Annotated in this window: 56 protein-coding genes and 1 pseudogene (1 of these 57 running past the window's edge); 32 read left to right on the top strand and 25 right to left on the bottom strand. The window is 71.0% G+C overall.

The window, feature by feature from the left end; genetic code table 11:
* Together ACGFIB_RS05030 and ACGFIB_RS05025 are read right to left on the bottom strand one after the other, a co-directional pair.
* On the bottom strand, nucleotides 1-306 hold the beginning of the coding sequence (locus ACGFIB_RS05030) for an ATP-binding protein (protein ID WP_393368532.1). Its footprint begins 2559 nt before the window's first position; the window shows 306 of its 2865 coding nt (coding positions 1-306); the start codon lies at nucleotides 304-306; its stop codon lies off the left edge, out of view.
* Between the two features lie 132 nt (nucleotides 307-438).
* Nucleotides 439-606: a hypothetical protein gene (locus ACGFIB_RS05025; protein ID WP_167748058.1), complete on the bottom strand. Its 168-nt coding sequence runs from the start codon at nucleotides 604-606 to the stop codon at nucleotides 439-441.
* A 206-nt stretch (nucleotides 607-812) separates the two neighbouring features.
* Between ACGFIB_RS05025 and deoC the strand changes: the two genes are divergently transcribed.
* From deoC to ACGFIB_RS05010, 3 genes are all read left to right on the top strand, one after another.
* Nucleotides 813-1751 carry a deoxyribose-phosphate aldolase gene (gene deoC / locus ACGFIB_RS05020; protein WP_142567391.1) on the top strand — a complete coding sequence of 313 codons (939 nt, stop codon included), beginning with the start codon at nucleotides 813-815 and terminating at the stop codon, nucleotides 1749-1751.
* A gap of 10 nt (nucleotides 1752-1761) precedes the next feature.
* On the top strand, nucleotides 1762-3189 hold the full coding sequence (locus tag ACGFIB_RS05015; protein WP_393368527.1) for an aldehyde dehydrogenase family protein: 1428 nt from the start codon (nucleotides 1762-1764) through the stop codon (nucleotides 3187-3189).
* A 212-nt stretch (nucleotides 3190-3401) separates the two neighbouring features.
* Complete coding sequence (locus tag ACGFIB_RS05010; RefSeq protein ID WP_357247679.1) at nucleotides 3402-4265, top strand: aldehyde dehydrogenase family protein; 864 nt, start codon at nucleotides 3402-3404, stop codon at nucleotides 4263-4265.
* On the opposite strand, the pseudogene rho reads toward ACGFIB_RS05010, so the two are convergent.
* Nucleotides 4262-5332, bottom strand: a pseudogene (gene rho, locus ACGFIB_RS05005) (transcription termination factor Rho); the annotation flags it as partial. The gene ACGFIB_RS05010 and the pseudogene rho overlap by 4 nt on opposite strands.
* Nucleotides 5333-5673: 341 nt before the next feature.
* Nucleotides 5674-6252, bottom strand: coding sequence for an LURP-one-related/scramblase family protein (locus ACGFIB_RS05000; protein ID WP_393368524.1), 579 nt, complete (start codon nucleotides 6250-6252; stop codon nucleotides 5674-5676).
* Between the two features lie 185 nt (nucleotides 6253-6437).
* Here ACGFIB_RS05000 and ACGFIB_RS04995 point away from each other — a divergent pair, with 185 nt between their 5' ends.
* The 6 genes from ACGFIB_RS04995 to lipB all read left to right on the top strand — a co-directional run bounded on the left by ACGFIB_RS04995 (nucleotide 6438) and on the right by lipB (nucleotide 11452).
* On the top strand, nucleotides 6438-7496 hold the full coding sequence (locus ACGFIB_RS04995) for an ABC transporter substrate-binding protein (RefSeq protein ID WP_393368522.1): 1059 nt from the start codon (nucleotides 6438-6440) through the stop codon (nucleotides 7494-7496).
* A 39-nt stretch (nucleotides 7497-7535) separates the two neighbouring features.
* Nucleotides 7536-8558, top strand: a complete 1023-nt coding sequence (locus ACGFIB_RS04990) for a FecCD family ABC transporter permease (protein ID WP_142567385.1) — start codon at nucleotides 7536-7538, stop codon at nucleotides 8556-8558.
* Nucleotides 8555-9616, top strand: coding sequence for a FecCD family ABC transporter permease (locus tag ACGFIB_RS04985; RefSeq protein ID WP_393368519.1), 1062 nt, complete (start codon nucleotides 8555-8557; stop codon nucleotides 9614-9616). Before ACGFIB_RS04990 ends, ACGFIB_RS04985 begins: the two co-directional genes overlap by 4 nt.
* Nucleotides 9613-10440, top strand: a complete 828-nt coding sequence (locus tag ACGFIB_RS04980; RefSeq protein ID WP_393368517.1) for an ABC transporter ATP-binding protein — start codon at nucleotides 9613-9615, stop codon at nucleotides 10438-10440. Before ACGFIB_RS04985 ends, ACGFIB_RS04980 begins: the two co-directional genes overlap by 4 nt.
* Before the next feature lie 105 nt (nucleotides 10441-10545).
* The gene (locus tag ACGFIB_RS04975; protein ID WP_142567382.1) at nucleotides 10546-10761 is read left to right on the top strand and encodes a PspC domain-containing protein; all 216 of its coding nucleotides are present in this window, start codon (nucleotides 10546-10548) and stop codon (nucleotides 10759-10761) included.
* 52 nt (nucleotides 10762-10813) lie between these two features.
* Nucleotides 10814-11452, top strand: coding sequence for a lipoyl(octanoyl) transferase LipB (gene lipB, locus ACGFIB_RS04970; protein ID WP_142567381.1), 639 nt, complete (start codon nucleotides 10814-10816; stop codon nucleotides 11450-11452).
* Between the two features lie 4 nt (nucleotides 11453-11456).
* Here lipB and ACGFIB_RS04965 read toward each other — a convergent pair whose 3' ends face one another.
* Together ACGFIB_RS04965 and ACGFIB_RS04960 are read right to left on the bottom strand one after the other, a co-directional pair.
* Complete coding sequence (locus ACGFIB_RS04965; protein ID WP_393368515.1) at nucleotides 11457-13004, bottom strand: amino acid permease; 1548 nt, start codon at nucleotides 13002-13004, stop codon at nucleotides 11457-11459.
* An 11-nt stretch (nucleotides 13005-13015) separates the two neighbouring features.
* Nucleotides 13016-13933 carry a phosphotransferase gene (locus tag ACGFIB_RS04960; protein WP_393368513.1) on the bottom strand — a complete coding sequence of 306 codons (918 nt, stop codon included), beginning with the start codon at nucleotides 13931-13933 and terminating at the stop codon, nucleotides 13016-13018.
* Nucleotides 13934-14005: 72 nt separating this feature from the next.
* Here ACGFIB_RS04960 and ACGFIB_RS04955 point away from each other — a divergent pair, with 72 nt between their 5' ends.
* Nucleotides 14006-16519, top strand: a complete 2514-nt coding sequence (locus ACGFIB_RS04955) for a GcvT family protein (protein WP_393368511.1) — start codon at nucleotides 14006-14008, stop codon at nucleotides 16517-16519.
* Here ACGFIB_RS04955 and ACGFIB_RS04950 read toward each other — a convergent pair.
* From ACGFIB_RS04950 to ACGFIB_RS04940, 3 genes are all read right to left on the bottom strand, one after another.
* The gene (locus tag ACGFIB_RS04950; protein ID WP_393368509.1) at nucleotides 16485-18710 is read right to left on the bottom strand and encodes an HNH endonuclease signature motif containing protein; all 2226 of its coding nucleotides are present in this window, start codon (nucleotides 18708-18710) and stop codon (nucleotides 16485-16487) included. The genes ACGFIB_RS04955 and ACGFIB_RS04950 overlap by 35 nt on opposite strands.
* Before the next feature lie 897 nt (nucleotides 18711-19607).
* Nucleotides 19608-20486: a sugar kinase gene (locus tag ACGFIB_RS04945; protein WP_357252747.1), complete on the bottom strand. Its 879-nt coding sequence runs from the start codon at nucleotides 20484-20486 to the stop codon at nucleotides 19608-19610.
* 68 nt (nucleotides 20487-20554) lie between these two features.
* Nucleotides 20555-21100: a type 1 glutamine amidotransferase domain-containing protein gene (locus ACGFIB_RS04940; protein ID WP_142567375.1), complete on the bottom strand. Its 546-nt coding sequence runs from the start codon at nucleotides 21098-21100 to the stop codon at nucleotides 20555-20557.
* 90 nt (nucleotides 21101-21190) lie between these two features.
* Between ACGFIB_RS04940 and ACGFIB_RS04935 the strand changes: the two genes are divergently transcribed.
* Nucleotides 21191-21961: a DUF72 domain-containing protein gene (locus tag ACGFIB_RS04935; RefSeq protein ID WP_393368506.1), complete on the top strand. Its 771-nt coding sequence runs from the start codon at nucleotides 21191-21193 to the stop codon at nucleotides 21959-21961.
* Nucleotides 21962-21995: 34 nt separating this feature from the next.
* On the opposite strand, the gene ACGFIB_RS04930 is transcribed toward ACGFIB_RS04935, so the two are convergent.
* Nucleotides 21996-22532: a hypothetical protein gene (locus ACGFIB_RS04930; protein ID WP_357266908.1), complete on the bottom strand. Its 537-nt coding sequence runs from the start codon at nucleotides 22530-22532 to the stop codon at nucleotides 21996-21998.
* A gap of 182 nt (nucleotides 22533-22714) precedes the next feature.
* Here ACGFIB_RS04930 and glnII point away from each other — a divergent pair, with 182 nt between their 5' ends.
* From glnII to ACGFIB_RS04905, 5 genes are all read left to right on the top strand, one after another.
* A complete protein-coding gene (glnII, locus tag ACGFIB_RS04925; RefSeq protein WP_357025178.1) occupies nucleotides 22715-23770 on the top strand; it encodes a glutamine synthetase in 1056 nt (351 codons plus the stop codon).
* Nucleotides 23771-24004: 234 nt separating this feature from the next.
* The gene (locus ACGFIB_RS04920; RefSeq protein WP_357252757.1) at nucleotides 24005-24928 is read left to right on the top strand and encodes a metal ABC transporter substrate-binding protein; all 924 of its coding nucleotides are present in this window, start codon (nucleotides 24005-24007) and stop codon (nucleotides 24926-24928) included.
* Entirely contained in the window at nucleotides 24925-25686 is a 762-nt protein-coding gene (locus ACGFIB_RS04915; protein WP_142567371.1) for a metal ABC transporter ATP-binding protein, read from the top strand. Before ACGFIB_RS04920 ends, ACGFIB_RS04915 begins: the two co-directional genes overlap by 4 nt.
* Complete coding sequence (locus ACGFIB_RS04910) at nucleotides 25683-26564, top strand: metal ABC transporter permease (protein WP_142567370.1); 882 nt, start codon at nucleotides 25683-25685, stop codon at nucleotides 26562-26564. Before ACGFIB_RS04915 ends, ACGFIB_RS04910 begins: the two co-directional genes overlap by 4 nt.
* A complete protein-coding gene (locus ACGFIB_RS04905) occupies nucleotides 26561-27388 on the top strand; it encodes a metal ABC transporter permease (RefSeq protein ID WP_142567369.1) in 828 nt (275 codons plus the stop codon). The genes ACGFIB_RS04910 and ACGFIB_RS04905 overlap by 4 nt, the downstream gene beginning before the upstream one ends.
* 17 nt (nucleotides 27389-27405) lie before the next feature.
* Here ACGFIB_RS04905 and ACGFIB_RS04900 read toward each other — a convergent pair whose 3' ends face one another.
* The 3 genes from ACGFIB_RS04900 to ACGFIB_RS04890 all read right to left on the bottom strand — a co-directional run bounded on the left by ACGFIB_RS04900 (nucleotide 27406) and on the right by ACGFIB_RS04890 (nucleotide 29807).
* Nucleotides 27406-28587 carry a zinc-dependent alcohol dehydrogenase gene (locus ACGFIB_RS04900; RefSeq protein WP_142567368.1) on the bottom strand — a complete coding sequence of 394 codons (1182 nt, stop codon included), beginning with the start codon at nucleotides 28585-28587 and terminating at the stop codon, nucleotides 27406-27408.
* A gap of 49 nt (nucleotides 28588-28636) precedes the next feature.
* Entirely contained in the window at nucleotides 28637-28912 is a 276-nt protein-coding gene (locus tag ACGFIB_RS04895; RefSeq protein ID WP_142567367.1) for an isoamylase early set domain-containing protein, read from the bottom strand.
* A 76-nt stretch (nucleotides 28913-28988) separates the two neighbouring features.
* Nucleotides 28989-29807 (bottom strand): SAM-dependent methyltransferase, encoded by an 819-nt coding sequence (locus tag ACGFIB_RS04890; protein ID WP_357252765.1) that lies wholly within the window; start codon nucleotides 29805-29807, stop codon nucleotides 28989-28991.
* Between the two features lie 210 nt (nucleotides 29808-30017).
* On the opposite strand from ACGFIB_RS04890, the gene ACGFIB_RS04885 reads away from it, so the two are divergent.
* Nucleotides 30018-31019: a zinc-binding dehydrogenase gene (locus tag ACGFIB_RS04885; RefSeq protein ID WP_393368501.1), complete on the top strand. Its 1002-nt coding sequence runs from the start codon at nucleotides 30018-30020 to the stop codon at nucleotides 31017-31019.
* A 10-nt stretch (nucleotides 31020-31029) separates the two neighbouring features.
* Here the strand turns inward: ACGFIB_RS04885 and ACGFIB_RS04880 are convergent, their stop codons facing one another.
* Both ACGFIB_RS04880 and ACGFIB_RS04875 read right to left on the bottom strand, forming a co-directional pair.
* On the bottom strand, nucleotides 31030-32088 hold the full coding sequence (locus tag ACGFIB_RS04880) for a sulfite oxidase (RefSeq protein WP_393368499.1): 1059 nt from the start codon (nucleotides 32086-32088) through the stop codon (nucleotides 31030-31032).
* 65 nt (nucleotides 32089-32153) lie between these two features.
* Nucleotides 32154-32330 (bottom strand): hypothetical protein, encoded by a 177-nt coding sequence (locus ACGFIB_RS04875; RefSeq protein ID WP_393368497.1) that lies wholly within the window; start codon nucleotides 32328-32330, stop codon nucleotides 32154-32156.
* Between the two features lie 151 nt (nucleotides 32331-32481).
* Between ACGFIB_RS04875 and ACGFIB_RS04870 the strand changes: the two genes are divergently transcribed.
* Nucleotides 32482-33447, top strand: a complete 966-nt coding sequence (locus tag ACGFIB_RS04870; RefSeq protein WP_393368495.1) for an LLM class F420-dependent oxidoreductase — start codon at nucleotides 32482-32484, stop codon at nucleotides 33445-33447.
* Between the two features lie 14 nt (nucleotides 33448-33461).
* Here the strand turns inward: ACGFIB_RS04870 and ACGFIB_RS04865 are convergent, their stop codons facing one another.
* Entirely contained in the window at nucleotides 33462-34421 is a 960-nt protein-coding gene (locus ACGFIB_RS04865) for a sulfite exporter TauE/SafE family protein (protein ID WP_357252787.1), read from the bottom strand.
* Nucleotides 34422-34568: 147 nt separating this feature from the next.
* On the opposite strand from ACGFIB_RS04865, the gene ACGFIB_RS04860 reads away from it, so the two are divergent.
* The 3 genes from ACGFIB_RS04860 to ACGFIB_RS04850 are packed head-to-tail and all read left to right on the top strand — an operon-like array spanning nucleotide 34569 to nucleotide 37571.
* The gene (locus ACGFIB_RS04860; protein WP_393368493.1) at nucleotides 34569-36158 is read left to right on the top strand and encodes a SpoIIE family protein phosphatase; all 1590 of its coding nucleotides are present in this window, start codon (nucleotides 34569-34571) and stop codon (nucleotides 36156-36158) included.
* A 28-nt stretch (nucleotides 36159-36186) separates the two neighbouring features.
* Nucleotides 36187-37245: a cobalamin B12-binding domain-containing protein gene (locus ACGFIB_RS04855; RefSeq protein WP_393368491.1), complete on the top strand. Its 1059-nt coding sequence runs from the start codon at nucleotides 36187-36189 to the stop codon at nucleotides 37243-37245.
* 8 nt (nucleotides 37246-37253) lie between these two features.
* Entirely contained in the window at nucleotides 37254-37571 is a 318-nt protein-coding gene (locus ACGFIB_RS04850) for an STAS domain-containing protein (protein ID WP_167748056.1), read from the top strand.
* A gap of 1 nt (nucleotide 37572) precedes the next feature.
* Here the strand turns inward: ACGFIB_RS04850 and ACGFIB_RS04845 are convergent, their stop codons facing one another.
* The 6 genes from ACGFIB_RS04845 to ACGFIB_RS04820 form a co-directional block, all read right to left on the bottom strand.
* Nucleotides 37573-37926, bottom strand: coding sequence for a hydrogenase maturation nickel metallochaperone HypA (locus ACGFIB_RS04845; RefSeq protein WP_357266943.1), 354 nt, complete (start codon nucleotides 37924-37926; stop codon nucleotides 37573-37575).
* A gap of 16 nt (nucleotides 37927-37942) precedes the next feature.
* Nucleotides 37943-39220, bottom strand: coding sequence for a hypothetical protein (locus ACGFIB_RS04840; RefSeq protein ID WP_393368488.1), 1278 nt, complete (start codon nucleotides 39218-39220; stop codon nucleotides 37943-37945).
* A gap of 253 nt (nucleotides 39221-39473) precedes the next feature.
* On the bottom strand, nucleotides 39474-39746 hold the full coding sequence (locus ACGFIB_RS04835) for a GlsB/YeaQ/YmgE family stress response membrane protein (RefSeq protein ID WP_357252802.1): 273 nt from the start codon (nucleotides 39744-39746) through the stop codon (nucleotides 39474-39476).
* 76 nt (nucleotides 39747-39822) lie between these two features.
* Nucleotides 39823-40497 carry a response regulator gene (locus tag ACGFIB_RS04830; RefSeq protein ID WP_393368485.1) on the bottom strand — a complete coding sequence of 225 codons (675 nt, stop codon included), beginning with the start codon at nucleotides 40495-40497 and terminating at the stop codon, nucleotides 39823-39825.
* Nucleotides 40494-41642, bottom strand: a complete 1149-nt coding sequence (locus tag ACGFIB_RS04825; RefSeq protein WP_393368483.1) for a sensor histidine kinase — start codon at nucleotides 41640-41642, stop codon at nucleotides 40494-40496. The genes ACGFIB_RS04830 and ACGFIB_RS04825 overlap by 4 nt, the downstream gene beginning before the upstream one ends.
* Before the next feature lie 82 nt (nucleotides 41643-41724).
* Nucleotides 41725-42759, bottom strand: coding sequence for a LacI family DNA-binding transcriptional regulator (locus ACGFIB_RS04820; protein WP_142567356.1), 1035 nt, complete (start codon nucleotides 42757-42759; stop codon nucleotides 41725-41727).
* A gap of 124 nt (nucleotides 42760-42883) precedes the next feature.
* Here ACGFIB_RS04820 and ACGFIB_RS04815 point away from each other — a divergent pair, with 124 nt between their 5' ends.
* The gene (locus ACGFIB_RS04815) at nucleotides 42884-43555 is read left to right on the top strand and encodes a phosphoribosyltransferase (protein WP_357252813.1); all 672 of its coding nucleotides are present in this window, start codon (nucleotides 42884-42886) and stop codon (nucleotides 43553-43555) included.
* Here the strand turns inward: ACGFIB_RS04815 and ACGFIB_RS04810 are convergent.
* Entirely contained in the window at nucleotides 43525-43737 is a 213-nt protein-coding gene (locus ACGFIB_RS04810; protein ID WP_191054771.1) for a DUF1918 domain-containing protein, read from the bottom strand. The two genes, ACGFIB_RS04815 and ACGFIB_RS04810, sit on opposite strands and share 31 nt — an antisense overlap.
* A gap of 167 nt (nucleotides 43738-43904) precedes the next feature.
* Here ACGFIB_RS04810 and ACGFIB_RS04805 point away from each other — a divergent pair, with 167 nt between their 5' ends.
* From ACGFIB_RS04805 to ACGFIB_RS04780, 6 genes are all read left to right on the top strand, one after another.
* Nucleotides 43905-44336: a CBS domain-containing protein gene (locus ACGFIB_RS04805; RefSeq protein ID WP_142567354.1), complete on the top strand. Its 432-nt coding sequence runs from the start codon at nucleotides 43905-43907 to the stop codon at nucleotides 44334-44336.
* The gene (locus tag ACGFIB_RS04800) at nucleotides 44337-45674 is read left to right on the top strand and encodes an acyltransferase family protein (RefSeq protein WP_393368480.1); all 1338 of its coding nucleotides are present in this window, start codon (nucleotides 44337-44339) and stop codon (nucleotides 45672-45674) included.
* Nucleotides 45675-45904: 230 nt separating this feature from the next.
* A complete protein-coding gene (locus ACGFIB_RS04795; RefSeq protein ID WP_393368478.1) occupies nucleotides 45905-47014 on the top strand; it encodes an AI-2E family transporter in 1110 nt (369 codons plus the stop codon).
* A 91-nt stretch (nucleotides 47015-47105) separates the two neighbouring features.
* Nucleotides 47106-47759, top strand: a complete 654-nt coding sequence (locus tag ACGFIB_RS04790) for a hypothetical protein (protein ID WP_393368476.1) — start codon at nucleotides 47106-47108, stop codon at nucleotides 47757-47759.
* Nucleotides 47760-48223: 464 nt separating this feature from the next.
* Nucleotides 48224-50521 (top strand): HNH endonuclease signature motif containing protein, encoded by a 2298-nt coding sequence (locus ACGFIB_RS04785; RefSeq protein WP_393368474.1) that lies wholly within the window; start codon nucleotides 48224-48226, stop codon nucleotides 50519-50521.
* A gap of 242 nt (nucleotides 50522-50763) precedes the next feature.
* Entirely contained in the window at nucleotides 50764-51273 is a 510-nt protein-coding gene (locus ACGFIB_RS04780; protein ID WP_393368472.1) for a hypothetical protein, read from the top strand.
* Between the two features lie 58 nt (nucleotides 51274-51331).
* Here the strand turns inward: ACGFIB_RS04780 and ACGFIB_RS04775 are convergent, their stop codons facing one another.
* Nucleotides 51332-51988, bottom strand: a complete 657-nt coding sequence (locus tag ACGFIB_RS04775) for a hypothetical protein (protein ID WP_142567349.1) — start codon at nucleotides 51986-51988, stop codon at nucleotides 51332-51334.
* 223 nt (nucleotides 51989-52211) lie between these two features.
* Here ACGFIB_RS04775 and ACGFIB_RS04770 point away from each other — a divergent pair, with 223 nt between their 5' ends.
* The 4 genes from ACGFIB_RS04770 to ACGFIB_RS04755 all read left to right on the top strand — a co-directional run bounded on the left by ACGFIB_RS04770 (nucleotide 52212) and on the right by ACGFIB_RS04755 (nucleotide 55249).
* On the top strand, nucleotides 52212-52613 hold the full coding sequence (locus tag ACGFIB_RS04770; RefSeq protein ID WP_357253144.1) for a VOC family protein: 402 nt from the start codon (nucleotides 52212-52214) through the stop codon (nucleotides 52611-52613).
* A gap of 90 nt (nucleotides 52614-52703) precedes the next feature.
* A complete protein-coding gene (locus ACGFIB_RS04765) occupies nucleotides 52704-53792 on the top strand; it encodes a patatin-like phospholipase family protein (protein ID WP_393369994.1) in 1089 nt (362 codons plus the stop codon).
* Nucleotides 53789-54553: an NAD(P)H-binding protein gene (locus ACGFIB_RS04760; RefSeq protein WP_393368469.1), complete on the top strand. Its 765-nt coding sequence runs from the start codon at nucleotides 53789-53791 to the stop codon at nucleotides 54551-54553. Before ACGFIB_RS04765 ends, ACGFIB_RS04760 begins: the two co-directional genes overlap by 4 nt.
* Nucleotides 54554-54658: 105 nt before the next feature.
* Nucleotides 54659-55249 (top strand): dihydrofolate reductase family protein, encoded by a 591-nt coding sequence (locus ACGFIB_RS04755; RefSeq protein ID WP_142567348.1) that lies wholly within the window; start codon nucleotides 54659-54661, stop codon nucleotides 55247-55249.
* A gap of 23 nt (nucleotides 55250-55272) precedes the next feature.
* On the opposite strand, the gene ACGFIB_RS04750 is transcribed toward ACGFIB_RS04755, so the two are convergent.
* The coding region (locus ACGFIB_RS04750) for a beta-xylosidase family glycoside hydrolase (RefSeq protein WP_393368466.1) at nucleotides 55273-55607 on the bottom strand (335 nt) is incomplete at its 5' end.

Genomic DNA, 55607 nt, shown 5'->3' with positions numbered 1-55607 from the left:
GGGCAGCAGAGCGGCGATCTCGGGCGCGCCGCACTCCCGGACGAGCTGCCGCAGCACGGCGGTGAACGGCGCGTAGGCCAGGCCCTCGGCGGACAGCTCCACGCAGCCCCCGACGAGCACGTGGGCGCCGTCCTGTGAGGCCTGCTCGGCGAACCGGCCGGCAAGACGGGTCTTGCCCACCCCCGCCTCGCCGCCGACGAGCACCGCCGCGGTGGCCTGCTTGCGGGCCTGGTCGTAGGCCTCGCCCAGGGTTTCCAGCTCCGTGCCCCGCCCGACGAAAACGGGGCTTACCGCCCGGCGTGTCATGTCGCCAAGCATGTCATGACCCTTTGTATTGCTTCGCCTGGTTTTTCGGTCAGACCTGTGTGGCCCGTGGGACTCACGGCGGCTGAAGGGCCCGGCCGGGAGGGAGGCTCCGGCCGGGCCTTCGTGCGCGTTTCATGAGGTGCGGAGCTTGCCGAAGGCCGCACGCAGCCGGCGCTGGCCGGAGCGCTGCTGTGCCTTCATCCCCGCCTGCGCCTGGCGGGCGAGACGGTGGTCGGCGGCCTCCTCCTGAAGCTCGGCCGCCCGGCTGATCATTACCTGGTAGTGCAGTTCCGGACCCATCAGAGCGTCTCCTTGGTTCGGGTCTCTTTCCGTACTCCTCAAGGTTCGGTCTAAGGCGTGGTGCGGCACATCGGGCGGATGCCCTATCTCTGACAGGCCCGGCGGCCTAGGACTTCTAAGGCGGGTAGGGCGATGCCTTAGGAACGCCGGGATCCCCGGGTTTGGAATCATTCCTCGTGGTCGGGGATGCTGGTGTCGTGCCAACTATGACTACTCCGCTCGCGGAGGTCGCCTCCTCACCCTCGACGTTGCGGGCGTTCCTGCACGGCCTTCCCGGGGTCGACAGGGTCGGGGCGGACGCCCGGGCCGCGATGCTGGGCACGCGATCCATCAAGACGACCGCCAAGAAACAGGCCATCGACCTGGCCATCGGCATGGTCGACCTCACCACCCTGGAAGGCGCGGACACCCCCGGCAAGATCAGGGCGATGTGCGCCAAGGCGGTGCGGCCCGACCCCGCCGACGCGTCGGTGCCGCCGGTCGCCGCCGTCTGCGTCTATCCCGACCTGGTGGCGACCGCCGTCGAAGCGCTGGCCGGGTCCGGCGTGAAGGTGGCGTCCGTCGCCACGTCGTTCCCCAGCGGCCGGTCCTCCCTTGAGGTGAAGGTCGCCGAGACGTCCCTGGCCGTGGCCGCCGGAGCATCCGAGATCGACATGGTCATCGACCGCGGCGCGTTCCTCGCCGGCGACTACCTCAAGGTGTACGAGGAGATCGTCGCCACCAAGCACGCCTGTGCCGACGCACATCTGAAGGTGATCCTGGAGACCGGCGAGCTCGCGACGTACGACAACGTGCGGCGGGCCTCCTGGCTCGCGATGATCGCCGGGGCGGACTTCATCAAGACCTCGACCGGCAAGGTGTCGCCGGCCGCGACGCTCCCGGTGACGCTCGTCATGCTGGAGGCCGTGCGCGACTTCATGGCCGCGACCGGTCGCAAGGTGGGCGTGAAGCCCGCGGGCGGCATCCGCACCACCAAGGACGCCATCAAGTATCTGGTGCTGGTCAACGAGACCGCCGGGCCGGACTGGCTGCACGCCGACTGGTTCCGCCTGGGCGCCTCCTCGCTGCTGAACGACCTGCTCATGCAGCGGCAGAAGATGGCAACCGGCCGGTACGCCGGTCCCGACTACTTCACGCTGGACTGAGGGCTGAGGCATGTTCGAATACGCACCCGCGCCCGAGTCGCGGGACATCGTCGACATCCGGCCGTCGTACGGCCTGTTCATCAACGGCGAGTGGGTCGAGCCGCAGAGCGAGGCACGCCACAAGACCGTCAACCCGGCCACCGAGGAGGTGCTCGCGGAGGTCGCGTGGGCGGGGGAGGCCGACGTCGACCGCGCGGTCCAGGCCGCGGCCAAGGCGTTCCCCGTGTGGTCGGCCATGCCGGGCGCGGAGCGGGCCAAATACCTGTTCCGGATCGCCCGGCTCATCCAGGAACGGGCGCGTGAGCTGGCCGTCCTGGAGACGCTCGACAACGGCAAGCCGATCAGGGAGTCCCGCGACGTGGACCTCCCGCTGGTCGCCGCCCACTTCTTCTACTACGCCGGCTGGGCCGACAAGCTGGCCTATGCGGGGTTCGGCCCTGATCCCCGTCCGCTGGGCGTGGCCGGGCAGGTCATCCCGTGGAACTTCCCGCTGCTCATGCTGGCCTGGAAGATCGCGCCCGCGCTGGCCTGCGGCAACACGGTCGTGCTCAAGCCGGCCGAGACCACGCCGCTGACCGCGCTGGCGTTCGCCGACATCTGCCGCCAGGCCGACCTGCCGCCGGGGGTCGTCAACATCGTCACCGGCGCGGGCGAGACGGGCGCCGCGCTCGTGAATCACCCCGGTGTGGACAAGGTCGCCTTCACCGGCTCGACCGAGGTCGGCCGCCTCATCGCCAGGAGCCTCGCGGGGACCCGCAAGAAGCTCACGCTGGAGCTCGGCGGCAAGGCCGCCAACATCGTGTTCGAGGACGCGCCGCTGGACCAGGCCGTCGAGGGCGTCGTCAACGGCATCTTCTTCAACCAGGGCCACGTCTGCTGCGCCGGATCGCGGCTGCTGGTGCAGGAGTCGATCGCCGCCGACCTGCTGGAGGCGCTCAAGCGGCGCCTCGGCACGATGCGGCTCGGCGACCCGCTGGACAAGAACACCGACATCGGCGCGATCAACTCGGCCGAGCAGCTCGCCAAGATCCGCGAGCTGTCGGAGGCCGGGGAGGCCGAGGGCGCCGAGCGGTGGTCGCCCGCCTGCCCGATCCCCGACCGCGGCTACTGGTTCCCGCCCACCCTCTTCACGGGCGTGGCCCAGTCGCACCGGATCGCCCGGGAGGAGATCTTCGGGCCGGTGCTGTCGGTGCTGACCTTCCGCACCCCCGCCGAGGCGGTGGAGAAGGCCAACAACACGCCGTACGGGCTGTCGGCGGGCGTGTGGACCGAGAAGGGCTCGCTCATGCTGTGGACGGCGTCCCGGCTGCGGGCCGGCGTCGTCTGGTCCAACACGTTCAACCGGTTCGACCCGACGTCGCCGTTCGGCGGCTACAAGGAGTCGGGCTACGGTCGCGAGGGCGGGCGGCACGGTCTGGAGGGCTATCTTGCGCTGTGATCATTCCTCCGGCCGCCCGGCCGGCAGGTGCGACGACGGGCAGCGCCGCCGCCTGGTCCGCCGGGCCCGCGCGGGGGCCGGCGAGGGCTTCTCCCGGGGCCGCCGCTCCCGTCGCTTCGCCGTACGGCACGGGTGGTTCGCGCACCGCGGCGGCGTGTGCCGGTGCGGCCAGACCTATCAGCCGGCCCGTCCACTGGAGATTGGAAGTTTCGATGAGTGAGCGGCTGGCCGTGAACAAGACGTACAAGCTGTTCATCGGGGGCGCGTTCCCGCGTTCGGAGAGCGGAAGGTCGTATGTGGTGACCTCCTCCAAGGGCGACTTCCTCGCCAACGCGGCCAGGGCCTCGCGCAAGGACGCCAGGGACGCGGTCGCGGCCGCGCGGAAGGCGTTCCCCGGCTGGTCGGGCGCCACGGCGTACAACAGGGGCCAGATCCTGTACCGGATCGCCGAGATGCTGGAGGGCCGCCGCGCGCAGTTCGTCGCGGAGATCACCGCCATGGGCGGCGTGGGGGTCAAGCAGGCCGGCGAGATGGTGGACGCGGCGGTCGACCGGCTGGTCTGGTACGCGGGCTGGTCCGACAAGATCGGGGCGGTCCTCGGGTCGGCCAACCCGGTCGCCGGGCCGTACTTCAACCTGTCGAGTCCGGAGCCGAGCGGCGTGGTGGCCGTGGTCGCCCCGCAGGGACCGCTGCTGGGACTGGTCAGCGTGATCGCGCCGGTGATCGCGACGGGCAACACCTGTGTGGTGGTGGCCTGCGAGCGGGCGCCGCTGCCCGCGATCACGCTGGCCGAGGTGCTGGCGACCTCCGACCTTCCGGGCGGGGTGGTGAACATCCTCACCGGCTCGGCCGCCGAGATCGCCCCCTGGCTGGCGGGCCACATGGACGTCAACGGCATCGACCTGACGGGCGCCGACCCCGAGCTGGCGGTCACGTGTGAGGAACTGGCCGCGGAGAACCTCAAGCGGGTGCTCCGGCCGCCGGCCGCTCCCGTGAACTGGCTCGCCGACCCCGGCATCGAGCGGATGACGGCGTTCCTGGAGACCAAGACCGTCTGGCATCCGATCGGGGTTTAGGTCGTGGCTGCCTGACCCTTCGTCAGGGCCAGGAGGAGCTCGCCGTTCGAGCCGGTGTTCTTCATCGAGGCGAGGAAGCGTTCGAACCCCTCCTGGTCCTGCAACGCCCGGCGCAGCCGCCAGATCAGCGGCTGCTCCGCGGGGTGGAGCAGCAGTTCCTCGCGGCGCGTGCCGGAGGCGACGACGTCGACGGCGGGGAAGACGCGGCGGTCGGCCAGGCTCCGGCTCAGCTTCAGCTCCATGTTGCCGGTGCTCTTGAACTCCTCGAAGAGGTTGTCGTCCATCTTCGAGCCGGTCTCGACCAGCGCGGTGGCGATGATCGTGAGCGAGCCGCCGCCCTCGATGTTGCGGGCGGCGCCGAGCACCCTCTTGGGCCGGTGCAGGGCCCCGGCGTCCATTCCGCCCGTGAGCACCCGTCCGCCGCTCGGCGCGGCCATGTTGTACGCCCGCCCGAGGCGGGTGATCGAGTCGATGAGAACGACCACGTCACGGCCCGTCTCCACCAGCCGCTTGGCCCGCTCGACGGCGAGCTCGGCCGCGGTGATGTGGTCCTGCGGCACGCGGTCGAAGGTCGAGGCGACCACCTCGGCCCGGACCGACTCGCGCATGTCGGTGACCTCCTCGGGCCGCTCGTCCACCAGGACGACGATGAGGTGGCATTCGGGGTGGTTGGTCGTGATCGCGTTCGCGATGGCCTTGAGGAACATCGTCTTGCCGGCCTTCGGCGGGGCGACGATCAGGCCGCGCTGGCCCTTGCCGATCGGCGCGAACAGGTCGATGACCCGCGTGGCCAGCACGGTGCGCGTCGTCTCCAGGCGCAGCCGCTCGTCGGGGTGGATCGGCACGAGGTCGGTGAAGTGCGGCCGCGCGGTGTCCACGGGCGCGCCGTTCACGATCGTGACGGCGGTGAGCATGCCGTTCTGCGCGATGCCGCGGATGTGGTCGCCGCGGCGCAGGTCGAGCGCGTCCGCGAGCGCGGCCGGGACGGTCACGTCCTTCGGGCCGGGCAGGTAGCCGTTCGTACGGATTACCGTGTTCCTGCCCGACTGGTCGAGCAAACCGGTGACCTCGGTGGTTCGGGTGTTCGCCGCCCGCGCCGGCCTGGTGCGGGAGACGTTGCGCGGTTTGGGAACGCTGAGAGTGCTGGCGGTCATGTGACTCCTAGGGCTTGAAGATGTCTGGGGAGGGCAGGCGGGACCACGGCGAAGGCCCGGGCGGAGCGGGCTTCACGGGACCGGAGTTCCTCCCGGCGCGGCGTCTCGTACAGATGGACGGACGGCTGACCAGGCATGCTGTGCACGTATGGGCTCGACAGCGTTCACTGGCGGTTGCCAGACCGCGGAGCCAGAACCATACGGCTTGTCGCCGACTATAACAGGCTCACTCCACTCGGCAATTCCCCGGAGAGCTATCGAGCCTGGAGGGCGTCGAGCGCCACGGCCATGGCGATGACCAGGCGGCGGTCGAGGCGCGGGTCGCGGATCTCGATGGCGTACCGGTCGCGCAGGCCCCACCTGCGGTCCACCGAGAACGCGATCGAGGCGCCGATGCTGAAGTCGAAGTGGTACGGCAGCCACTCCAGGGAGTCGGAGAACCGGCGCAGCAGGGCGACCGCCAGGCGCCGCTCCTGCCCGGTCATCGTCGGCAGTCCCGGCTGCTGGAGGTGCCAGGTCGAGCGGAGCAGCGAGCGGCCGAAATCCTTGCGGAACGTCCCGATGGGGTTCCCCGCGTCGTCCACCACGTCGTACTCGCCGGCGAGGTCGAGGACCTTGCGCGCCTTGAACGCGGCCAGCGTCGCCTGCCGGGACTCGTCGGTGTAGAGCGTCACCTGCTCCTTGAGCGTCATCCGCTTCTGTTCGGCGAAGGCCACGCCCTCGCCCTCGGAGCCGTCGGGGAGAGCCGCATGGACGACGTACCGGTTCACCATCATGGTGATCTTCTGACGCAGGTACAGGCGGGTCTGTGCCTGCAGGGTCGCTATATCCATGGGAGTCTCCAAGAACGGTCCTTTGCCTCCCTATATGCCCTCTTCTCGAAGAAGATCACCAGCCGGTTACCCCTCAATCGACCCGTTGGTGACCATAACCACACCTTTCGGGCTTGATGGAACCAGGGAAGATGCCTATAAGGTAAGCCTTACCTAATCTTTACTGTCTCGGCAGGGAGCCCTGTATGTTTCTCCGGCACCGCGGTATCGGTCTCGGTATCGGCGCCGTCGCGGTCGCACTCTCGCTGGCCGCCTGCGGCGCCTCCTCCGGCGCGTCCTCCGGCGCCGGCACCGGTGCGGGCGCCGGCGCGCCCGCCGCCGAGGCCGCCAAGGCCGTCGCCAAGGGCGGCGCGGACTTCGGCACCGCCGCGGAGAAGACCGCCGCGATGGGCACCACCGCCAAGCCGGGCCAGTGGCCGCGCACCATCACCCACGCCATGGGCACGACCGAGATCAAGGCCCCGCCCACGCGGGTCGTCGTCCTGGACGTCGGAGAGCTCGACAACGTCGTGTCCATGGGCGTCAAGCCGGTCGGCTTCGCGCCCAGCGAGGGCTCGCCCGAGCTGCCGTCCTACCTGAAGAAGGACGCCGGCACCCCGAAGAACGTCGGCACCATCAACAGCCTCAACCTGGAGGCGATCGCCGGCCTGCACCCGGATCTGATCCTCGGCAGCCAGCTGCGCGCCGCCGAGCAGTACGACGAGCTGTCGAAGATCGCCCCGACCGTGTTCTCCATCCGTCCCGGTTTCACGTGGAAGGAGAACTACCTCCTGAACGCGGCCGCCCTCGACAAGACCGAGGAGGCCAAGGCGAAACTCGCCGAGTACGACCGCAAGGTGAAGGACCTCGGCAGCAGGCTGGGCGACGACAAGCCCGTCGTCTCGATGGTGCGTTTCCTGCCGAACGGCGTGATCCGGCTCTACGCCAACGCCTCCTTCATCGGCACCATCCTCCAGGACGCCGGCATCCCGCGCCCCGCCAACCAGAACATCCCGGACCTCGCCGCCGAGGTGAGCGCGGAGAACATCGACCAGGCGGACGCGGACGTCATCTTCACCGGTGTCTACGGCGATCCGAAGGCGACCCAGAAGTCGGCGGTCCAGGGCAATCCGCTGTGGAAGAACCTCAAGGCGGTCAAGGCCGGGCACGCCTACGAGGTTCCGGACGAGACCTGGTATCTCGGCCTCGGTGTCACCGCCGCGATGGAGGTCGTCGGGGACCTGGAGAGGTACCTCGCCGGATAGGCGCACGTGGTCCCTCACCGCCTCCGAGAAAGCGAACGAATGCCCCGCGCCACCCGACGCCGCATCGGCCCGACCGCCGGCAGCGCGCTCCTGCTGGTCCTCGCCGGACTGCTGCTCCTTGCCGTACTGCTCAGCCTCGCGGCGGGCAGCCGCCAGATCGCGCCGAGCGTGGTGGTGGACGCCCTGCTGCACGGCGGCGGCAGCGACGACGCCCAGGTCATATGGTCGTTGCGGGTGCCTCGCACCCTCATCGGGGTGATGGCCGGCGTCGCCCTCGCCGTGGCCGGCACGGTCATGCAGGGCATCACCCGCAACCCCATCGCGGAACCCGGCATCCTGGGCGTCAGCCAGGGCGCCTCGGTGGGCGTGGTGTGCGCGATCGCGTTCCTCGGAGTGCACTCGCTGAACGGGTATGTGTGGTTCGCCTTCGCGGGCGCGGGGATCGCGGCGGTCGCGGTCTACGTCATCGCCAGCGGCGGTCGCGGCGGCGCCTCACCGGTCAAGCTCGCCCTGGCCGGCACCGCGATGAACGCCCTGCTCGCCTCCGTGGTCTCCGGCATCGCGACGACCGACGCCCGGGCCCTGGACGAGTTCCGGTTCTGGCATGTCGGCTCGCTCAGCGGCCGGAGCGCCGAGATCGCCGGTCAGACCTGGCCGTTCCTCCTCGCGGGGCTGCTGCTGGTCGCCGCGATGGCCCGAGGGCTCGACGCGCTCGCGCTCGGGGAGGACGTGGCCAAGGGGCTCGGCCACAACGTCCCCCTGCTGCGGATCCTCGGAGGTCTCGGCGCCACCGTCCTGACCGGCGTCGCGGTCGCCGCCGCCGGTCCGATCGCCTTCACCGGCCTGGCCGTCCCGCACATCGCGCGAGCGCTCGTGGGCGCGGACCACCGCTGGGTCCTTCCCGCGGCGGCCCTGCTCGGCCCCGTGATGCTCCTGGTCGCGGACGTCCTCGGCCGCGTCGTCTTCCCGCCCTCGGAGGTGCCGGTGGCCGTCATGACCGCACTGCTCGGCGTGCCTTTCCTGATCGCCCTGGTGCGGCGGAAAGCGGTGGTGGCGGCATGACACGTCCTGTGGGCTTCTCCGTCCTGCGCGTGGGACGGGGCAGCTTCCTGCTGCACCGCAGGGCGACCCTCGTCGCCGTTCTGCTCGGCGCGGTACTCGCGGTGACCGCCGTCGTCTATCTGTGCGTCGGTGAGTCCTTCGTCGGTCCCACGGAGGTCGTCCGGGTGCTCTACTCGGCTGTCGGAGGGGGGCAGCCGAGCCCCGATGAGTTCGTGGTCGGCACCCTGCGGATGCCCCGCCTCGCGGTCGGCCTGCTCGCCGGCGCCGCCTTCGGCATCGCCGGATCCTTCATCCAGACCGTGGCCCGCAACCCGCTCGCCAGTCCGGACGTGATCGGTGTGACGCAGGGCGCGGGGGCGGCGACCGTCGCCGCGATGACCTTCGGCCTCGCCGCGCCCGGCACCCTGCCGTACGTCTCGATCCTCGGCGGCCTGGCCGCCGCCGCGCTGGTCTACGTCTTCGCCTGGCGCAGGGGCCTGCACGCCGCCCGCTTCGTGCTCATCGGCATCGGCATCTCGGTGGCCCTCGGCTCCCTGACGCAGCTGTTCCTCACCAAGGGCGACTTCCTGGTGGCCCAGCAGGCCAAGGTCTGGCTCACCGGATCGCTCAACGGCCGCGGCTACGACCACGCCGCACCGCTCGCCTTGATCCTGCTCGTGCTGACGCCGGCGCTGCTGTGGGCGGCCCGGGCCCAGCGCACGGTGTTGTTCGACGACGACACGGCGACCGCTCAAGGCGTACGGCTCGGCCGGGTCCGCCTGTGCCTGACCGTCCTCGGCGTCGTCCTGGCATCGGTCGCGACGGCCGCGGCAGGCCCGGTCGACTTCGTCGCGCTGCTCGCCCCGCAGATCGCCCGCCGCCTCACCCGCACCGCACACATCCCCCTGGTCGGCTCCGCGCTGACCGGCGCCCTGATCGTGACCGTCGCGGATCTGCTGGCCCGCAAGCTGTTCTCCCCGATCGAGCTGCCGGTCGGCGTGTTCACCGCGGTGGTGGGCGCCCCGTATCTGATGTGGCTGATCGTCCGCACCCGCAGCCGTTCTGGAGGCACCTCGTGACCGGCAACCGTGTGACCGGCAACCGCGTGACCGGCAACCGCCTGAGGGCCGAAGGGCTCGTGCTCACCTACGAGGACCGTACGGTCGTGGACGGCCTCGACCTGGAGATCCCGGACGGACAGGTCACCGTCATCATCGGACCCAACGCGTGCGGCAAGTCCACCCTCCTGCGCGCGTTGGGGCGGCTGCTCAAGCCGCGGCGCGGCTCGGTGCTGCTGGACGGCGCCGAGCTGGCGCGCATCCCCACCAGGCGGGTCGCCCAGGAGATCGGGCTGCTGCCGCAGACCCCGGTGCCGCCGGAGGGGATCACGGTCTCCGAACTGGTGACCCGCGGGCGGCAGCCACACCACAAGTGGTGGCAGCAGTGGACGGAGGCGGACGAGAAGGCCGTCGGCGAGGCGATGGACCGCACCGCGACCGGTGACCTCGCGGAGCGGCTGGTCGACGAGCTGTCCGGCGGTCAGCGGCAGCGGGCCTGGATCGCGATGGCCCTCGCCCAGGACACCGGCCTCCTGCTGCTCGACGAGCCGACGACATACCTTGACATCGCGCACCAGGTCGAGGTGCTCGACCTGGTGCGGCAGCTCAACCGCGAGCGCGGCCGGACCGTCGTCGTCGTCCTGCACGACCTCAACCAGGCCGCCCGCTACGCCGACCACCTCATCGCCATGAAGGCGGGACGCATCGTCGCCCAGGGCGCGCCGAGCGACGTCATCACCGCCGATCTGGTCCACGAGGTCTTCGGGCTCACGTCGGTCGTCGTGCCGGACCCGGTCACGGGCGGACCGCTGGTCGTCCCGGCCGCGCCCTGGCAGTGCGGGTAGCCGCCGATTCGTCTCAGGGTCCGGGATAGGGGTTTTCTCAGGGTTCCTCGTGGAACGTGAAGCTCACGGCCGTCCGTTGAACCGGATGACGAAAGGAGCCGATCGATGTACCGATCGAGGCAGCACAAGATCATCGCTGGCGTGTGCGGGGGGATCGCGGACCGGTACGGCATGTCGCCGACGGTCGTGCGCGTGCTGTTCCTGCTGTCCTGCATTCTGCCCGGTCCGCAGTTCGTGGCCTACCTCATCATGTGGGTGCTGTTCCCCAAGGCCCCGGCTGCCGCCGCCCCGGGCTACGACTACTCGTACGGGCGGAGGTAGGCGGCAACCCATCGCGCGGGCCCGTTTATGCTCACATCAGGAGAGGTGAGCGATGATGCGGCAACGGCCCCTGACGCTGGTCCAGGACGACCTGGTCGACTACGAGAAGGCCATGGAGCGCATGGCCGCGCTGGTCGAGGAACGACAGGACGACGCGCGGCCCGACACGTTGTGGCTGCTCAGCCACCCGCCGGTCTTCACGGTCGGCAAGCGGACGCTGGAGACCCACCTGCCCGACCCGTCGGCCGGCATCCCCGTGGTGCCGACCGGCCGCGGCGGCCAGCTCACCTATCACGGGCCCGGGCAGCTCGTCGGCTATCTCATCGTGAAGCTGCGGGCCGGCGAGGGCGTGGTCGACTACATCCGCGAGGTCGAGCTGCGCCTGGTCGAGGCGCTGGGCAAGCTCGGCGTCCCGGCCGAGCGCCGCGACACCCCGCCCGGGTCGGAGCTGCTCACCGGCGTGTGGACCCGCGACACCGGGCGGAAGATCGTCTCGATCGGCATGCGGTCGAGCCGGTCGGTCACCAGCCACGGCTTCGCGCTCAACGTGGACGGCGACCTCACACCGTGGGACCTCGCGATCCCCTGCGGCATGCCCGACGTGGAGATGACCTCGATCGCCCACGAGCTCGGGCGGGCCACCATGGAGGAGACCCGCCCAGTCGTCGCGGAGGCGTTCGAGGCCTCCTGAGGGGTTACGCGACCGGTTCGCGGTCGCCCGCGTCGTCGACCGTACGGCGAGGGCCGGCGAACCAGTGCCTGGCCGACAGGTGCCACCACAGGGCGATGCCGACGAGCACGGCGCCCACGGCGATGGGGGCGTAGTTCACCGAGGTCCAGGCGAAGTCCTTGTTGCCCGGCACGCCCGCGGGGGCGATGGGCAGGATGAAGTAGATCGAGATGATCGCGATCTCGATCACGGCGATCCAGGACAGCGCCTTGTACTTGCGTCCGAGGGTCCACGGCCCGGGCTGGAAGGAGTCCCCGGCGCGCAGGCGCAGCCAGATCGGGATGAGGAACGCCAGGTAGAGCCCGATCACCGCGATGGACACCACCGCGAGGAACGCCACGGGGGTCGTCGTGCCCTCGGGCGCGTAGAGCGCGGGCAGCGTGATCAGCAGTGCGACCCCGCAACCGCCGATGATCGCGTTGACCGGCGTGCGGTTGCGGTCGACCTTCGACCACAGCCGCCAGCCCGGCACCGCGCCGTCACGGGAGAACGCGTATGTCATCCGCGACATCGAGGTCACGCAGCTCATGCCGCAGAAGAACTGCCCGACCGTGGAGATGCCGAAGATGACGGTGGCGAGGGTGGACGACAGCGACGAGGTGAAAATGGCCCCGACGAAGCCGCCCTCGGCGTTGACGGCGTCCACGTTCGTGGCCGCGAACAGGAACGACAGCAGCAGGACCCAGCCGCCGATCGCAGAGTAGAAGATCGACTGCCACAGGCCCTTGGCCGCGGAGCGGGCCGCGCCGTGGGTCTCCTCCGACACATGGGCGCAGGCGTCGAAGCCGGTGATCGTGTACTGCGTGAGCAGGAAGCCCAGCGGCAGCACGTACAGCCAGAACGCCGGGCCCGACTCGCCCTCGCCGAAACCGGAGTGGTTGAACGTCTCGAACAGGAAACCCACGCTCTGGTGCTTCGACGGGCCGAAGATCAGGATCAGCACGACGGCCGCCGCGCCGAACACGTGCCACCACACCGAGACGTTCTGCAGCAGTGAGATCAGGCGGTGGCTGAAGATGTTGATCAACGCGTGCAGCACCAGGACGATCGCGAACAGCAAGAAGGTCTGGTGCAGCGCGTTGCCGTTCGCCCAGGAGTCGCTGAACCGGCCGATCGTGATGTTCAGGAACGTCGCGCAGCCGTAGTCGACCGACGCGGTCACCGCGATCAGGCCGATCAGGTTGAGCCAGCCGGTGAACCAGCCGTGGACCGGCCGGCCCAGCTTCGCGGCCCACCAGTAGATGCCGCCCGCCGTGGGGTAGGCGGAGACCAGTTCCGCCATGCAGAACCCGATGATCAGGATGAACGCCGAGATCAGCGGCCAGCCGAGGGAGATCGCGAGGGGCCCTCCGTTGTTCCACGCCTGGCTGAAGGTGGTGAAACACCCGGCCAGGATCGAGATGATGGAGAAGGAGATCGCGAAGTTGGAGAACCCGCTCCACGTGCGGGCCAGTTCCTGCTTGTAGCCGAGTTCCGCTAGTCGTTTGGCGTCGTCGTCGAGGGCTTGCGCCACTGAGGCCTCCTCTAACTGGTGCGGAGTTTCCGGACGCCGTCGAGCAGGCGTCCGAAGCTGGGATCCCCGAGATCGCGTACGGCCTGGGCGAACTTGTCGGCGGCCTCGGCGGAGTAGTCGAATCCGGGCAGGGTCACTTCGCGGACCAGACCCTCGTGGATGACGAACCAGAGCGCCCAGGTGAGGTTGGACATGATCAGGTTCAGCCGCACCCGGGGGACGTGCTCGTCGTCGCCGAAGTAGGCCCGCGTGAGCCGTACGACCTGGTCGGGGTCGAAGTCGGACTCGGCGGCCAGGTCCCCCAGCTCGAAGCAGGGGTCGTTGTTGCCGGAGAGCTGGTAGTCGACGATCCGGACGCCGTCGCCGGTGGTGATGAGGTTCTCGGCCAGCAGGTCGTTGTGGCAGGGGACCGTGGGAAGCGGGCGCCGCGCCAGCGCCGCCTCGACGTCGGCCACGACCGGCAGCACGTCCTCGTACCCGGAGGGGAGGGTCAGGTCGTGGGCGCGGCAGCGCGCCACGTACTCCCGGAGCTTGCCGAATATCGAGAAGTCGTTGCCGAAGCGAGGACCGGCGTGCAGGCGGCGGCAGGCGTCCGCCACCTCCTCGATCCGCGCGGCCACCGCCCCGGTGTCGAGGGTGACCCCCTCGACGTACTCCAGGAGGAGGGCACCTGGCAGCACGTGGACGACGCGGGGGCCGATCCCGGACGCCGCCGCCGCGACCGTGTTGGCGATCTCCTGGTCGAGCGGGATGCCGAGTCCGGTCTCGGCGATGCGCGGGTCGAGCACCCGCAGGAGCCAGCGGTCGCCGTCCTCACTGTCGAGCCTGGCGATGTGGTGGCTGAGCCCGCCCTTGATCGTCGTGACGGTCAACGGCCGCCCGGCCCAGGCCGTGACGAGATCCATTGCGTCTGCGACGGGATCTGGCATGCCCGGCTCCTTTTGGTCTACCTTCAGACCATTGATCCGATTGTCTGGGCCGGGTGTTACAGGACGGTACCGATGTCGCAACTTCCCGCAGACGCCCGCGCCGTCGTCATCGGCGGCGGAGTGGCCGGATGCAGCGTCGCCTATCACCTCGCCCGGCTCGGCTGGACCGACGTGATCCTGGTCGAGCGGCACGACCTCACCGAGGGCACGACCTGGCACTCCGCCGGCTTCGTCGGCCAGCTCAGGTCCACCGTCACGCAGACCCGAATGATCATGTACTCGGCCGGTCTCTACCCCGAGTTGCGCGAGCTGACCGGGCTCGATCCGGGCTGGCACGGCGTGGGCGGGCTGCGCCTGGCCACCACCCCCGAGCGCATGGAGGAACTGCTGCGCCAGGCCGGGGCCGCCGAGACGTACGGGCTCGATCTGGAGGTGCTCGACCCCCGGGGCACGCACGACCGGCTGCCGCTGCTGGAGGTGGGCGACGTCCGCGGGTCGCTGTGGCTGCCCGGGGACGGGTGGCTCGACCCGGCCCGGCTCGGTCACGCCCTGGCCGAGGGCGCCCGCGCGCTCGGCGTACGGATCTTCACCGGTGTGGAGGTCACCGGTATCGACGTCCACGACGGCCGCGTGACCGCCGTACGGCTGCGCGGCGAGGACGGCGAGCACAGCGAGGACGGCGAGCACGTCGTGCGCACGGAGACCGTCGTGATTGCGGCGGGGGCGGCGGCCGGAGCGGTCGGCCGGATGGCCGGGGCCGACATCCCGATCGTGCCGATCAAGCACCAGTACGTGGTGACTCCGGCGTCCGGCGTCCCGGCGGAGACCCCGACCGTCCGGGATCCGGACAACATCGTGTACTTCCGCGAGGAGGACGGCGGCATCCTCGTGGGCGGCTACATCAGGAGCCCTCAGGTCTGGGACACCGACCGGCCGTTGTCCGAGCCCCGGACCCTCTTCACGCCCGACATGCCGAAGTTCCGCGAATCGTGGGACTCGGCGGTCCGGCGGGTGCCGTCACTGAAGCCGGTCGGGGCCGGCGACGACCCGGCGGCGTTCCGCAAGGTCGTGCACGGACCGGAGGCGTTCACGCCCGACGGGGAGTTCCTGCTGGGGGAGACCGCGGTCGCCGGGCTCTGGGTGGCGGCCGGCTTCTGCGTGCACGGCCTGGCCGCCGCCGGCGGCGTGGGCAAGGTCATGGCCGAGTGGATCGTCGAGGGCGCTCCGGAGTATGACGTCTTCGGCATGGACGTGCGCCGTTTCGGCTCTTACGCCCGGTCGGCCCACTGGGCCCGCGCCAGAGCTCTGGACTCCTACAGCACGTACTACGACATCGTCTATCCCGGCGAGGAGCGCACCGCCGCCCGGCCGCTGCGCCGTTCGCCCGCCTGGGTGCGGCATGAGGCGCTGGGCGCTACCTTCGGTGAGAAGGCCGGTTGGGAGCGGGTCAGCTGGTACCCGCCCACGCCGGACGCCGGGACTGCGCATAGTGCACAGAGTGCACAGGCTGCACAGGCTGTGCGGACTGCGCGGCCGAGGGGCTGGGCGGGCCGCGTGTGGTCTCCGGCGATCCGGGAGGAGTGCCTGGCGACGCGGGACGCCGCCGGGCTGTTCGACCAGACATCCTTCGCCAAGCTGGAAATATCGGGATCTGTCGCTGACCTGGAGCGGCTCGCCGGCAACGCTCTGGACCGGCCGGTCGGCGCAGGGCTCTCGACGCGGGCCCCCGCGCGGGTCTACCCGGTGGTCTACACGCAACTGCTCAACGAGCGCGGTGGCATCGAGGCGGACGTGACCGTGACCCGGCTGGCGGAGGACCGGTTCCGCCTCGTCACCGGCACCGCCTTCGGGGTCCACGACGCCGCACTGCTGCGCCGTCACGGGCTTGCGGTCGCCGACGTCACCTCCGCGTACGCGTGCTACTGCCTGTGGGGGCCTCGCGCGTACGAAATTCTGGCGTCGCTGACGGATGACGATCTGACCTTTGGTTACCTGCGGGCCGCCGAGATCAGCGTGGGGCACGTCCCGGTGCTCGCCCAGCGGGTCACGTTCGTGGGCGAGTTCGGCTGGGAGCTCTACTGCCCGTCCGAGTACGGGCTGACGTTGTGGGACTCCCTCATGGAGGCGGGCCTGCCGCACGGCATGCGGCCGGCGGGATACCGCGCGCTCGACTCGCTGCGACTGGAGAAGGGCTACCGCGTCTGGGGCCTCGACGTCACGCCCGAGACCACCCCGCTGGAGGCCGGTCTCGGCTTCGCCGTACGGCCGGAGCGCCGGGCCGCCCTGCCGAGTCCTCGTATGGCGCTGCGCTGCCTGGTGCTCGACGACGAGCGTGACGTCTGCCAGGGCGGCGAGCCCGTCCGCCTGGACGGCCGTCCGGTCTCCCGCGTAACCAGCGGCGGGTTCGGCCACCGGGTCGGCCGCTCGATCGCGTACGCCTATCTGCCGGTGGAGGTAGAGCCCGGCGAACGGGTCGAGATAGGCGTCAACGGCCGCCGCGTGGGCGCCACGATCACCCGCGAGCCGCTCTACGACCCCGAGGGCGCCCGCGTCAGGGCCGAGCCCTGGGCGGCAGCCGATAGGTGAAGGTCCAGCGGTCGGTGCCGGTCTTGTGGCGGGTGTAGCGGTCGGGGTGTTGGTAGCGGTCGCGGTTGTGGAACTGGCAGGCCGGGCCGAGCAGCTTGAGGTCGGTGAGGCCGCCGGTGCTCCAGTTGTCGGCGTGGTCGATCTGGCACATGGTGGCGGGCAGGGGGCAGCCGTCGATCCAGCAGGTGGCGTAGCGGGCGTAGACGGCTCGTCGTTGGGCGGGGGTGGCCAGGCGGACCTTGCGGCCCATGTCCAGCACCTGCCCCTCGGCATCCATCACCAACCGCACCAGAGCGGAGGTGCGGGCCAGGCGATGCACGCTGGCGAGGGGCAGCATCTGCCCGGTCGCCAGCAACAACCCCGGCGCGGTCCCCAGCAAAGCTCCCGGCACCGCCCCCAGCGCCGCCCTCGGCCCCGGCTCGCCCGGCGCTGTTCCCGGCAGCGTCCCTGACGCTGTTCCCGATGGCCTCCCCGGCGGCCTCCCCGGCGCTGCTCCCAGTGGCTTGCCCGGTGGTGTCCCCGGCGCAGGCTCGCTCGACGGTGTCCCGGGCTCTGGTTCCGATGGCCTCCCCGGCTCCGGTCTCGGCGCTCCCGGTGCCGCGCCTCGCGCCGTCCCTGCTCCCGACTGCTCATGGTGTACGTCGCCGTGGCCTTCGGGCGTGCCCTGCGCATGCCGGTAGTCCCCCGCAGGCTGATGCCCAGCGTGGGCGTGATGCGCGGCGGCGTCCTCAGGGGGAGGATCCGGCCATTGCGCCGCGCGGGAGTGCGCCGCGCGGGGACGCGCCACATGTGGTGGCGCTGCGTGTGGAGGCGCTGCGTGTGGAGGTGCTGCGTCTGGAGGCGCGCTACCGCCATAGGCAGGCCATGCTGCTGCGCGCTGGGGGTCTACTTCAGCTTGGGCCGCAGCACGGTCGCGGTCTGCGCCCCTGGGCGGTGCGGTGTCGTCGCCCTCGGCAGACGCAAGGTCAAGGTCGGTGCTCCCGGCAGCGGCGTCTGCGGCTGCCCCGGCATCGGCATCGGCTGCCGGACCGGCTGCCGCCTCGGCTTCGGCGGTGTCGGGGTGACGTGGCCGGTAGGGGCCCTCACCCTGAGCAGGTGCGGCAGCGTCGGTTATGCCCGCGTCGGCGGGGTCGGCGTCGCTGAGGTTGTCGGCCTCATCGTCGCCAAGGTTCTCCGGGGCGTCGTCGGTGGGGATGGCGTCGTCGATGTCGTCGTCTTCCACACGACAGGGCCCGGCAACGCTACCCGGGTCGCCAAGGGCGCCAGTGTCCTCGCTGTCCCAGCCGTCCCCGGCACTGTCCGCACCCTGCGCGTCCTCGGCGTTTTCGGTGTCCCGGCCGTCTCCGGCACCCTGGACGTCCTCGGTGTCCTCGGCACTCTGGGCGTCCTGGGTGGCTTCGGTGGTTTCGGGGTGGTTGTTGCCGGGGGCGGGGTGGTCGGGGTGGTCGGGTTCGGGGTCGGTGGGGAGGGATTCGGCGTTGACCAGGACCAGGAGCTCGGCGACGATCTTCTGCTCCATCAACGCGATGAACGCATCCACCTGGCGGACCCGCAGCGGCCGATCGTCGCCCTCCGCGCGTGGCTTGGCATAAGCATCTAACAGCGCCCGCAACCGGGCCGCCGCCTCACGCGGCAGATAGAACTCCCCCTCCAAGCCCCCACCCGCGGTGGGGCGGACTCGCAGAAACCGCCGCCCGTAGTCGGCCCGCTCGTCCCGCTCCTCACCATCAGGGTCCAACACCGCCCGCAGATACCGCCCCGCCTTGGCCACCTCCGCCGGCCCGGCCTTGCCCGCCAACTCCAGCAGGATCGGCTCGGCCAGCCCCGCGTGCTCGTCACTCAACCGCGCGGTGGCGGTACAGATCGCCTCCACCACCCCCGCCGACAACACCCCGGCGGCGAACTTCTCCCGCACCTGGGGCAGGCGGGCCAACTCCACCGCCAGGGTCAGCAGACGGCCCGCTCCCGCCACGCTCATCCCGGCGGCGGTGCGCAACCAACTACGGGTGGAGGCATGCCCATGCTGTTTGGCCTGCCCTGCCCGATGCACCTGCCCCACCCGATCGGCAAGAGCGCACGTGATCCGATCCCGCGCGAACAGCAAATCCTCGGCCTCGGCCACGCAGATGTCCGCATCGTCCGGCAACGCGGCCAGCGCCAACGCCTGCGCCGACTCACGAAGAGAACCCACCAAAACCCACGACGACCGGCCCCGAGCAGCACCAGGAGCAGCATCGCGGGCACCGGCACCGGCACCGGCACCGGCACCGGCACCAGCGCTGTCGGCGCTCGCGGCACTGGGCGCGTCGCCGCTGGTGGGTTCACCGTCTGTGAGCCCGCTGCTGGGCCCGGCGTCGGTGCCGCTGTCAGCCCCAGTGCGGCTCGCGTGCCGCGCCGGCTGGGGATCCGCGATCGGAAAGTGCTCACGAGCGGCCGAACCATCCGCGGACCACAACCGAGAACCGGAGGTCAACCGGTCCCACCAGCCAGCAGAACCACCAGAACCATCAAGGCTGCTGCCAGAGCTGTCAGAGTTATTCAAACGACGAAGGTGATCGGGATCGAAGTCGGACGGACCCACCACACCTCCTCGCTAGTTTCGAAAACTTGTTTTAATTCTTTCGTGCCCGCTTGGCTGGTGCAAGCTCACGCGAGAATCTCCTGGAGTCACAGATGGCGGACCGCGCAAGCAGGAGGGCGGCCACTCCAGCACGGTCGGCTCGGGCCGCTGGCGGCGCCATCACGCTGTTTTGGTCTCGTAGACCTCATGCGGGGCAAGCAGGGGATTTGGGGCGTACGACGAGGTCGAACACGTCGGAGAGGCCGTGTGGCGCACAGGCGCGCCACACGCGCCAAAGCCGCCACAGGCGCCAAAGGCGCCACACCAGCCACACGGGGCCACACACGCGAACACACGCCGACCGGCTCCGGGCGCGCTCCCACGCGGCTCAGATGGTTGCGGCGAAGTGGTCGATGGTCGACTACATGGATGCGTGCGGAGCGCAGGGGGTGCCGGACTTCTACTCGCACCAGAGGGGGACGCGAGCAGCGGCAGGCGGTCGGCCACCGCCCCATGTCCTGCCACGGGTCACGGGGGCAGCTCGCCGCGGGTGGGCAGGCCCTGCCAGGAGCTGTGGCCGGCGACCGCGAAGGCGGCCACCGAGATGCCGCGCTTGAGGCGGTCCGCCGGGTGCAGCCCTTCCAGGAGCGCGCTGAGGTAGCCCGCGACGAACGCGCCGCCGACCTCGGAGGGGTCGACAGCGGTCACGGGGGCGGCCTGGGTGTCGTAGCGCAGGCCCTCGACGGTGGCGCTGGCGCCCTTGGCGCCCCGGGTCACGACCAGCTCGGGCCTCGACGCGAGCACGGGCTCCACGAGCGTGAGCTCGTCCTGGGTCGCGAAGAGCACGTCGGCGCAGGCGGCGAGCTCGGTGAGTCCCTGCCGCGCCTCCTCCGCGCTTTCCCAGAGGTTCGCGCGGTGGTTGACGTCCACGGAGACGAGCACCCCGGCGTCCCTGGCGAGCTTGACGGCATGGTGGACGGCGCTCCACGCGAGGCCGCTCAGCCCGAGGGTGACGCCGCTGACGTGCAGGATCCGCGCCGACTGCACCGCCTCACCGGGCACGTCGCCGGTCGACAGGTGCGACCCGGCCGAGCCCTCCCGGTAGTGGACGGCGTGCGACGATCGGCCGATGCGCCGCTGGCGGAGGATCAGCCCGGTCGCCGCCGTCTCGTCCACGCGTACGTGGGAGACGTCCACGCCTTCGCCGCGCAGCACGGTCAGCGTGCGCATGCCCAGTTCGTCGGCGCTGACCCGGCCCAGCCAGCTCACTGTGTGGCCGAGCCGGGCCAGGCCGACCGCCGTCGTCAGCTCGGGCCCCTCCACGTCGAGGCGGATGGTCATGTCATGCCGGAGCCGGTCGCCGGAGACGACGCCCAATGCCTCTCCGAGCGTGAAAACCTCGGTCATGCCGTAAGTCCGCGGGATCGCACCCCGAAAGCATGGCAGAGCCTGATCCGCCCGGGAAAGCCCCTTGCTCAGGCGCCGAACGCGTCCACGGCGGCCTGGCAGAAGGCCTTCAGGTCATCCGGCTTCCGGCTGGTCACCAGAGTGTTCGGACCCGCCGCGCAGACCGTGACCTCCTGGTCCACCCAGGTTGCCCCCGCGTTGCGCAGGTCGGTCTGGAGGCTGGGCCAGGAGGTCAGCGTGCGCCCGCGCACCACGTCGGCCTCCACCAGCGTCCACGGCGCGTGGCAGATCGCCGCGACCGGCTTGCCCGCGTCGAAGAACTCCCTGACGAACCGTACGGCCTCCGGCCGCATCCGCAGGAAGTCGGGGTTGGCCACCCCTCCGGGGAGGACCAGCCCGTCGAACTCGGCGGCGGAGACCTCTCCGGCCACGGCGTCCACGGGGAAGGTGCCGGCCTTGTCGAGGTGGTTGAACGCCTGGATCTCCCCGGGCTCCACCGAGACCAGCCTCGGCGTGCCGCCCGCCTGCTGGACGGCCTTCCACGGCTCGGTGAGCTCGACCTGCTCGACCCCTTCGGGGGCGACGAGGAATGCGATCGTCTTGCCCTGGATCATCGTGCTCCCCTTTCGTGCGTTTTTGCGTGTTCTTGACATCGCGTGCCCCGCTGACCGCGATCTATGCCGTCCGCTGGGTAGGAGAGGGACATGCCCGTGCTGGTGGGGACCTCTGGCTGGCAGTACGCCGACTGGCGTGACCTCGTCTACGCCGGCGTACCCCAGCGGCTGTGGCTGGAGCGCTATGGCGAGATCTTCGGCACGGTGGAGAACAACAACGCCTTCTATCGGCTGCCGAAGCGGGAGACCTTCGAGTCGTGGCGGGAGCGCACGCCGCCGGACTTCGTCATGGCGGTCAAGGCCAGCCGCTTCCTGACGCACATCAAGCGGCTGAAGGACCCGGAGGAGCCGGTCGAGCGGCTGATGGGCGTGGCCGAGGGCCTCGGCCCGAAGCTGGGCCCCGTCCTGCTGCAACTGCCGCCGACCCTGCAGGTGGACGCCGGGCGGCTGCGGGCCTGCCTGGCCCGGTTTCCGCGGGCCGTACGGGTCGCCGTCGAGCCGCGGCACGCCTCGTGGTGGACCGACGAGATCCGCGCCCTGCTGACCGAGTTCGGGGCCGCGTTGTGCTGGGCGGACCGGCTCGGCCGGCCGGCCGGGCCCCTGTGGCGTACGGCCGGCTGGGTCTACCTGCGTTTCCACGAGGGAGGGGCAGAACCCTGGCCCGCCTACGGCCGGCGCGCGCTGCGTAGTTGGGTGGACCGCCTGGGGGACGTGCCGGACGCCTACGTCTACTTCAACAACGACCCCGGGGGCGCCGCCGTACGCAACGCGATCACTTTCGCGGAGCTGGCGTGCGCGCAGGGGCGGGACGTCGGCAGGGCGAGGCTTCCCGAGCGGACCCCCGCGCCCGTCCGGTCATGACCGGACGGGCGGGTGTCACCCCCGGCATGACGGATCAGGCGCGGCGCTCGTCGGACGCGTGACGCCCGCCCGCCACCAGCTGGTCGGGGGACGACTGCTGGGCGGGTACGGAAAGGCGGTTGTGCGGCGCGGTGGGACGCTCGGCCCGCTGCGCGCGCTCGGCCCGGTCGTCGACGCCGTCGCGGTCCCGGTCGACCTTCGGATACTGCTTGGTGACGGGCTCGTCGGCGACGGGCTCGGCGGCCGGAGTGGTCGTCGAGGTCGTCTCCAGCTGGCGCTCCAGGTCGCGCTTCTCGGCCTCCAGACGGGACACGCGGTCCCGCTCCGCCAGGCGCGTCTCACGCGTCCGGCGACGCCTGACGGCGGCACGGCGCATGCCGCCGGTGATGAGCAGCAGGCCGACGACGAACACGGCGGCGGTCACGACGCCGGCGATGAACAGCTCGAACGGGCTGAGATTGAACGTGCGGTCCAGGACCGTCATCGGCAAGGTGTTCGCGGTGTCGTTGACCGACACCTCGATGACGGCCGCCGCCGCGATAAGGATCAGAAGCAGGCCCAGTAAGACCATCTGCCCTCACTCCCAAATAGCCGGTTGCTGTGCGGTTGCGATTCGTGGACGCTTGTCCGACTGCCCGCACAGACGCGTTTCATGTGCGCCGCGTCACACCGGGACCAAGGCAAAGCCTGCGCGTTAACACCATGTTCACAAACGGGCAAAAGCTACGAAATCCCAGAACGGCAATCTCGAGCGTGGCGGACGAACGCCAGGCCGCCTCGCTCGAAGGGATCGACGTGACCTACAAGGCCGAGTACATCTGGATCGACGGCACGGAGCCGACCGCGAAGCTCCGCTCCAAGACCAAGGTTCTTGCCGACGGCGCCGAGCCGCCGCTGTGGGGCTTCGACGGGTCCAGCACCAACCAGGCCACCGGTCACTCCTCCGACCTGGTGCTCAAGCCGGTGTTCACCTGCCCCGACCCGATCCGCGGCGGCGACGACGTGCTGGTCATGTGCGAGGTCCTGCACACCGACATGACGCCCCACGCCACCAACACCCGCTCCCTGCTCGCGGAGGTGGCCGAGCGGTTCGCCGACCAGGAGTCGTGGTTCGGCATCGAGCAGGAGTACACCTTCTTCAAGGACAGCCGCCCGCTCGGCTTCCCGCTGGGCGGTTTCCCCGCTCCGCAGGGCGGCTACTACTGCGGTGTCGGCGCCGACGAGGTCTTCGGCCGTGACATCGTCGAGCTGCACCTCGACCGCTGCCTGGCCGCCGGCCTCAAGATCTCCGGCATCAACGCCGAGGTCATGCCCGGTCAGTGGGAGTTCCAGGTTGGTCCCGCCGGTCCGCTGGAGGTCTCCGACCACATGTGGGTCGCCCGCTGGCTGCTCTACCGCACCGCCGAGGAGTTCGACGTGGCCGCCACGCTCGACCCCAAGCCGGTGAAGGGCGACTGGAACGGCGCCGGCGCGCACACCAACTTCTCCACCAAGGCCATGCGCGAGGGCTACGACCCGATCATCACCGCCTGCGAGGCCCTGGGCGGCAACGCCATGGAGCACGTCAAGAACTACGGCCACGGCATCGAGGACCGCCTCACCGGTCACCACGAGACCGCCCGGTGGGACAAGTTCAGCTACGGCGTCTCCGACCGCGGCGCCTCCGTCCGCATCCCGTGGCAGGTCGAGGTGGACAAGAAGGGCTACATCGAGGACCGGCGCCCCAACGCCAACGTCGACCCCTACGTCGTCACCCGCCTGATCGTCGACACCTGCTGCGCCGCTCTGGCGAAGGCCGGCCAGGTCTGATCGGCCCCACGAGGAACTGACACAGTTCCGCCATCACAGTTCCGCCATCTCCGTACGGCTCCCGCGTCCCGGCGCGGGAGCCGTACGCGTATGTCGGGACACATGCGGTGGTCGGGCGGCGGCGAAGTGCCCCAAGTTGACAATGATTTTCATTTGCGAGACATTTGAAAGGGATGTTTCCCGTGATGCATCTCTTTGATGCACTGCTTTGATAAGCCGACTTGAGGATTCGTCGTGCTCTCGCCGCTCGCCCGTGTGTTCTCGTCCGCCGCTCTGCTCGTGCTGTTCGCCGCCGGGTGCGGTGGCGGGGACACGCCCCCTTCCCCTTCCGATCCGGCCCAGCCGCTGAAGGTGGTGGCGACCACCACGCAGGTGGCCGACTTCGCCCGCAACGTCGGCGGCGACCGGGTCCGCGTCCACCAGTTGCTCAGGCCGAACGTCGATCCCCACGACTACGAGCCGTCCCCGGCGGACATGAAGGCCATCGCCGAGGCCGACGTGCTCGTCAAGAACGGGGTGGGCCTGGAGAAATGGCTGGACGAGACGATCTCGGCCGCCGGTTTCGACGGGCCGGTGGTCGACGCCTCCCAGGGCGTGCCGATCCGCGACGGCGATCCGCACATCTGGCACAACCCGCTGAACGTCAAGACGATGGCCGCCACGATCGAGAGGGCCTTCGCCGCCGCCGATCCGCGCGACACCGCGGCCTACCAGGCCAACCGGGCGGCGTACGACGCGAAGCTGGACGCGCTCGACGGCGAGATCTCGAAGAAGATCGAGTCGGTCCCCGCCGACCGGCGCACGCTCGTGACCAACCACGACGCCTTCGGCTACTACCTCGACCGTTACAAGCTGACGTTCGTCGGCTCGATCATCCCGAGCTTCGACACCTCGGCCGAGCTGTCCGCCAAGCAGGTGGCCGACCTCGTCGCCGAGATCAAGGCGACCGGGGTGGTCGCCATCTTCTCGGAGGCGTCGCTGCCGCCCAAGACGGCCGAGGCGGTCGGCCGCGAGGCGGGGGTGACGGTCGTGGCCGGGCAGGACGCGCTGTACGGCGACTCGCTGGGCCCGGAAGGGTCGGCCGGTGCGACCTACCTGCAGATGGAGGAGCACAATACCGACACCATCGTCAACGCGTTGAGGGGGACCGCCGCATGAGTGAGCACGCGCCGACCCTGGTGCTCGACCGGGCGAGCGTGGCCTACGGCGACGTCCCCGTTCTGGAAGAACTGCACGGTGTCGTCCACGAGGGCGAGGCCGTGGCGCTGATCGGCCCGAACGGCGCCGGCAAGTCCACGTTCATCAAGGCGCTGCTCGGCCTGGTGCCGGTCGTGCGCGGACGGATCGAGGTGCTGGGCCGGCCCCCGGCGCAGGCCCGCCGCGACGTCGCCTACGTGCCGCAGGCCGACACGCTCGACCCGGACTTCCCGGTGTCGGTCGAGCAGGTGGTGATGATGGGCCGCTACCGGCGGATCGGCTGGCTGCGCCGCCCCTCCGCCGCCGACCGGGCCGAGGTGGCCGACGCCCTGGAGCAGGTCGGGCTGGCCGGACGGGCCCGTGACCGGTTCGGCACGCTGTCGGGCGGGCAGCGCCAGCGGGTGCTGCTGGCCAGGGCCATCGCCGCCAAGCCGCGGATGCTGCTGCTCGACGAGCCGTTCAACGGCGTGGACGCGGTCAGCCAGCACGCGTTGCTGGAGGCGATCGGTGCACTGAAGGCGCAGGGCGCCTCCGTCGTCGTCAGCACCCACGACCTCGCCATCGCCCACCTCGCCTGTGACGAGGTGTGCCTGCTCAACCGGCACCAGTTCGGCTTCGGCCCGACCGGCGACGTGCTGACGCCCGAGCGGCTGCGCGCGACGTACGGCGGGCACGCGCTCGAACTGCGCGGCGACCGTGTGATCGTGACCCAGACATGATCCTCTTCGAACCCTTCCATCTGCCGTTCATGGCCCGCGCGCTGGTCGAACTGCTCGTCCTCGGCGCGCTCGCGGGCACGGTCGGCGTGCTGGTGCTGCTGCGCCGGCTGGCCTTCGTCAGCGACACCCTGACGCACACCGTCTTTCCCGGCGTGGTCATCGGCCACCTCATGGCCGGAAACGGCGGCATCTTCTGGGGTGCGCTGGCCGCCGGGGTCGTCACGGCCGTCCTGCTCACGCTGCTCACCCAGCGCCGCCGGGTGAACGAGGACGCCGCGCTCGCCATGCTGCTGACCACGCTGTTCGCGGTCGGCGTGGTGCTGGTGTCGCGGCAGACCGGCTTCACCTCCGACCTCACCGCGTTCCTGTTCGGCCGGGTGCTGACGGTCACCGAGGCGCAACTCGCGCAGACCGCCGTCGTGACGGTCGTGGTCGTGGCGTTGCTGGCGGTGCTGCGGCGTCCGCTGCTGCTGCGCGCCTTCGACCCCGAGGGCGCCCAGGCGGCCGGTGTGCGCGTGGGCCTGCTCGACCTCGTGCTGAACGTCGCGGTCGCGCTGGTCGTCGTGGCCGCCGTCAAGGCGGTCGGCACGGTCCTCGTGATCGCACTGCTCATCGTGCCGGCCGCGGCGGCGCGCAGGCTGTCGGACCGGCTCGCGGTCATCGTGCCGCTCGCCTGCGTCGTCGGCGCGGCCGCCGGGTGGCTCGGGCTCGTCGTGAGCTACGAGGCGTCGGTCGGGCACGGCGTCAGGCTCGCCTCCGGCGCGACCGTGGTGCTCGTCCTGGTGACGATGTACGTCCTGGCCCACGTCGCCGGATTCGTCCGCAGGAAGGCGGGCCTGAGCCGGGCCCGCCGCCGCTCGGTCCTGGAGGCGGCGTGAACTGGCTCGACTCCACCGTCCACCGGGCCCTTGTCGAGGCCGTCCTGGTCGGCGTACTGGGAGGGGTGGTCGGCGTCTTCGTGATCGCGCGGCGGCTGCCGTTCTTCACGATGGCCCTCACGCACGCGACGTTCCCCGGCATCGTCGTCGCCGCCATGCTCGGGGTGAACCTCTACCTCGGCGGCGGGCTGTTCGGGCTGCTGGTGGTCGCCGCCGTCCTGGCGTTCGGCCGGGGACGGGGGCAGGACTTCACCACCGCCACGGGCATCGCGCTGTCGGGCGGCTTCGCGCTCGGCGTGGTGCTGGTGTCGGCCCAGGACGGCTTCACCAGGGACCTGGCGGCCTACACGGTGGGCGACGTCCTCGCCGTCGGCACGGGCGACCTGGTGGCGACCGCCGCCGTCGCCGTGGGCGTGCTGCTCCTGCTCGCCCTGCTGGGCAAGGAACTGCTGCTCGCGGCGTTCGATCCGGTGGGGGCGGCGGCGCTCGGGCTGCCCACCGTGCTGCTGGACTTCGCGCTGCTCGCGGTGGTCGAGGTGACCGTCGTCGCCACCGTTCCGGCGCTGGGGACGATCCTCGCCGTGGCGCTGATCGTGGGTCCGGCCGCGACCGCCCGCCTGCTCACCGACCGGCTCGCGCCGCTGTTCCCGCTCGCCGCCGCGATCGGGGTCGCGTGCGCGCTCGCGGGCGTGTGGGTCTCCACGCAGTGGGACGTCGCAACCGGGGCCTCCATCGCCCTGTTCGTGGGCCTGGTGTTCGGGGCGGCCTTCCTCGGCACCGCCGTACGCGGCCGGGTCAGACGGGCCGCGGCCGTCAGGGCTTGATCGTCAGCGCTTGATCATCAGGGCGTGAGCAGCACCTTGATCGCGCCGTCCTCCTTCTTCTGGAAGATCTCGTAGCCGTGCGGGGCCTGGTCGAGCGGCAGGCGGTGGGTCGCCAGGTCCTCGACCCCCAGGGGATCGCCGTCGCCGGTCAGCAGCGGCATGAGATCGTCCACCCACCGCTTGACGTGGGCCTGGCCCATCCTGAGCGTGATGCCCTTGTCGAACATCTGCAGCATGGGCATGGGGTCGGTCATCCCGCCGTACACACCGCTGACCGAGATCGTGCCGCCGCGGCGTACGGTCTCGATGGCGTCCTGCAGCGCGGCGAGCCGGTCGAGCCCGGCGCGGGTCATCATGGCGGCGGCGGCCCTGTCGGGCAGCATCCCGGTGACGGTCTGGGCGAGCTTGCCCACCGTGTAGCCGTGCGCCTCCATGCCGACGGCGTCGATGACCGAGTCGGTGCCCCTGCCCGCGGTCATCGACCGGATCGCCTCGGGCACGTCGTCGGTCTCGTTCCCGTCGATCACCTCGATGCCGTGCCGCCGGGCCATCTCCAGGCGTTCGGGGACGATGTCCACGCCGATCACCCGATAGCCGCGGTGGCGCGCGATGCGGGCGGACATCTGCCCGATCGGGCCGAGGCCGAAGACCGTGACGCTGCCGCCGTCCGGCACCTCGGCCCACTCGACGGCCTGCCAGGAGGTGGGCAGCACGTCGGAGAGGTAGACGAACCTCTCGTCCGGCGGCCCGTCCGGCACCTTGATCGGCCCGAAGTGCGCCTGCGGCACGCGCAGGTACTGCGCCTGTCCGCCGGGCACCTCGCCGTACAGCTTGGTGTAGCCGAAGAGCGCGGCGCCCGTGTCGTACTCGCGGACCTGGGTGGTCTCGCACTGGGCGTACAGCGCGCGGTCGCACATGTAGCAGTGGCCGCACGAGATGTTGAACGGGATCACGACGCGGTCGCCGGGGGAGATGTGGGTGACCTCCGCGCCGACCTCCTCGACGACGCCCATCGGCTCGTGGCCCAGGATGTCGCCCTCGCCGATGAACGGGCCGAGCACCTCGTAGAGGTGCAGATCGGAGCCGCAGATCGCGGTCGTGGTGACCCGGATGATCGCGTCGGTGGGTTCCTTGACGGCCGGGTCGGGGACCTCCTCCACCCGTACGTCGCGCTTGCCGTGCCAGGTAACTGCTTTCATGGTTTCCCCGTATGCCCTGCGTCGGGCGGGGGAAACGGCACCCTGGCCGTCAGAGGTGCAGCACGCCGCCCTGGTCGTCCACCTGGTCGGCGTTGTCGTCGTCGAACCACACGCCGCCCGTCGCGAGGTAGCGGAACCGGTGTGCGCCGGGTGGGAGGATCACCGACACGGTGCGGGTGCCGTTCCTGCGCCGCAGCAGTTCGTGGCGGCCGGGCAGCCAGTCGTTGAAGTCGCCGACCACGCTGACCGCCCCCGAGGGCTCGTCAACGGGCAGGGCAAAGGTGACTCGGGTTTTCCGCCCGAACAGCCTGGTGCGCTTGAGCATGCCGCATAGTTTGGCGTAACACACCTAAAGGAAGAAACAAGTACACACAGGACGTAACACAATATTCACGGCCTTTTCAGGGCGCGTGCCCGACCCCGCAGAGAAACCACGTGGGCAGGTGGCGGCGGGCCTGCCGGGCGAGCGGGTTCTCGTCGTCGGGCCGCCAGTCGTCGAGCGGGACGAGCCCCGGTTCGATGAGCTGGAAGCCGTCGAACAGCTCGTGGATCTGCTCGCGGCTCCGCAGGGTGATGCCGCTGCTGGCCTGCCGGTAGACGGCCGCCCCGTCGCGGGCGTCGCCGGCCCGTTCCTCGTCGGTGACGTGTGTCAGCACGAGGTGGCTTCCCGGGGCGACGGACTCCCTGAGGCGGGCCACGAGCTCGGCCGGCTTGTCGTCGTCGGAGAGGAAGTGCACCACGGCCACGAGCAGGATCGCGACCGGCTCCGCGAGGTCGATCAGCGACCGAAGCTCAGGATCGGCCAGGATCTCCTCGGGGCGCCGCAGGTCCCCCTGCACGGTGACGGTGGCGGCGGCGGTGCCCGACAGCAGCGCGCGGGCGTGCGCGAGCACGACCGGGTCGTTGTCCACGTACGCCACCCGGACGCCGGGGTCCATCTCGTGCGCCACCTCGTGGACGCTGCCCTCGGTCGGCAGCCCGGTGCCGATGTCCACGAACTGCCGGATCCCGGCCTCGGTCACCAGGTGGCGTACGGCCCGGCGCAGGAAGGCGCGGTTGCGACGGGCGAGCGCGGGGGCCTCGGGCGCGACCTGCATGACCCGCTCGGCGGCTTCTCGGTCGGCCGCGAAATTGTCCTTTCCGCCGAGAAAATAGTTGTACATGCGCGCGGGATTGGGGATGCCCGCATCGATTCCGGGTGGCGGCTCGTCATCGGCCACGCAATATCTCCTCACTCACGGTAGTAAAGAGGACGTGGTGCGAGCATAAGGGCCACAAGGGAAAAACCCAACGAACAACGCCACAACTCTGTGACCCCATTCCACCCGCCTCCACAGCACCGCCACCACTGCGCCGCCACCACTGCGGCCGGGGGACCTAGGACCATCGTCCGATGTGGGGGCGTGGTTCGGGGATTTATAACGGGACACATGTACGCCATTCGACTCCACGCCTTTGGTCCCGCCGAGAATCTCGTCTACGAGGAGGTCGAGGATCCCGAGCCGGGGCCAGGCCAGGTCCGCGTGGCCGTACGGGCGGCGGGGGTGCACCTCGTCGACACCACGTTGCGGGCCGGGAAGTACGCCGGCGGCCCGATCCCCGTCCCCGACCTGCCCACGATCCCCGGCCGGGAGGTCGCCGGGGTCGTCGACGCCGTCGGTCCCGGGGTCGATCCCGGCCTGGTCGGCAGGCGCGTGGTGACCCATCTCGGGATGGTTCCCGGCGGATACGCCGAGCTGGCCGTACGGGACGCCTCGGCGATCCACGAGATCCCGGACGGCCTCGGGTACGGCGAGGCGGTGGCGATGATCGGCACCGGCCGGACGACCATGGGCATCCTCGACGTCGCGGAGATCCGGGCGGACGACGTCGTCCTGGTGACGGCGGCGGCCGGAGGCATCGGCAACCTGCTCGTGCAGGCGGCGGTGCGGGCCGGCGCCACGGTCGTGGGGCTGGCCGGCGGCGCGGCCAAGGTGAGCAGGGTGCTGGAGCTGGGCGCGCACCACGCCGTGGACTACGCCGTGCCCGGCTGGCCCGGCGAGGTGAGGGCGATCCTCGGTGACCGGGAGGTCACGCTGGCGCTCGACGGCGTCGGCGGGGACCTCGGGCGGGCGACCCTGGAGTTGCTCGGCGTCGGCGGCAGGATCGTGCTGTTCGGCTGGGCGGACGCCGAGGGCGGCCCGACCGCGCTGACCACGCAGGACCTGTACGCGCGCGGCATCACGGCGGCGGTGGCGGTCGGCCCGCGGGTGCTGAAGCGGCCGGGCGGCCTGCGGGGCCTGGAGGAGCGTGCGCTGGCGGCGGCGGGGTCGGGTGCGGGGTCGGGCGCGCTCGTCCCGCTGGTGCAGAGCTTCCCGCTCAAGGACGCCGCCGCCGCGCACGCCGCGCTGGAGACCCGCGCGACCACCGGCAAGGTCGTGCTCGTCCCCTAGGCGACGCACCCTAGGTCACGAGCACGGGGTGGGGGAGCACCGAGGTGTGGCAGTAGCCGAGGTCGTTCCAGGGAGTGGTGTCGGGCTGGGAGCGGCCGTGCTCGTCGGTGGCCCGCACCCGCACGACGTGGGCGCCGGGGGTGGGATCCCAGGGGAACCGCCAGCGGGTCCAGGCGCCCGCGAGGTCCGGCCCGTCGAGGGCGGCCGGTTGCCAGGGACCGTCGTCGATCCGGTAGTCGACGGCGGCGATGCGGTCCTCCCCGGCGTACGCCCGGACACGGATCGTCTGCGGGCCGGAGTGCAGCCGCGCGGGCCAGGGCAGCTCGACCAGGCTCGCGACCGGCGTGGAGGTGATCGGCACGGCCGGCTGCCCGGAGGCGACGATCACGTAGTCCTCGGTGTTCCACGGCACGCTCAGCGGCCGGTCCGACACCTCGATCCGGCCCACCCACTTGATGCTCGCCGCGCCGAGCCAGCCGGAGACCACCACGCGGGCGGGGAAGCCATGGTCGGGCGGCAGGATCTCGCCGTTCATGGCGAGCGCGAGCAGGGTGTCGGGGGCCAGGGCCTTGGCGAGGGGCATCGGGCGGCGCCCGCGCGGCTCGTCGAGCCCTTCGGGCATGACCTCGACGGCGGCGTCCGTCAGGCCCGCGGGTTCGAGCAGGTCGCGCAGCGGGATCCCGGTCCACTCGGCGGTCCCGATCGCGCCGCGGCCCCATTGCACCCCGTCGAAGCGGCGGCCGTGCTCGGCGCCGAAGAGGGCGCGCCTGTTGCCCGCGCACTCCAGAGTGCGGACGACGGACACGAGCGGGAACCGGCGCCACAGGTCGTCATAGGTGTAGCGGACGGTGTGGCGCACACCGCCGCCCTCGACGCGCAGCGTCCAGGTGCTCGCGTCGAGACGGGGGGTCGGGGCGTGGTTGCGGACGAAAAAGCGGTCAAGGGGGGTGAGCAGTCCCGGCAGGCGGTCGGGCCGGGTGCCGTAGTCGAGGCCGGTGCCCGCGTCCTCCATGAGGGCGGCGATGACCGGCTTCACCACCGCCGTGCGGGTGCCACGTGTCGTACGCATCGGCCCTTTCCTTCCGGTCCCTTCCGTCCCTTCTGGTCCCTTCCGGGCCGACGCGGTGACGGCCGTCAGCCCAGGTCGTGGCTCGCCTTCCGGGCCTGACGCTGAGCCCAGGACGCGAGGCGCGACCAGCGCCGGGCCGCGACCAGGCGGCTGGCGACGCGTGCGTTGTCGGCCTCGCGGTGCAACTCGGTGACGCGCTCGGTGATGCGCTCGGTGGCCATGGAGTAGTCGTAGAACATCATTACCGTCCAGCTCGCCGTTGTAACTGTCTTAAATTTCTTTGGCAGTTACAAAGCTAGGGCAAAGGGGCGTAACTGGTCAAGTTGATTTGGGCAGTGACAAGAGCTGGGCTCGCTGGGCGTCGTACCCGATGCAGTGGGTAGGGGTGGCCGTATGGCAGAGATCGGTTTCACCCTGATGTGCGAGCAGACGCCCGCGAAGGAGCTGGTGGAGGACGCGGTCACCGCCGAGCGCGTGGGCTTCGACTACGCGGTCATCTCCGACCACTACTTCCCGTGGCTGGAGGAGATGGGCCACTCTCCGTACGCCTGGTCGGTGCTGGGCGCGGCGGCGCAGGCCACCGAGCGGCTGCCGCTGATGACGTACGTGACGTGCCCGATCATGCGCTATCACCCGGCCGTGGTGGCGCAGAAGGCGGCCACGATGGGAGTGCTCAGCGACGGCCGGTTCACCCTCGGCGTGGGCGCGGGCGAGAACCTGAACGAGCACGTGGTGGGGCACGGCTGGCCGCCGGTCAACACCCGCCACGACATGTTCCGCGAGGCCATCGAGGTCATCAAGGAGCTCTTCCAGGGCGGTTACCGCAACTACCGCGGTGAGTACTTCGACATCGACTCGGCCCGGCTGTTCGACCTGCCGGAGCGGCCGGTGCCCATCGCGGTCGCCGCGTCCGGCGAGCAGTCGGCGGACATCGCGGCCGAGCTCGGCGACGGCCTCGTGTCGACCGACCCGGACGGGTCGCTGGTGGAGAAGTTCGCCGCGTCCGGCGGCGAGGGCAAGCCCGTCTACGGCCAGCTGGCCGTCTGCTACGACCCCGACAAGGACGCCGCGGTCGAGCGGGCGCACCGCCTGTGGCGCTGGTCGGTGGCAGGCTGGAAGGTCATGTCGGAGCTGCCCGCGCCGGTCAACTTCGCCGCCGCGACCGAGACCGTACGGCCCGAGGATGTGGCGGAGAAGGTGCCCTGCGGCGCGGACGTCGGCGCCGTGGTGGAGGCCGTGCGGCAGTACACCGATGCCGGTTTCACCCACCTCGCGCTCGTGCAGGTCGGACGGGAGCGGCAGCGGGAGTTCTTCGAGTGGTCGGAGAAGGAGCTCCTCCCCGCGCTGCGCGATCTATAGGCGGAGATGATCCGTCACCTCCCGGCGGTCTGCGCCTCCCGCCTCCAGGGAAGCGCGGGCAGCCCGCACCGCACCCGCAGGACCATCCAGAAGGCCGGGGCGAGCAGCAGCACGGCGACCAGCACCCAGACGGTCTGGGTGTTGCCGACGCCGAACATCTTCAGCGCGGAGGCGAGCAGCACGAACGCCAGGACGCGGCGGATCAGCCCGCCGGGGGCGCGCGAGGAGATCCGCGAGCCGAGGTAGACGCCGGGGATGGAGCCCACCAGCAGCGCGACCGTGACCGACAGCGTGAACTCGCCGAACAGCAGGTGCCCGAACGCGGCCGACATGACGAGCGGCACGGCCTGCACCAGGTCGGTGCCGACGAGCTGGTTGGCCTTCAGCGCGGGATAGAGCGCCAGCAGGGCCACGATGATCAGAGAGCCGGAGCCGACCGAGGTGACGCCGACCACCAGTCCGCCGACGGCACCCACCAGTGCGGTCGGCAGCGGCCGTACGGCGACGGAGGGCATCTCGGTCGCGGCCGGTTCGCCGGGGGAGGCGGTGCGGCGGCCGGTCTCGGGGGTGCGGCCCTCGGCGCGGTCGCGCATCGCGAGGTAGCCGCGCACGGCCAGGCCGCCGGCCGCGATGAGCAGGGCGATGCCGAGGCCCTTCTGGATCACCTCCTGCACGGCCTCGCCGCTGCCCAGGGCGCGGGCGATGAGCACTCCGCAGAACGCCGCGGGGACCGAGCCCGCGCACAACCAGGCGACGAGCCGCAGGTTGACCGTCCCGCGGCGCAGATGTACGAAGCTGCCCACCGGTTTCATGACGGCGGCGGCGACGAGGTCGCTGGAGACGGCGGCGAGGGGTGGCACGCCGAAGAACGTCACGAGCATGGGCGTCATCAGGGCGCCGCCGCCCATCCCGGTGAGGCCGACGACGACGGCGACCAGGAACGAGCCGATCGCCATGGTGTAGTCGAAATGCACTCACTAACCCTACCTAACCCATCGGAATTATGGATACCCCCCTGCCGTGGTGAACCCGAAGATCATCAACCTGGCGATTTTCGGGGCGAAGTAGTCTGGAGTGACGAAGCAGGAATCGGGGGACGCGGCCATGGCGGGAACGCACGGGTGAGAGGCGCCGCGGGTTCGGCCGGCCCGGTCCCCGACCTCATGGCGGCGCTGCTCGAAGGCAGCGGCGAGGGCATCGTGCTGCGCGACGCCGACGGCGTCGTGACGCTGGCCAACGCGGCGGCGGCCCGCATGGTGCCGCGGGTCGAGCCGGGCCTTCCCGCGCCCGCGCCGCTCGACTCCGTCCCGCCGGCCCCCGAAGGCAAGGTCGTGCTGCACGGCGGCCGGGCGATCCGGATCCGCGCACAGGCGGTCAGCGGCGGCATGCTCGCGTGGTACCTCACCGACCTGAGCGCGGCACGGCGCACCGAGTTCCTGCTGGAGGCCGGCCGCCGCCTGTCCGCCTCGCTCAATCCGCACCGGTGCGCCCGGGCCGCGGCGGAGCTGGGCGCCGACTTCCTGGCCGACATGGCGATCGTGCTGCTGCCGCCCACCTACCGCCGCCGGATCGAGTGGGTGCGCGCCGTCTCCGGCCGGTACGGCCCCGAGGAGGGCGTCCTGCCGGCCGCCGAGGCGGCGGAGGTGCCCGGCCTGAGCGACGCGCTCGCGGGCCTGCGGCACGGGGTCGCGGGGCAACAGGACCCGGGCGGCGCACCGGGCTGGCTGCTGCCGGAGGGGTTCGGTCCGGCCGGCCAGCTGCTGGTGCTCCCGATGCCCGGCAACGGCGTGCCCGCCGGGGCGATCGTGCTCGCCCGCCGCGCCGGACGGCCGCCGTTCGACGACGACGACCAGGTGATGGCGCGCGACCTCGCGGCCCGGGCCGGCGCCGCGGTCTCGGCGGCGTCCCTGTTCCGGGAGCAGAGCACGATCAACGACATCCTGACCGGTGACCTGCTGCCGCCCGAGTTGCCCGAGATCGAGGGCATGCGGCTGGCCGGCCGGCTGCGGGCCTCGCAGCAGGCGGGCGCCATCGGCGGCGACTTCTACGACGTCTACCTCCCCGACGCGGCACCCGACGGCGGGATCGTGGAGCGGCCGCCGCTGGTCATCCTGGGCGACGTCTGCGGCAAGGGCGCCGGCGCGGCGGTCCTGGCCGGTCAGGTCCGGCACAGCCTGCGTACGCTGCTGCTGCTGGAGTGCCGTCTCGACCGGCTGCTGGAACTGCTCAACCGGTCGCTGATCGCTTCTCCGTCGCCCAATTCCTACGTCACGATGATTCTTGCCGCGCTGCGGACCGGGCCCGACGATCATGTGCTGGTCGACCTGGTCGTGGCTGGGCATCCGCCGCCGCTGGTCCTGCGCACGGACGGCACGGTGGAGGAGGTCGCCGCACGGGGTTCCCTCCTCGGCGCGTTGAAGGAGATCAGTCTGTGGCCCGCCACACTCGATCTGGCGCCCGGCGAGGTGTGCCTGCTGTACAGCGACGGCATCACCGAGGCGTTCGGCGGCCCGAGCGGGCGGGAGATGTACGGGGAGGCGCGGCTGAAGGAGGCGCTGGCGACCTGCGCGGGAATGCCGGTCGAGGCCCTGGTGGAGCGGCTGGAGCAGCTCAGCACCGAGTGGCTGGGCGGCGGCCCGGGCGGTGGTGCGGACGACCGCGCCCTGCTCGCCGTACGCGCGGGGGCGGGACGGACGGAGACGTCATGGTGATCAGCATGGTGACCGGCACGGTGACAACGTGGTGAGGCAGGATCTGGAGGCCGCCACCGGGCGTTACCTGGACCTGATCGGCCGGGCCGACGAGGAGGGCGCGGCCGACCTGGTCCTGGGGCTGATCGGCGAGGGCGTCCCCGCGGAGGACGTGCTGCTGCGGGTCATCGCCCCGTGCCAGCGCCGGGTGGGCGAGCTGTGGGCGTCGAACGAGTGGCCGGTGGCGCGCGAGCACGGGGCGACCGCCGTCAGCGAGCGGGTCGTGGCCGCCGTCAGCGGACGCGTCCGGCCCACGGCGACCCGCGGCCGGGTGGCCGTCGCCTGCGCCGACGGCGAATATCACGTTCTTCCCACCCTGATCATGGCGGAGGTGCTGCGGCTGCGGGGATGGCAGGTCGACTTCCTGGGGGCCAGCGTGCCCGGCCCGCACCTGATCACGCACCTGCACCAGACCGGGCCCGATGTGGTCGCGCTCGGCTGCATGCTGCCGACCCGGCTGCCCCGCGCGCACGCCACGATCGCGGCCTGCCAGGCCGTGGGCATCCCCGTGCTGGCCGGTGGGGCCGGGTTCGGCGCCGACGGCCGCTTCGCGCGCCTGCTCGGCGCGGACGCGTGGGCGCCCACCGCCGACGCGGCGGCCGACCGCCTCGCCGCCGGGCTGCCGTCCTTCCCCGCCGCGCCGGACGACTCAGGCGGCTCAGGCGACACCGCGGTTCATCTCGGCGGCGAGGAGTACGCGTACCTGACCCGGCACCGTGCCGACCTGCTGGCCCGCGTCATGGACACGTTGACAGGGCGACCGGAGCACACCGCCGAGGATCTCGGTAACATGGCCGACTTCCTGATCGCCGCGACGTACGTCCACGACGCCGCGCTGTTCACCGATTTCGTCGTCTGGACCTGCCGGATGCTGGAGGCCAGGCAGGTGCCTGCGGAGTCCGTCGTGCTCGGGCTGGGTGCTTTCCATGACGTGCTGACGGACTGCCCCGACGCCCGGGCGCTGCTGAACGAGGGCGTCGCCGCGGCACAGGCGTGCTGTGGCCGATCGGCCCGGCCCGCGGACCAACGAACAGAGACGAGCGTCTGATGCAGGACATGCCCCCGTTGCAGGTCGAGTCGCTCATTCCCGAGCCGGGCGCGGCACGCCTGGTGATGACCGGTGAGCTCGACTACACCACCGCTCGGGACGCGTCCGCCGAGGTGGCCAGGACGCTCGCGGCGGGCGTCGACGTGCTCGAATTCGATTTGGCGGGGCTGAAGTTCATCGACTCATCGGGCATGGCCGTCGTGATGAACGCCTACACCGACGCGGAGGAGCGCGGGACGGCCTTCCGGATCGTCGCCCTCACCCCCTACCTGCGTCATCTGATCGAGGTCGTCGCCCTCGACGACGTGCTCGACCTGCCCGGCTGAGTCATCGGGCGGGAGCGGTGCCGGGATCGAGCTGGATGGATTCGAGGACGAGGCTGTCCCCGCCCTCCGCGTCGACGTCGATCCCCCCGCACAGCCCGCAGATCGTGAGCGGGTTCGCGCACAGCGCCGAATGCCCGCACTCCCGGCAGACGAGCCGGGTGGGCTCGATGACCAGGTCGAGCGTCGCCCCTTCGGCGACCGTCCCGGCGGCGGCCAGGCAGAAGGCCTGGTCCAAGGCCGCGGGGGCGATGCGCAGCAGGGCGCCCGCCCGCACCCGGGCCCGGCGCACCCGTCTGCCGTCCGCCCGGCGCTCGACGGTTTCCAGCACCGCCTCGGCGATCCCGAACTCGTGCATCGGGGTCACCTCCTTCTTATGCGGGTTCCACCTCGTCCGGCGCGAAGTAGAGGAACCGTCCCTGCTCACGCTGGAGATCGGAGCCGGAATCGTCCTCCGGCGTCACGGCCAGGTGGCGCACCCCGTCCACGTCGAGGAACACCGCCTCGACTCGGGCGGTCCGCCCGGCCAGGAACATGTCGTCCGCGTCCGTACGGCGGTGGCCGGGCCGTAGCCGCACCCGGCTCCCCCTGGCGATCCGCACCCCGGCCACGATCACGGCGTCGTCCTCCGGAGTCGTCCTGGTGGGGACCTCCAGGCGATGGATGGCGCCGTGGAGACGTTCGAGCAGCTCCGGCGGCAGATCGGCGGCCCGTTCGAGGATCTCGGCGGCGCGCGGGTCGGTGACCCGGGCTTCCCGCTGCTCCTCCTCGGTCAGGGTCAGCGTGCGCAGCGTGAGCAACTCGTCGATCTCGGTCGAGTCGAACAGGTCTCCCGGGCTCTCCGGGTCGATGGACGGGTGGTCGTACAGGATGATCGGGGAGGACAGCACGACGTCGCGGCGCCCGCGCTCGCCCACCAGGACCGGCCAGGTGTTCTTGTTGCGGCACTGCCGCGCCGCCGCCTCGGCCCACAGCGGCGGGTCGAGCAGCGAGACGAAGGCCCCTCCGCTCACCCCGATCAGCAGGTGGGCGGCGACCAGCGAGCGGCGCACGGCCTCCTCGCGCGGCACGTCCGCCCGCTCCCAGTGCGCCGTGTTGTCCACCTCGATGCGCAGGCGGACCAGCCCGTACGGCCCGGGCAGCCGTTCGGCGGAGACCCGCATCTCCGCGTCGAGTCGCTGGTGCTCGCAGACGACCCGGCCGGTCCGCTCGGCGCCGGGTCCGGGGATGTTCTCGATGACGCGGTCGCCGGGCACCCGGACCTCGATCGTGCGCGGCCCACTCGTCACGTGTGCCAGGCTCAGCCCGGCGCGGGCCTCCCGCTCGGTGGCCTCGTCGAAGCTGAGGTAGTCGCGTCCGCCGACGGTCAGCTTCGGCACGGGCCAGTAGCCGTCGTCCTCCTCCCGCTCGACCGTCCTGCTCCTGACGTGCAGGAACCGCAGGCGCAAATCAAGCTGGGCCTCGCCGGGGGCCTCCAGCAGGCACTCCGTCACGCTGCCGGACGGCTCACCGGGGTAGTTCGGCGGCACGAGCACACCGAACTGCCAGCGCATGCGGTTCCTGGCGGCCGAGGCGCGGTAGGGGCGGAGCAAATAGCTCTCGTACAGCACGGCGTCCGCGACGCGGCGGGCCGCCTCCATCGGCGCGGTCACCGGCCCGGCTCCCGCGGCCCGTACGGCCTGCGGCGCGGCTCGGAATCACCGTCCAAGTTCAGCCCCTTTCAACGGACCGTGCCTGCTTGGGGAAAGCCCCTGGTTAATGACCGTACGCCGAGGCGTGACGGGGAGAATCAATAGATGTCGGTGATTTCGCAAAGACCGCGACAGACTGTGACAGACCACGACATGCCGATGGCCCCGGTCCGCGCCGGGGCCATCGGCAGAGCCAGGACCTAGGAGCCAGGACCTACCCGACGCTTCTGCGGCGGTACAGCGCCACCGCGGCCACGACACCGGCGGCGGCGAGGACCACCTGGATGACCAGTTCGATCCAGTCGATCCCGGGAGTCGTGGCGACTCCCAGGCCACGGGCGATCGCCGAGCCGATGAGGGCGGCGATGATACCGATGACCACGGTCAGCCAGATAGGGATGGCCTGACGCCCCGGCACGACCAGCCGGCCGAGAGCGCCGATGATGAGTCCGATGATTATGGCGGAGATGATGCCGCTGACGGCCATGCTGCCACCCTCCTTGTGTTCGGCTGCCTGCCTTCTGCCCAGGCAAAACCGGACAAAACACGACAAAAAGGGAGGATTAGGGTTGCGTGATGCGGTTCTCCCAGGCCCAGGCCGCGATCTCGACCCGGTTGCGCAGGCCGAGCTTGGCCTGGATGCCGGCCACATGGCTCTTGACCGTGCTCAGCGAGATGAACAGCTCGGCCGCGATCTCCTGGTTCGTACGGCCCCGGGCGACGGCCCGGACGACCTCCACCTCCCGGTTGGAGAGGGGATGGTCCGCCCCGCCGGCGGCCGTCAGCTGAGCCGTCTGCTGAGCCGGCAGCTGAGCCGTCAGATGGCGCAGCAGCCGCAGGGTGACCGACGGGGAGACCAGGGCGTCACCCTGGTGGGCGGCCCGTACGGCCTCCACGAGCAGGGCGGGGCCGCAGTCCTTGAGCACGAAGCCGGTCGCGCCCGCCCGCAACGCGCCGTAGACGTACTCGTCCAGGTCGAACGTGGTGACCACGACCACCCGCAGCGGGTCGGGGACGCCCGGCCCGGCCAGGGCACGGGTGACCTCGATGCCGTCGAGCCGGGGCATGCGCACGTCCACCAGGCTCACGTCGGGCCGCAGCCGCCGGGCCGCCTCCACGGCCTCGGCGCCGTCGGCCGCCTCGGCGACCACCTCGATGTCGGGCTGGTCCTCCAGGATCAGCCGCAGGCCGCCGCGGACCATCGCCTGGTCGTCGGCCACCAACACCCTGATCGTCATCGGCGTGCCCGCTCCGGCAGCGCCTGCGACCGGGGCACGGGCAGGGTGGCGAGCACCGACCAGCCGGATCCGGGGCGCGCCCCGGCGCGCAGCGTGCCGCCGAGTGCCTCGACCCGCTCGCGCATCCCGATCAGGCCGTACCCGCCGCGCTGGTGGTGCCGCGAGGGGCTTCGGGGAGAGTCGTCGGCGACCTCGACGGTGAGCGTCTCACGGTCCCGCTCCACGCTGACCGTGACCGAGCGGGCGTGTGGGGCATGGCGGGAGACGTTGGTCAGCGACTCCTGCACGATCCGGTAGACCGTGCCGGCCACCTCGGGCGGCCACGTCGCCGTCTCCTCCTCGCCCGGCAGTCGCAGGCGCACCGCACGGCCGCCCGCCTCGAAGCGCCCGACCAGCTCGTCCAGCCCGCCGGGCGCGGGGGCGGCGGGCTCGTCCGGGTCGCGCAGCAGGCCGACGACGCGGCGCATCGCGGCCAGTGCGCCGGACCCGGCGGCCTCGATCTCGGCCAGGGCGTCGCCCGCCTTCTCCGGGCTCTTCCGTGCGATCAGGCGGGCGGCCTGGGCCTGCACCACGATGCCGGTGACGTGGTGGGCGACGACGTCGTGCAACTCGCGGGCGAGCCGCAGCCGTTCCGCGCGGCGCACCTCGTCGGCGACGGTCCGCCTTCGGGCGTCGAGCAGCCGCGGGCACACCCCGGCCACGACGGCGACGGCCCAGGCCAGGACGTTCATCGCGGTGACCAAGGGCATCGCGGCGGCGAGCGTGTGCGCCGTCAGCAGGCTGCCGACGGCCACGGCCAGCCCGCCGGCCGCCACGCCGCAGGCCGTGAGGGCCGGCAGCGCCCTGACCGCCGCGCCGACCAGCACCGCCAGGCCCAGGGCCATTCCGGGTCCGGGCTCGCTGGGCAGATCGGCGAACCTGGCGGCCAGGACGGAGGTCGCCGCGACCGCCAGACCGGCCGCGGCCGCCCGCGCCGGGTCGAACCGGCGCGCCAGGGCGATCACGCACACCACCGCGCCCGCGGCGAAGTCGAACCTCCAGTAGCCGCCGCCCCAGCTGCCGGCGATCCGGGAAGCCCAGAAGACCAGCACCACGGCGAAAACGGCGCCGAGCCCGACGTCGGCCGCCCATCCCCTTACCCGCACAGCAGCGAGGCTACGAGATCGGTCGCCCGGACAGAACCGGCCAAAAGTACTGTTATCGCTGGGCCGGTTATTGCTGTGGCGGTTACCGGTGCGGCGGTGCGGTGCTCTCCCGTACGACGAGGGTGGTCGCGAGCTCGACCCGGTGCTGTTCGAGCGGCTCGCCCTCCGCGAGGGCCGCGACCATCCGCGCGGCGGCGGCCCCCATCTGCACGAGCGGCTGCCGTACGGTCGTCATGGGCGGCCCGGCCCACTGGGTGAACGACAGGTCGTCGAACCCGACGACGCTCAGGTCCTCGGGGATGCGCAGCCCGGCCCGCCTCGCGGCCTCGTACACACCGAGCGCCTGCAGGTCGTTGGCGGCGAAGACGGCGGTCGGGGGATCGGGCAGGCGCAGCAGTTCGGTGCCGTCACGCAGGCCGCCCTCCATGTACAGGGTGCTGACGCGCACGAGATCGGGGTCCACGGGCACGTCCGCCGCGTCCATCGCGGCGCGGTAGCCGTCGAGTCGGGCCCGGCAGCACGGCCACTGCGTCGGCCCGCTCAGCATCGCGATGCGGCGGTGGCCGAGGTCGAGCAGGTGGCGGGTCGCGGCCATCCCGCCGCTCCAGTTGGTGGCGCCGACCGACGGGGTCTCATGCAGCGGTTCGCCGGTCGGGTCGAGCACGACCAGGGGAATCGAGCGGGTGGCGAGCTGCGACTGCTGCTGCACGGTGAGCTCGGAGAAGACCGCGACGACGCCGGTGGGGCGGCGGGCGAGCACCTGCTCGGTCCACGCCCTGCCCGGGGTGAGCCGGCCCTGCATCTCGGTCAGCACCACGGCCAGCTCATGCTCCCTGGCGACCTGCTCGACCCCCTGGATGATCTCCAGTGCCCACAGGCTCTCCAGAGCGTGGAAGACGAGCTCGATGATCGCGGCGGGCTCGCTGTCGCGGCGCCGGTATCCGTGCTCCCGCAGCACCGCCTCCACCCGCTGCCGCGTGGTCAGGGCGACTCCCGCATGCCCGTTGAGCACCCGCGACACGGTCGGCGCGGACACCCCCGCCAGGTGGGCGATCTCGGCCACGGTCAGCCTCTGACGCGGAAGATCCCCATCGAGGGCCCGGTCGGTCGAGGTCACGGCGAACAGTCTATGGGCCTTCGCCCTCTTTCGGCTGGATCAGGCCGCCCGTCGGCGCCCGGGCCCTTCGGCCCTACCGCGGACGGCGGTGGGGGGAGACGGTGAAAACAGAGGTGGAAGGCGGGTGACCGCCGTGTTCGTCGATCGTCGTGACGCGGGCCTGCGCCTGGGCGAGCGGTTGCGCGGACTCCGGGGAACGGAGGACGTGGTCGTCCTCGGGCTGCCCCGAGGGGGCGTGCCGGTGGCGTTCCAGGTGGCCAGGGCCCTCGGCGCCCCCCTGGACGTGATCGTCGTACGCAAGCTCGGCGTGCCGTACCAGCCGGAGCTGGGCTTCGGCGCCATCGGCGAGGGCGGGGTGCGGGTGGTGAACCCCGACGTCGTACGGCTCGCCAACATCACCCGCGGCGAGATGGCCGAGGTGGAGCGCCGCGAGCGGGCCGAGCTGGAGCGCAGGGCCCGCCGCTTCCGGGCCGGTCGCGAGCCGGTGGACCTGGCCGGCCGGACGGTGATCGTGGTGGACGACGGGATCGCGACGGGCGGGACGGCCCGGGCCGCCTGCCAGGTGGCGCGCGCGCACGGGGCCTCCAGGGTGGTGCTCGCGGTACCGGTCGGCGCTCCCGAGACGATCGCGAGCCTGCGCAGGGACGCCGACGAGGTCGTCTGCCTCGACACGCCCGACCACTTCTACGCGATCGGCTCGTGGTACGACGACTTCACCCAGGCGAGTGACGAGGACGTGGTCGAGTGTCTGCGGCTCGCCGGTGGTCAGGGGCTCTCGGGCGACCGCTCCCAGTAGTGCTCGATCCGGGCGTCGGGCCCGGGGTAGAAGCACGGCGTCTCCCGCTCCTCGTCGAGCCATCGCACGAGGTAGGGGGGCGAGCCGTCGGTGTGGTAGAGCGCGACCACGATCCCGATGCGGCCCGCCCTGCCCCGGTGGATGCTCTCGACGATCAGGTGATCGCCGACCGACGCCTTCATGGTTACGGCCTGAGCAATCCGGAGGGCTTCGCCCGTTCGCCGGCCTCGATGATGCAACGCGTGACCATGGGACCACCTCCATCTCCATGTTTATTCGAACTTAGGCGGATAAATAGGGCATTAGGTCACAAGTGGGGCGGGCTTCCGTGCGAGGGGGAGAGCCGACCGTGAAGATCAAAGATGTCATGTCCACGCCGGTGGTCGTGGTCCCGCCGATCACGCCGGTGCGGGACGTCGCGCGGCACATGGACTACTCGGGCGTCGGCTGCGTCGTGGTGTCGGAGGGGCGAGGCGTCGCCGGCATCGTGACCGACCGCGACCTCGCCGTACGCGTGCTCGCCCAGGACAGGACCGGCGACACACCGGTCGGCCAGGTGATGTCGGAGCACCCGGTGGTGGTCCAGGCGGAGGACGAGGTCGAGGTGGCCTTCGACACGTTCCGCCGCCACTCCTTCCGCAGGCTCCCGGTGGACGCCGAGGGAGGCGTGGTCGGCATGCTGACGATCGACGACCTGCTCCTCCAGATGCACCAGCTCACCGCCGACCTGCTCACGCCGGTGGTCAAGGAGATCAGCGAGCCGCAGCATCAGAGCGACTAGATGTTCACGCCCCTGCGGCGTACGGCGGAGCGCACGCCGCCCGGCCGTGACCGTCACATCGACCTGCTGCGCGCCGTCGCCATCGCGCTGGTGGTCCTCGGGCACTGGCTGGCCGTCGTGGTGACGTACGGCGAGCGGGTCGGCGGCGACACGATCCTCGCGTTCGTCTCCTGGGCCAGGCCGCTCACCTGGCTGTTCCAGGTCATGCCGGTCTTCTTCCTGGTGGGCGGCTTCGCGGGAGCCGCGTCGCTCGGCTCCTACCGGCGGCGGGGCGGCGACGCGATCGGCTGGTTCCTGTGCCGCACCGACCGCCTGATCCGCCCGACGACGGCGTTCCTGCTCGCGCTGGGCGGCGCGGCCCTGCTCACGCTCCTCCTGGGGGTCGACCCCGCCGTCGTGGGCATGGGAGTCTGGCTCGCCTGCCTGCCGTTGTGGTTCCTCATCGCGTACGTCACGGTCGTCCTGCTCACCCCGATCCTGCTCGCGCTGCACCGCAGGGCGGGCCTCGCGGTGCCCGCCGCGCTGGCCGTGGCGGTGGCGTTCGGCGACGCGGCGCGGCTGCTCGGCGGCCCGGCCGTGCTCGGCACGGCCAACTACCTGCTGGCCTGGGCGGCGGTCTACCAGCTCGGCATCGCCTGGCGGGAGGGAGCCCTGCCCGCCAGTCCTCGCGTGGCCGTGCCCATGATCGCGGGCGGCCTGGCGGCCCTCGTGCTGCTCACCGTTCCGGGGCCCTACCCGGTGAGCATGGTGACCGATCCCGGCGGCCGCCTGCAGAACACCTCGCCGCCGACGCTCGCGCTGCTCGCCCTGGCGGTCACGCAGACGGGGATTGCCCTGCTCCTGCACGAGCGCGGCGGGCGCATGCTGCGCCGTACGCGCCCGTGGACCGCCGTCGTCGCCGCCAACTCCGTGATCATGACGGTGTTCCTCTGGCACATGACCGCGGTCGTGATCGCCGTGCCCGCCCTCTACATGACCGGCCTGCTGCCGCAGCCGTCTCCCGGGTCGGCCGCCTGGCTGCTCCTGCGCGTGCCGTGGCTCGCCTTCCTGACGGCGACCCTCGCGGTCCTCGTCGTCCTGTTCGCCTTCGTGGAGCGGCGCGGAGGCCCCTGCCCCGCGCCGGAGGCCGGGAGGTCGGGGGCGGGAACGGGGGCCAGGACGGTGGCCGTGACCCTGGCGGGGACCGGCCTGGTCGTCGCGGGCCTGCTCGGTGCGGCGCTCACCGGCGCGCAGGGCCTGCCCGCGCCGATGCTCCCTGTCCACTTCGCCGTCTACTTCGCCGTCTATTTCGCCGGCGCGGCGCTGCTGCGGGCCGCCCGATCGGCGCACCGGCCGTGAGAGCGCCGGCGCAGGACCGGAAGGGGATCCTTCTGGAGGTCGCGGCTCTCACCAATTGGGAACAAAAGGGCGACTCGTCCGGATAGGTCCGTGTCAAGTGACCTTGATGGGGCAGCAGTGGGGGCGTGTCCGACAGCGGTCTATCCCCAGGCAGCGGCATCTCCAGCGTGTTCCCCTCGCTCCCCGGCCAGGGGGAGGCGACCCCGGCCCCCGGCCCATCTTCGGATGGCGTGAGCCGACCGGGCGTCGATCCCATGGATCGTGGCGCCGACGGTGTGCCGGCCTCCGACCGGCCGTTCGGCCTGCCGGGACGTCCGCTGCGCAGCAACCCGTTCATGTTCGGCCTGACCGGCGCCCTGGGCGTGCTCACCGCATGGCTCCTCGTGCAGGCGATCGCCGGTGCCGGCTCGGCGATCGTGCTGATCGTGGTCTCGCTGTTCCTGGCCATCGGCCTGAACCCCGCGGTCGAGGCGCTGCAGCGGCGCAACCTGTCCCGCCGTCTCGCGATCACGATCGTGTTCGGGTCGGTCATCGCGTGCTTCGTGGTCTTCGGGCTCGCGGTCGTGCCGCCGCTGACCGAGCAGACCACCGGGTTCGCCCGGGAACTGCCCGACTACGTGCAGCAGCTCCAGAACCACCCGATGATCCGCTCGGTGGACGAGCGCTACCAGATCCTCGACAAGATCCAGCAATACGTCGCGGGCGGTGGGCTGGCCACGCAGATGTTCGGCGGGCTCCTCGGTGTGGCGAGCGTAGTGATCAGCGCGCTGTTCAGCGGCTTCACGGTGCTCGTGCTCACGCTCTACTTCCTCGGGTCGCTCAACTCCATGAAGGAGACGGCCTACCGGTTCGTGCCCCGCTCCCGCCGTACGCGGGTCCGCCTGCTCGGTGACGAGATCATCAACCAGATCGGCGGCTACGTCGCGGGCAACCTGATCATCTCGTTGATCGCCGGCGTGGTGACCTTCCTGTTCCTGGCCATGCTGAAGGTGCCGTACGCGCTCGCGCTGGCCATCTTCGTCGCGGTCACCGACCTGATTCCCCTGGTCGGCGCGGTCATCGGCGCTGTCGTGGCCTCGGGGGTGGGCTTCCTCTCCTCGGTTCAGGTCGGCATCGCCTGCGTGGTCTTCTTCGTGGTCTACCAGCAGGTCGAGAACTACTTGATCTCCCCGAAGGTGTTCAAGTCGTCGGTCGACGTGCCGCCCGTGGCGACCATCGTGGGAGCCCTGCTCGGCGGGGCGCTGCTCGGCATCGTGGGCGCCCTGCTCGGCATTCCGCTGGCGGCGGCCCTGCTCCTCCTGGCCCGCGAGGTGGTGCTGCCCCGCCAGGAGCGGCTATAGCCGTTTCAGGAAGAGGGGTGCCGTCACGCACCCGCTGACAGAGGATCGCGTCATGCGACTTGCGTACCGAATCGCAGGGTTATGGGGGCGCATGGCGTTGCTCGTCGTGCTGCTGTGGGGCGCTCTGGTGACCGTGCTCAGCATGACCCCGCGCGAGCGCACCCTCGCCGACTTCCACACCGCGCTCCGGACCGGGCAGGTCACGTACGTCATCTACCACGGCACCCCGGTGGATCTGCGGTGGTCGACGGGCCCTCTGTTCTGGTATCACGCCGATCGCTCTGCGAACGGCGCCTACACCCCCGGCGCACTCCTACGCGACCTGAACACCGCCGTTCCCCGCCCGGAGGCCACGCTCGCCCATCCGCGCCAAGGGCTCTTCCCGGACTGGCCGTTCCGCGTGCCGTTCCGCCTGCCGTTCCATGGCGCGACCTGGCTCGTCGGCGGGGCCTGGATCGTCGCGCTCCTCATCATGATCGGTACGGACGGGCCCAGGCTGGGAAACAGATGGGCCTGGTTCTGGCTGTTCACCGTGGGCGAGGTGGGCGCGATGCTGTTCCTTCTCCTCGAACCCCGGCCGCTGTGGCGCGGACTGGAGCCACAGAATCCGGTGCGCAATCGGATGGGCGGAGGTGGCGGCTGCGTGCTGGCTCTCTGTCTCAGCCTGGTGATCCCCGTTCTCGTCGCGGTCGGGCTCTCCCGGGTGTTGCACACTCTGCTCGATCTCCTGTCCGCGGCTCCGTAAGCCTGTAGCTCCAACAAATCGCCTCGCAAGGTTGCTCTGAGTGATGTTGGTGGGAGAAAATTGAAACAGAATTTCGAATCTCGTTGGAAGGTACGATGGATATGTTCGATATCAATCCTGAGCACTCCCATCGTTCGAATGGCTCTGCTGGCTGGTGGGACCGGTTGACCTCCGGTTCTCGGTTGTGGTCCGCGGATGGTTCGGCCGCTCGTGAGCACTTTCCGATCGCCGATCCCCAGCCGGCGCGGCACGCGAGCCGCACCAAGGCCGACAGCAGCACCAGCAGCACCAACAGCGGGCTCAGGGACGGTGAGGGCGTCGACGACGACGCGGCCGGTGCCGCGAGCGCCGACAGTGCCGGTGCCGGTGCCGGCGCTGGGAGCACCGGTGGTGCCGGTGGTTGTGGTGCCGGTGCCCGCGATGCTGCTACTGGTGCTGCTCGGGGCCGGTCGTCGTGGGTACTCGTGAGTTCGTTGCGTGAGTCGGCGCAGGCGTTGGCGTTGGCGGCGTTGCCGGGCGATGCGGACATCTGCGTGGCCGAGGCCGAGGATTTGCTGTTCGCGCGGGATCGGATCACGTGCGCGTTGGCGGATCGGGTGGGGCAGGTGCATCGGGCGGGGCAGGCCAAACAGCATGGGCATGCCTCCACCCGCAGTTGGTTGCGCACCGCCGCCGGGATGAGCGTGGCGGGAGCGGGCCGTCTGCTGACCTTGGCGGTGGAGTTGGCGCGCCTGCCGAGGGTGCGGGAGAAGTTCGCCGCCGGGGTGTTGTCGGCGGGGGTGGTGGAGGCGATCTGCACGGCCACCGCGCGGTTGAGTGATGAGCATGCGGGGCTGGCTGAGCCGATTTTGCTGGAGTTGGCGGGTAAGGCGGGGCCGGCGGAGGTGGCCAAGGCGGGGCGGTATCTGCGGGCGGTGCTGGACCCTGATGGTGAGGAGCGGGACGAGCGGGCCGACTACGGGCGGCGGTTTCTGCGGGTCCGCCCCACTGCGGGTGGCGGGTTGGAGGGGGAGTTCTATCTGCCGCGTGAGGCGGCGGCGCGGTTGCGGGCGCTGTTGGATGCTTATGCCAAGCCGCGTGCGGAGGGCGATGATCGGCCGCTGCGGGTCCGCCAGGCGGATGCGTTCATCGCGTTGATGGAGCAGAAGATCGTGGCTGAGCTTCTGGTCCTGGTCAACGCCGAATCCCTGCCCACCGACCCCGAACCCGACCACCCCGCCCCCGACCCCGACCACCCCGAAACCACCGAAGCCGCCCAGAGTGCCGGGGACGGCCGGGACGCCCAGGACGCCGAGAACGGGCAGCGTGCCGAGGACGCCGAGGACGCCGAGCACGCCCAGAGTGCGGACAGCGCCGAGGACGCCCAGGACGCCGAGCACGCCCAGGGTGCGGACAGTACCGGGGACGGCTGGGACAGCGAGGACACCGACGCCTTTGGCGACCCGGGTAGCGTTGCCGGGCCCTGCCCCGTGGGCGACGACGACATCGAAGACGCCATCCCCACCGACGACGCCCCCGGCAACCTCAGCGACGCCGGCCCCGCCGACACGGGCATAACAGACGCTGCCGCGCCTGCTCGGGGTGAGGCCCCCTACCGGCCACATGACCCCGGCACCGCCGAGACCGAGGCCGAGACAGCGGCCGGTCCGGCGGCCGATGCCGGGGCAGCAGCCGATGCCGATGCCGGGGCAGCCGCGGACGCCGCTGCCGGGAGCACCGACCTTGACCCTGCCTCTGCCGAGGGCGACGACACCGCACCGCCCAGGGGCGCAGACCGAGACCACGCGGCGGCCCACGCTGAAACAAACCCCGAGCCCGCAGCAGCACGGCCTGCCTATGGCGGTAGCGCGCCTCCAGACGCAGCACCTCCAGACGTAGCACCTCCAGACGTAGCACCTCCACACGTAGCGCCACCACATGTGGCGCGTCCCCGCGCGGCGCATTCTCGCGCGGCGGAATGGCCGGATCCTCCCCCTGAGGACGCCGCTGCGCATCACACTCACGCTGGGCATCAGCCTGCGGGGGACTGCCGCCATGGGCAGGGCACGCCCGAAGGCCGCAACGACATACATCATGAGCAGTCGGCAGCAGAGACGGCGCGAAGCGCGGTACCGGGAGCGCCGAGACCGGAGCCGGGGACACCGCCGGGCGAGCCGGGGTCGAGGACTCCGCCGGGGGCACCGCCGGGGAGGCCATCGGAACCAGAGCCCGGGACACCGTCGAGCGAGCCTGGGCCGGGGACACCACCGGGCAAGCCACTGGGAGCGGCGCCGGGGAGGCCGCCGGGGAGGCCCTCGGGAACAGCGCCGGGCGAGCCGGGGCTGGGGGCGGTGCCGGGAGCTTTGCTGGGCACCGCGCCGGGGTTGTTGCTGGCGACCGGGCAGATGCTGCCCCTCGCCAGCGTGCATCGCCTGGCCCGCACAAGCGCTCTGGTGCGGTTGGTGATGGATGCCGAGGGGCAGGTGCTGGACATGGGCCGCAAGGTCCGCCTGGCCACCCCCGCCCAGCGACGGGCCGTCTACGCCCGCTACGCCACCTGCTGGATCGACGGCTGCCCGCTGCCCGCCACCATGTGCCAGATCGACCACGCCGACAACTGGAGCACCGGCGGCCTGACCGACCTGAAACTCCTCGGCCCGGCCTGCCAGTTCCACAACCGTGACCGCTACCAGCACCCCGACCGCTACACCCGCCACAAGACCGGCACCGACCGCTGGGCCTTCACCTACCAGCCGACCCACATCAACCGGCTACGGATTTAGCGGGCCGCTGGCGACACGGACACGCGCTGACCGCGGTGCCCACGGCGCCCTGGGCGCCCGGGGCGCTCAGCGCAAAGAAGGCATCAGCAACCGCACAGCACATCACACCCCGGGAGAAGGGAGGCGAAGTGAGGGGTATGAGCCGGATGCGTCGCTTGTGTGCCAATGCAAAGGCAGGTGTGGATCGGATGGGCGACATCAGGGCAGAAAGAACCCGCGTCGTGTCCATGTCCGCTCGGCGCATGGCCGTCGCCGCGCTCCTCATCGTGATGCCGAACGTCGCCGTGGTGCCGCAGGCGCTGGCCGCGCCGGTCCCGGCCGCCGGTCACGGCCCGCATGGCCACGGCGGCAAGAGTGGACAGGGTGGTCATGGCGGCCAGGGCAAGAAGGGCCAGGGCAAGAAAGGCAAAGGGAAGAAGGGCAAGGGCCACGGTCACGGCGGCGCCCGTCTCGCCGGTTTCGGTGGCGGGTTGGGTGACGGCGGCGGCGGTGGTACGCAGCGCACGGCCGGTGTGAACACCGCCAACGCGCCGACGATCAGCAGCCCGCCCTACCAGCTCAATACGGGCAAGCGCAACGTGAACGCCCCCGCGGGCAACAGCGCCGTCGACTTCGCCGGCGTCCAGCAGGTGTCGAGCGTCAGCGTCTTCACCGACTCCCTGAGCGGCAACTGCAGAGGCGGGATCAAGAACTGCTCGATCAACCAGACCCTGGAGTCCAACGAGAGCAGGGGCGAAGGCATCGGGCACTGACAGGAGACGGGCGTCTCCCGCACGGAAGACGCCCGCCTTTCCCATGTTGGCCCGAGGATCAGAGCTCGCCGCTCTCGATCGCGTCCTTGAGGGCCTCCTGCAACTGCTGGTGCGAGGCGGTGCCGTTCGCGGCGACAAAGTCGATCAGCGAAGAGTCCGCTTCGAAGGTGAGGTTCTCCGTGACCCGGGTCTTCCCGCCGGGCAGCGGCGAGAAGTCGATCTTCTGGTGCGTTACCACGTTGGGCTGCGACCAACTGTCGGTCTCGTAGTAGAACCCGTCCGGGTGGAGGCGCTGCTGGGCGTGGGTCTTGCTGACCACGATCGTGCCCTCGTACGGGATCTCCTCGATCGCCGTGAGGTTGCGGTAGGTCGCGGGGGCCTCGCGCCACTCCTTGTGCGTGACGACCCGCTTCAGGAACGGGTTCTTACCGAGGTGGTTGTTGAAGTCCGAGTACTTGTAGAAGGTCAGCGGCATCGGCGAGTCGATGTCGACCGAGATGCTGTTCGTGACCCGGCTCCGGCCCGAGTCGGGCGCGGGCGGGGTGGTGTCGGTGAAGTGGTAGGTGTCCCAGGCGGTCTGCCACTCGGCGGCGATATCGGCGTCGCTCTCGGTCGTGCCGGGGGTGGTGTCGGCATTCGCGGGAGCGGACAGGGCGGCCAGGACGAAGGCGGCGGCGAACACGGGGGCCGCAGTCGCTCGCAGGGTCTTTCTCACATGTACCTCGAAAGGAGGAGAAATAGTACGAGTGATCTTCTACCGCAACCGCAACCTGTTACAGAAGAGGCCATGCCGAAAATGACGATGCAAAGGTGACGGTGCAGAAGGTGACGGTGCAGCGGGGCCGCCGACGTCGGGAAGATCTCGATCTCGTCCCGTTCGAGTATGCGAGCGTGATCGGGGCTTGGTGCCGGCCGTCGCGACGAGCATCGTTGGACTCATGAGCACAACGAATATGCGCGTCAAGGGCTTCGATCATCTGGTGCTGACCGTGGAGGACGTCGAGCGGTCGCTGACGTTCTACTGCGACGTCCTCGGCCTTGAGCCGGTGCGGGTCGACGAGTGGCGGGCGGGAAAGGCGCCGTTCCCCTCGGTGCGGGTGTCTCCGGACACGATCATCGATCTGCTGCGCGGCGACCGCGGCGAGCCGAACGTCGACCACTTCTGCCTGGTCGTCGAGCCGCTGGACTGGCAGGAGGTCGTCGACTCCGGCGCTCTCACCGTCATCGACGGACCCGGCCCCCGGTTCGGGGCGCGCGGCGTCGCCACTTCGGTTTACCTGAAGGACCCAGACGGCAACGTCATCGAACTGCGCTGGTATCCCCAGGACAAGGGGGAATGAGGGTTCGGTCGTATCGGCGCGGCGCCGGGGCCCGAGCCGTCCGAACGCGGTAGATCCACGTGAGGGTGGTCGGAAGAAGGGCTGGTGCCGATGGCCGGGATGGACAAGCGGGCCGATCTGGTGCTGGAGGGCGGCGGCGTCAAGGGCGTGGGCCTGGTCGGCGCGCTGCACGAACTGCACACCGCCGGATACCGGTTCGGACGGGCCGCCGGCACTCGTGTCGCCGGGACCTCCGCGGGGGCGGTGGTGGGAGCGCTGGCCGCGGCCGGAATGCCGCCGGAGCGCATGCGCGAGCTCCTGTTCGACGTCGACTACCGCAGGTTCAGGGACGCGTCCGCCGCGGAGCGCGTCCCGCTGGTCGGCAGGGGGTTCTCGCTGCTGTCCCTGCTGTTCGAACGGGGCGTGTTCGAGGGCGACCACCTGCGGGAGTGGCTGGGCAACGAGCTGGCCGGCCTGGGTGTCGAGACGTTCGACGACCTGGCCCTCGACGACCCGGCGCCCTGGATGGGCGAGGACCAGCGCTACAGCCTGGTGGTGACGGCCACGGACGTCACCCTGGGCCGGCTGGTGCGCCTGCCGTGGGACTACCGGAGCGTCTACGGCGTGGCGGAGCCGGGCAGGCAGCGGGTGGCCGACGCGGTCCGCGCCTCGATGTCGATCCCCTTCTTCTTCGAGCCCGTCACGATCGCCAATCCCGGCACCGGGCTGGTGTCGACGCTGGTGGACGGCGGCGTGCTGTCCAACTTCCCCATCGACACGCTCGACCGGCCCGACGGGCGGCAGCCGCGCTGGCCCACGTTCGGGGTCAAACTGCTCCCCGCGTTCGGGGAGGACACGCTCAGGCTGCCGCTCGTCGGGGCTCCCCACCTGCCCGCCCTGCGGCTGCTGACGTCCCTGGTCGGGACCGCGATCGTCGGCCACGACCAGACGTACCTCGACCAGCCCTGGGTCAGGGCACGCACCATTCAGGTCGACACCGAGGGCGTGGGGATGGTCGACTTCGACCTCGACGAGGGGCAGAGGCACCACCTCTACCGCAACGGCCGGACGGCCGCGGCGGCCTTCCTGGCCACCTGGGACTGGGACGACTACCGCGCCCGCTACCGTCCCCCCGCGAGAACCAGTGGCCGGAAAACCAGTGGCAGGGCCGAAACGGCCGGGAGTCTACTTGGCCCATGATCGTGATCTCAGCCGCCTCCGGCGCGCTCGGCCGCCTCGTCATCGACCGCTTACGCACCCGTACGGAGGTGGTGGCCGCGGTGCGCGACCTCGGCCGCGCGCCGGAGGGTGTGCCGGCCCGCCGCGGTGACTACGACGACCCGGCGAGCCTGCGCGAGGCGTTCGACGGGGCCGCCCGTCTCCTCCTGATCTCCTCTCCTGAGCTCGACACCCCCCGCAGGATCGAGCAGCACCTGAACGCGGTGACCGCGGCCAAGGAGGCCGGCGTCGGCGCGGTCGTCTTCACCAGCTTCCTGGGGGCCGGCGCCGGCGCGACCGGCATGACGGAGGCCTATCACGCCACCGAGCAGGCCATACTCCGCAGCGGCCTGCCGTACACGTTCCTGCGCCACCCCTTCTACAGCGACGCGTTCGTCCCGCGGGTCGTCGAGGGTGAGATCACCAGCAGCACCGGTGGACGCGGCCTGAACACGGCGTTCCGGTCGGATCTCGCCGAGGCGGCGGCCAACGTGCTGATCGGTAAGGGGCATCTGGGCCGGGCGTACGACTTCACCGGGCCGCTGTGGAGCTATCCCGAGGTGGCCGAGGCGCTCGGCGTGCCCTACCGCGAGGTGCCCGACGCCGGGCCGGGCCCGATGAGCTGGATCAACGCGCAGATCCGCGCGGGGAAGCTGGAGCAGCGGACCGACGACCTCGAACGGGTGCTCGGCCGGCCCGCCGAGACGGTCGCCTCACGCGTCCTGGAGGTAGCCGACAAATAGAGGTGTCTTGACAATTAAATTCGTCGGTAGCTACCGTGGGAACCACGACGGAGCCGGTGGACCCAGACCGGTGGACACAGACGGGTACATACGGAGGAGAGCGCGATGCGCATCGTGGTCATCGAATTCATGAGCGTGGACGGCGTCGTGCAGGCACCGGGTGGTCCCGAGGAGGACACCGACGGCGGCTTCGCCCACGGCGGCTGGACGCATCCGTTCTTCGACCCGGAGATCGTCGGCGGCGCCTTCTACGACACGGTGAGCAAGGCGGAGGGACTGCTCTACGGCCGCCGCACCTGGCAGAACATGGCCGCCGCATGGCCCGAGCGGGCCGGCGACCCGTTCGCCGACCGGATGAACGCGATGCCGAAATACGTGGTGTCCGAGACGCTGAGCGACGACGAGCTGACCTGGAACACCACGCGAATCCCCGGCGACGCGGCCGTCGCCCGCCTCCGCGAGCTGCGGGACGCGGGCGACGGCGACCTGGTCGTCATGGGGAGCCCGAGCCTCGTGCGCACCCTCCTGCACGAGGGCCTGGTCGACGAGCTCCGGCTGATCGTCATGCCGGTGATCCTCGGCGGCGGAAAGACGATCTTCCCGAGCGACGGCCTGCGGCACAGGCTCGAACTCGTCTCCGCGACCACCGGCGGCACCGGCGTGCAGGTGTGCACCTACCGCCGGGCCGTCGAGTAGCGAGTCTTCCTGGTCCTTTCGTCTCAGGGGGTGGTGAGGTCGAAGCGGTTGACGGTGACCGCGCCGCCCAGGGACTGGGTGGCGTAGTTGAAGATGGCGAAGCGGTAGCCCATGAAGAACTGCCAGGCGTTGCCCATGGTGAAGGCCGGTCCGAAGGAGGTGAAGTTCACTCCGTCGGTGCTGTAGGAGAAGCGGGCCTGGCGGCCGCTGCCGGGGCGGATGTCGGCGTTGACCCGTAGCCAGATCCGCCCGCCGGAGACGGCGGTGGAGGCCACCTCGGTGCCTGTGCTGGTGGTCTGCCAGCTGCCGTTCATGGTCAGGTTGTTGGTCGCGACCAGGCGGGTCTGGCCGTTGTCAC

Source organism: Microbispora bryophytorum, assembly GCF_043197435.1.
In the GTDB taxonomy this organism is placed as follows: domain Bacteria; phylum Actinomycetota; class Actinomycetes; order Streptosporangiales; family Streptosporangiaceae; genus Microbispora; species Microbispora bryophytorum.
This window is presented reverse-complemented; position numbering and strand designations above follow the sequence as displayed.

Coding starts and splice junctions, on each gene's coding strand:
- ACGFIB_RS05025 (WP_167748058.1), bottom strand. CDS start 606: ATGGGTCCGGAACTGCACTACCAGGTAATGATCAGCCGGGCGGCCGAG.
- deoC (WP_142567391.1), top strand. CDS start 813: ATGACTACTCCGCTCGCGGAGGTCGCCTCCTCACCCTCGACGTTGCGG.
- ACGFIB_RS05015 (WP_393368527.1), top strand. CDS start 1,762: ATGTTCGAATACGCACCCGCGCCCGAGTCGCGGGACATCGTCGACATC.
- ACGFIB_RS05010 (WP_357247679.1), top strand. CDS start 3,402: ATGAGTGAGCGGCTGGCCGTGAACAAGACGTACAAGCTGTTCATCGGG.
- ACGFIB_RS05000 (WP_393368524.1), bottom strand. CDS start 6,252: ATGGATATAGCGACCCTGCAGGCACAGACCCGCCTGTACCTGCGTCAG.
- ACGFIB_RS04995 (WP_393368522.1), top strand. CDS start 6,438: ATGTTTCTCCGGCACCGCGGTATCGGTCTCGGTATCGGCGCCGTCGCG.
- ACGFIB_RS04990 (WP_142567385.1), top strand. CDS start 7,536: ATGCCCCGCGCCACCCGACGCCGCATCGGCCCGACCGCCGGCAGCGCG.
- ACGFIB_RS04985 (WP_393368519.1), top strand. CDS start 8,555: ATGACACGTCCTGTGGGCTTCTCCGTCCTGCGCGTGGGACGGGGCAGC.
- ACGFIB_RS04975 (WP_142567382.1), top strand. CDS start 10,546: ATGTACCGATCGAGGCAGCACAAGATCATCGCTGGCGTGTGCGGGGGG.
- lipB (WP_142567381.1), top strand. CDS start 10,814: ATGATGCGGCAACGGCCCCTGACGCTGGTCCAGGACGACCTGGTCGAC.
- ACGFIB_RS04960 (WP_393368513.1), bottom strand. CDS start 13,933: ATGCCAGATCCCGTCGCAGACGCAATGGATCTCGTCACGGCCTGGGCC.
- ACGFIB_RS04955 (WP_393368511.1), top strand. CDS start 14,006: ATGTCGCAACTTCCCGCAGACGCCCGCGCCGTCGTCATCGGCGGCGGA.
- ACGFIB_RS04945 (WP_357252747.1), bottom strand. CDS start 20,486: ATGACCGAGGTTTTCACGCTCGGAGAGGCATTGGGCGTCGTCTCCGGC.
- ACGFIB_RS04940 (WP_142567375.1), bottom strand. CDS start 21,100: ATGATCCAGGGCAAGACGATCGCATTCCTCGTCGCCCCCGAAGGGGTC.
- ACGFIB_RS04935 (WP_393368506.1), top strand. CDS start 21,191: ATGCCCGTGCTGGTGGGGACCTCTGGCTGGCAGTACGCCGACTGGCGT.
- ACGFIB_RS04930 (WP_357266908.1), bottom strand. CDS start 22,532: ATGGTCTTACTGGGCCTGCTTCTGATCCTTATCGCGGCGGCGGCCGTC.
- ACGFIB_RS04915 (WP_142567371.1), top strand. CDS start 24,925: ATGAGTGAGCACGCGCCGACCCTGGTGCTCGACCGGGCGAGCGTGGCC.
- ACGFIB_RS04910 (WP_142567370.1), top strand. CDS start 25,683: ATGATCCTCTTCGAACCCTTCCATCTGCCGTTCATGGCCCGCGCGCTG.
- ACGFIB_RS04900 (WP_142567368.1), bottom strand. CDS start 28,587: ATGAAAGCAGTTACCTGGCACGGCAAGCGCGACGTACGGGTGGAGGAG.
- ACGFIB_RS04895 (WP_142567367.1), bottom strand. CDS start 28,912: ATGCTCAAGCGCACCAGGCTGTTCGGGCGGAAAACCCGAGTCACCTTT.
- ACGFIB_RS04885 (WP_393368501.1), top strand. CDS start 30,018: ATGTACGCCATTCGACTCCACGCCTTTGGTCCCGCCGAGAATCTCGTC.
- ACGFIB_RS04880 (WP_393368499.1), bottom strand. CDS start 32,088: ATGCGTACGACACGTGGCACCCGCACGGCGGTGGTGAAGCCGGTCATC.
- ACGFIB_RS04875 (WP_393368497.1), bottom strand. CDS start 32,330: ATGATGTTCTACGACTACTCCATGGCCACCGAGCGCATCACCGAGCGC.
- ACGFIB_RS04870 (WP_393368495.1), top strand. CDS start 32,482: ATGGCAGAGATCGGTTTCACCCTGATGTGCGAGCAGACGCCCGCGAAG.
- ACGFIB_RS04850 (WP_167748056.1), top strand. CDS start 37,254: ATGCCCCCGTTGCAGGTCGAGTCGCTCATTCCCGAGCCGGGCGCGGCA.
- ACGFIB_RS04845 (WP_357266943.1), bottom strand. CDS start 37,926: ATGCACGAGTTCGGGATCGCCGAGGCGGTGCTGGAAACCGTCGAGCGC.
- ACGFIB_RS04835 (WP_357252802.1), bottom strand. CDS start 39,746: ATGGCCGTCAGCGGCATCATCTCCGCCATAATCATCGGACTCATCATC.
- ACGFIB_RS04830 (WP_393368485.1), bottom strand. CDS start 40,497: ATGACGATCAGGGTGTTGGTGGCCGACGACCAGGCGATGGTCCGCGGC.
- ACGFIB_RS04810 (WP_191054771.1), bottom strand. CDS start 43,737: ATGAAGGCGTCGGTCGGCGATCACCTGATCGTCGAGAGCATCCACCGG.
- ACGFIB_RS04800 (WP_393368480.1), top strand. CDS start 44,337: ATGTTCACGCCCCTGCGGCGTACGGCGGAGCGCACGCCGCCCGGCCGT.
- ACGFIB_RS04790 (WP_393368476.1), top strand. CDS start 47,106: ATGGCGTTGCTCGTCGTGCTGCTGTGGGGCGCTCTGGTGACCGTGCTC.
- ACGFIB_RS04780 (WP_393368472.1), top strand. CDS start 50,764: ATGGCCGTCGCCGCGCTCCTCATCGTGATGCCGAACGTCGCCGTGGTG.
- ACGFIB_RS04770 (WP_357253144.1), top strand. CDS start 52,212: ATGAGCACAACGAATATGCGCGTCAAGGGCTTCGATCATCTGGTGCTG.
- ACGFIB_RS04765 (WP_393369994.1), top strand. CDS start 52,704: ATGGCCGGGATGGACAAGCGGGCCGATCTGGTGCTGGAGGGCGGCGGC.
- ACGFIB_RS04760 (WP_393368469.1), top strand. CDS start 53,789: ATGATCGTGATCTCAGCCGCCTCCGGCGCGCTCGGCCGCCTCGTCATC.
- ACGFIB_RS04755 (WP_142567348.1), top strand. CDS start 54,659: ATGCGCATCGTGGTCATCGAATTCATGAGCGTGGACGGCGTCGTGCAG.